The following is a 43160-nucleotide window of genomic DNA, read 5'->3' on the forward strand; positions in this document are numbered from 1 at the left end:
CATCTTACCCCACCCAGACCCAAACCCCCATGAATACTCTTGTTCGTGGTGTTCTGAGGTTTGAAGTACCTACCGGCGGGGCCCGGGGCCCGCACGCCGTTCATCGTTTCCGGACGACTGGGATAACGAGGGTAAACAGCCGTCGGAAGGGGATCTGCCGGTCATAGGAACCATCAATATCGGTGAGCGGAAACGAATCCGGAACGGAATGGAGCGGGGAGCGGGAACCGGAGGGCTGCTCAGGTGAGCAGGAAGTCGGCCTTGCCGGACTTGGCGCCCTGGATGAAGGCGGCGATCTCGCCCGGGGTGTAGATCAGCGCCGGGCCTTCGGGGTCGGCGGACTGTCTGACGGCGACCCGGCCGTCGGCCAGCTTCATCGTCTCGAAGCAGTTGCCGCCGTTACCGCCGCTCCACGGCTTGTGCCAGCCCACGTCGCCCAGCTCGGTGGCGGGCATGCCGTTGTATATGTGTTCCATTCATAGCTCCTTGCGGAGATCGTTGAGGATCTCCTTCGTGCGTTGTGCAGTCGCGGCCTGGGCCGCCATGCGGTCCAGAACCTCAAGGTGCGAGGCGACCTCGGGGCGGGCGTCGAGGTAGACGGCTCCGCTGAGGTACTCGCTGTACACCATGTCCGGGAGCTCGGGGACTGCGAACCGGAACAGCACGAACGGCCCGTAGGTGCCGGGGTGGTGTCCGGACGCGAACTCCGCGATCTGCAGGGTGACATGGGGCAGTTCGGCGCCTTCGAGCAGTCGGTCGATCTGCTCGCGCATGACGCCGGGACCGCCGACGGGCCTGCGGAACACCGTCTCGTCCATGATCACCCACAGTCTGGGTGCGTCGGGCTGGAGCAGCAGGGACTGCCGTTCCATCCGCAGCGCCACATGGCGCTCGATGTCGTCGGGGTCGGTCTGTCCGATGGCTCCGCTGAGCATGATCGCCCGGGAGTAGTCCTCGGTCTGCAGCAGACCGGGGACGAAGTGGGGCTCGTACGCCCGGATCAGGCTGGCCGCGCCCTCCAGGCTGACGTACATGCTGAACCAGCCGGGCAGGACGTCGTGGAACCGCTGCCACCAGCCGGGCTTGTTGGCCTCCTCGGCGAGTTCGATGAAGCCGCGCGCCTCCTCGTCGCTGATGCCGTAGGCGTCCAGCAGCAGTTGGACGTACGGGATCTTCAGCGCGACCTCGGCGGTCTCCATCCGGCGAATGGTGCCCGCGGCGACCCGGAGGACCTTCGCGGCTTCCTCGCGCCTGAGTCCGGCGCGCTCGCGCAGATCCTGCAGGCGCTTGCCGAGGACGACCTGCCCCACCGTGGGGGCGGACCGCGGTTCACTCACTTCGAAGACCTCCCCACGTGCTGATGCGTGCAGTCTGCCACGCGCCCAGTGTCGCTGAATATGCCCACTCTGAAAAATTCACAGTGACCCTTGCCAAAATGTCGATTGCAGCGCGACAGTGTTGGTTGTGAACCACGACACGCGCCACGCCCCACTCCTGGATCCGTGCTCGGAGGCCGACCACCACCGGTACGGCTTCGAGCTCCCGGCGCGCGTCGAGTACGTCTCCAGAGCCCGCCGTCTCACCGGGGACCGGCTGCGCTGCTGGGGGATCGGCGGGGACACGCACGACACCGCCATGCTGGTGATATCCGAACTGGTGACCAATGCCGTGGTGCACAGCGGCAGCCATCTGGTCGCCTGCGAACTGCTCAACGGTGTGGAGCAACTGCGGATCAGCGTGCGGGACCAGGGTTGTGGCCCCTCGGGCCCGCAGGTCTGCCATTCGCGCGAGGCCGAGGAACGGGGCCGGGGACTGCTGCTCGTGGAGGCGGTCTCCAGCTCGTGGGGCGCGCATTCGGCCCTGTACGGGGCCGGGCGGACCGTCTGGGCCGAGCTGGCGCATACGCACATTCCGTACGGCGTCTCCTTCCCGAGGGGCTCGGAGGGGCCGTGCTGAGTCACTACGCGGTCCTTCACCGGGCCGGTCACGGGGGCGCCGCCGGGGCGCATGCCCCCGGCACGGACCGAGGCGCGCAGGCCGTACGCGGTTCTCGCGCGCCGTATGCCGCCGGGTACGGGCCGGATGCCCGCACCTACCCCGGCTCCGGGTCCCGTACGCTCGCCGGTCCCGAGGCCCGTTCCGTCTCCGGCGGTCCGGAGCGCCGGGGCCGCAGGGCCGCTATCCGCACCACGACGGTCACGTACGGTCACCGCGCCGGGCGTGGCGCCGAAGCCATCGGCACCACGGGCGGCCCGGACGACCGGGACCGTACGACCCGGCTCGAACTGCCGCCCGTCCTCCGTCCCGCCCAGGGCAGTGACGCGGTCGGAGTGCCCGCCCGCTTCGGTTTCCGGCTGCTGGGCGGTCTGCCGAGAAGCGGCTGCGTCTACGCCGACCCGGACTGGTGGTGGTGGATCGTCCCCGCCGGGTCCGACGACGGGGTGACCTGGCCGCTGCCCGCCCACTACGCCCCCGGGGCACGGGTCCCGGGGATCCGTCCCAGGCTCGTCCACCGGCCCGACGACCACAGTCCCTACACTCCGCCGATCCCTCTCTATCTGCTGGCCTGCCAGCTCACCGGTACCGCGCCCGGGTGGGCGGGCGCCGGTGGACCGGGTTAGCCGGAACCGGCCGTGATCACTCCGGATCCGGTCACCGAACCGCTCGCCATGGGCCGGACGGATAGGCTTTCCCGCATGTCGGAAGCCAATTCGGCCCCCGAACGAACGGGGCTCACACCACGCCAGGCACGCCGGGTACGCGTCGTCCTCTCCACCGTGATCATGGTCGCGGTGGGGGCGGTGCTGACCCTGCGGCTCGGCAGCACGCACTCGGTACTGACCATGGGCTTCTACGGAGTCGCACTGATCATGTCGGGCAGTGCGCTGGTACTCAGCAAGGCCGGACGGACCAGAGTCGCCACGGCGGTCCTCGGCGCCGGGGTCGCCCTGGTGCTCGCCGCGGAATGGGCCGTGGCTTCGTTCCGGTGACCCGCCCCGGGCGACGACGGCGCCCGGGAGCATCAGGGACACCGGAGCGGAGGGGGGAAACGGGGGAACAGGGGGAAAAGGGGGGAATGGGGAAGGGGGAGAGGTCCGGGCCTCCGCTTGGGGAAGTCGGGGGCCCGGACCTCGAACACCTCGGCCGAAGAGCGCCGTCGGGGCGCCGGAGGCCGTTCGCGGCCCGGCCCGTACCACGGGCCGGGCCGTTTCTCCGTACCCTCCTGACGGCTCCCCGGCCCGCCGGCGGGACGGCCTCGGCCGACTCCGGTCCCGGACCGTACGGGATACCGGAGGGCCGCCGCGCGCGAGGGCGTTCACCACTGGATCACGAGGCGGGCGGGTCGGCCGCCCGGACGCTCCGCCGCCCCGGCGGAACTCTGCTGGGACATGCGGACATGCTGCTGCCGACGGTCGGGCCTGACAAGGCCCTCACCCTTCGGAGCTGCCAATTCCGGATATTTTCGGCCTCGGTGACGTACCGTCACCGCCGAGCGGCGTCCGGTCCGTCAGGCGCCGCCGACCGCGCGCAGATGCGTCTTGGACTTCTTCCGCCGGGCGTCGGGCGCGCCGGGGGTGCCGAACTCCCGCAGGACCAGGGTCATCCGGGTGTAGCCGCACTCCTCCAGCGTCGCCGGGGTCTCGTCGACGATCCGGCACTCCGACCGGCCCCAGCGGGGGTCGGGGTGGTAGACGGTCCGTACGGCCCCGTCGTGGTGGACGGCCGCGGCGCCCGTGGCGCGGACCCAGTGCGGCAGTCCGCTGCGGAAGGCCGCGTCCATGATGGGGTCGTCCTCGATGTCCCGGCGAATGGCCTGAAGCACACCGTCGTCGGCGTACCGCTCCAGCGCCGTCTCCAACTGGGCCAGCAGCGGCAGGCACCAGCCGGTCTCCCGGTCGGCGAGCACCGATCCGGCGTCCGGGTGGAAGAGCACGAACCGCAGGAAGTTCTGGTCGGGCATCGCGGTGGGATGCGCCCCGACCTCCCGGAACAGCTCCTCGAACGCGGGGTTGGCATGGGCCACGTCCCAGCGCCGGTCGAAGAGGACCGAGGGCAGCGGGACGGCGTCCATCATGACCGCGTAGTCCCGGAGATACGCCTGGGTGGCGGGATCGGCGGGCGGGGTCGGCGCCGAGCGCGGCGGCGGGGACGTGACCGGCGGGAACGGCAGCAGCGGGCCGACCGGGGTACGCCGCGGGAAGGCGGCGCCCGAGGGCCGGGCGGGCCCCAGCGGCAGGACGTCCTTGCGGGCGGGCGGCTGGGGGGAGGCCGGCATCTCCCGGTCGACCGCCAGCCGGAACAGCCAGCCGCCCTGCTGATCGGTCATCTCCAGCGCCTTGACCAGAGCGTGCAGCCGCTCCTCGGTCCACTCGTGGGCGGGGGTGCTCTCCCAGCTGCCGTACGCCCCGGTGCTGATGTCCAGCCGGGCCGCCACATCGGCCTCGCTCAGGCCCAGTTCCTCGCGGCGCCCGCGGACCAGGTCGGCGAATCTCCGCGACCGCAGACTGCCCCGGCCGCTCCCGGTCCCCGTGCATCCCCGACGCCCGTGGACACCAGGACGGTCGACCCCCGTCTCATGTGTCATCGAGAACGCCACCCTTCTCGAATTACCCGCCGCGGCGGCGTCATTGATCTTCACCCCGCCCCGCGATCCTGCTCCTGCCCAGCAGAGCATGTCAACTATCGTGGCATTCTGCGCCCCTGACCGCATGGATCCCGCCACAGCTGTGGCAAAAGCTGGTTGCCCGGCCCCGAAACCGTTAATCTCCGGGCAGCCAACTGTGTGCGGAGCCCTCTCGCGTGATCTAGGAGACCTACTGGTGACAGACGGCTTCTCGGTTCCGGGTCCGGCAGCCGCGGACACCCTGGCGGCATCCGTGTCCCGGGTCGCCGAACTCGCGGACCGACTCGGACTGAGCCACGGCGAGGTCTTCGACGTCCATCAGCTCTCGGAGGCGTCCGGTGTGCCCGCCGATGTGGCCGCCGCCCTGCTCGAAGGGCGCCCGGCCGGGGAACCCGATCTCCAGGCGCGCTTCCTCCAGCGCTTCGACCTGCTCCGCACCACCCGGCTGAAGCCCAACGGACGCCGCTACACCCAGCAGGAGATCGCCGACGGCGCGGGGATGTCCCGCCAGCAGGCCGGTGCCCTGATCAACGGCGACCGCCGGCCGACCATGGAGCACTGCGACGCGATCCAGCGGTTCTTCGGCGTCCACGCCGGATTCCTCACCGCCGACGACACCCAGGCGCTCAACGACGCCCTGCTGAGAACCGAGCAGCGGCTGCTGACGGACTTCGCCGTGGACGGTGATCCGCTGGAGCGGCTGCTGCTCGACCACGGGGTACGCGGGATCGCCTGGCGGGCGGCCCAGCTCCCCACGGACAAGCACCGTGACAAGGTCACCGAGTGGCTCGACATGCTGTTGGAGAGCGTCAAGCCGACCGGGCGCGGCGAATCGGCCGATTCAGGCCCCGCGAACGGCGTGAACCAGACGGAAACCTGACTTCAGCACCGGCCCCGGTTCGCGCGAGGATGCGGAGAGGGGCCGGTCCGCGGAGCGCGCGGACACGGCCGGACGGCGAGGGGCGCCGAGGGGGGAGAGGAGAACGGTGAGCATAGGGAAGCAGATGCGTCGGCTCTGCGGTGAACTGGTAGCCGCGATCGATCTGCCCGCGCCCGCGGAGCCCGCCGATCTCTACGCGGCCCTCTGCGCCGGGATGAGCGCGCAGCGGGGCCGGCCGGTGCTGTTCCGTACGGCCGTCTTCCCACCGGGGACCGCCAGCGGCCTCTGGCTCGACATGACCGAACAGGATCTGATCGTGATCGAGGAGCGGACCGCACCCGATCATCAACTGGTCATCCTCGGTCATGAGTTGTGGCATATGAAGGCGGGGCACCGCTCCCACCATGTGGAGGGCGCCCAGGTCGCCGCCCGGCTGCTCTCCGACGACACCGATCTGCGGGACACCGTCCTCTCGGTGGCCGCCAGGACCCGCTTCGACCAGTGCGAGGAGAACGAGGCGGAGAGCTTCGGGCTGCTGCTCGGCAGCCGCTGCCGCGCCTGGCTGGCCGGTCCGGGACCGGTCGGGCACGGTGCCCGGCCGCGCGACGGGCTCGCGGGCCGTATCGAGGCGTCGCTGGGTTATCGCGGACCCCAGGGCTGACGCCGTATGGACAGAGCCGCGCGAACCGCGCGGGCCGACCACCCGGTGACGCACCCGGCCGACGTCCCGCTCCCCTCCCCCAGGCCCGCCCCGGCAACAGTCCCCGGCCCCGGACCCGCGGCAGCGGGGGGGGCACCGGTCCCCGGTCCGGCCGCCCCGGGGGCTCCGGCGGGCGGTCCGACCGGAGGCACCGCGGAATCCGCCGGGATCGCCGCCGCCAGGGGCGGGTCCGCCGCGAGCCGCCCGGGACCGGGTGGAGCCGTACGGTCCGGTCGTGATCCGCTGGAGCCCAAGGCCGGACGGGACACCGTACGGCGGCACAACCTCAGCCTCGTCCTGCGCGCGGTCCGCGACGCCGGGGAGACCACCCGCGCCGGGGTCTCCGCCCGGGTCGGCCTGACCAGGGCCGCGATCTCGTCCCTGGTCGAGCAGTTGCTGGAGGCGGGCTTCCTCTCCGAGTCGGGCAAGACCTTCAGCGGTCAGGCGGGCCGGCCCGGGACGGTACTGAAGGTGGCCAGGACCGGGGTCGCGGGCCTCGGCGTCGAGATCAATGTCGACTACGTCTCCGTCTGCGTGGTCGATCTCGCGGGCACCGACCGGGTCCGCCTGGTGGAGCATCTCGACAACCGGGGCGCGGCCCCCGCCCGGGTACTGGCCCGGGCGGCCAGGATCGCCTCCCGGGCCCTGGCCTCCGCCGCCGAGCAGGAGCTGTATCCGGTCGGCGCGGCGCTCGCCCTCCCCGGGCTCGTCGCCTCGGGCGCGGTCCGGTCCGCACCCAATCTCGGCTGGAACCGGGTGCCCGCGGAGACCCTGTTCGCCGAGTCCCTGGCCGCCCAGCGCCCCCGGCTGCCCGCCCTCCCGGTCCGGGCCGAGAACGAGGCGAACCTGGCGGCGCTGGCCGAGCTGTGGTTCGGCGGCCTCGGCGACGCCCGTACCTTCGTCTATCTCAGCGGGGAGACCGGGGTCGGCGGCGCGCTGGTGCTCGGCGGCGAACTGCTGCGCGGCGCGCATGGTTTCGCCGGGGAGATCGGCCATGCGGTGGTGGCCCCCGACGGGCCCGAGTGCCGCTGCGGCGCCCGGGGCTGTCTGGAGCAGTACGCCGGCCAGTCGGCGCTGCTGCGGGCCGCCGGGCTCGACGAGTCGGACGGCGCCACGGCCGTCGCCGAACTGGCCCATCGCGCCCGCGCGGGCGACGAGCGGGCCCTGCTCGCCCTGGCCCGGGCGGGCATGATGCTGGGCCGGGTGCTCGCGGCGGCGGTCAATCTCTTCGACCCGGACGCGGTGGTGCTGGGCGGGATCTACCGGCCGCTGAGCCCCTGGCTCGGCCCGCCCGCCTCGCGTGAACTGGCGGGGCGGGTGGTCTCGGGCCTCTGGCCGGTGGCCGCCGCGCGGCTGCGGGCGTCGTCCCCGTCGACGGACGCGGTCCGGGGCGCGGCGGGCCTGGTCGTCCAGGACGTCCTGACGGATCCCCTGGCGTACACGGGCCGGGTGTCGGCGGGCTGACACCCCGGCCGGCGGGGGGGTCAGCCGACGCCGAGCAGATGGTCGAGGGCGAGCTGGTCCAGCGCCTCGTAGGCCATCCCGCGTTCCGCCGCCGCCTCGGGGTCGAAGAGTTCGTACGCGGACGGGTCCGCCAGCAGCCCTTCGAGTCCGTCGGCGGCCGTGGGGACGGCGAGTTCGCCGAGCCGGGCGGCGCGCAGCGCGTCCCGGACCCGGGGGTCGGCCCGGAAGGCGGCGGCCCGGTCCTTGAGGATCAGATAGTTCCGCATGCATCCGGCGGCCGATGCCCACACCCCCGCGGTGTCCTCGGTGCGCGGCGGTTTGAAGTCGAAGTGGCGCGGGCCCTCGTATCCCGCCGACTCCAGCAGATCGACCAGCCAGAAGGCGGAGCGGGGATCGGCGGCGCCGAAGCGGAGGTCCTGGTCGTATTTGACGCCGCTCTGGCCGTTGAGATCGATATGGAGGAGCTTGCCCGCCCAGAGGGCCTGGGCCACGCCGTGCGCGATGTTCAGTCCGGCCATCTGCTCATGGCCGACCTCCGGATTGACCCCGAAGAGGGCGGGGCGCTCCAGCCGTTCGATGAAGGCGAGGGCGTGGCCGACGGTCGGCAGCAGCAGGTCGCCCCGGGGTTCGTTGGGCTTGGGTTCGAGGGCGAACCTGAGGGGCAGGCCCTGACCGGTGACATAGTCGGCGAGCAGGTCGAACGCCTCCTTCAGCCGGTCGAGTGCGGTCCTGATGTCCTTGGCGGCACCGGACTCGGCGCCCTCGCGCCCGCCCCAGGCGACATACACCTGGGCCCCGAGTTCGGCGGCGAGGTCGATATTGCGGATGGTCTTGCGCAGCGCGTACCGCCGGATGTCGCGGTCGTTGGCGGTGAAGGCGCCGTCCTTGAAGACGGGGTGGGTGAAGAGGTTGGTGGTGGCCATGGGGACGACGAGGCCGGTGGTGTCGAGGGCGGTACGGAAGCGGGCGATCCGGCGCTCCCGCTGCCGCTCCGAGGCGCCGAAGGGGATGAGGTCGTCGTCGTGGAAGGTGACTCCGTACGCCCCGAGATCGGCGAGGCGGCGCACGGTCTCGACCGGGTCGAGGGGTAGCCGGGTGGCGTCGCCGAACGGGTCGCGGCCCTGCCAGCCGACCGTCCAGAGTCCGAAGCTGAACCGGTCTTCCGGAGTGGGGAGATATCTCCCGGCCGTCGTTGGGCCGACTGTTGCCGACATGGTGGTGACCGCCTTCGATCGCGAGATGACGAGATGTTTGTTCGGTCCGATGACTAATGCGATACCAAGGAAGCACAGCCACCGCGAGAAGCGATAGGGGCACAACCTCTGTCGCCTCGGCGGAGGTTGGCGTAATTTGTTCGCCGGACATCCAAATGGATCGCGCACAAAGAGGTGGAGCGATGCCCGTTCGGGCCGTGGTCATCGGTGTGGACAGCTCGACCCAGTCGGCGAAGGCGGTGGTCACGGACGCGGAGACCGGTCGCGCGCTGGCCGTCGGCCGGGCCGCGCACGAGGTCGGCGGGGTCGGGGGCGCCCGGGAGAGCGATCCGGAGGGGTGGTGGTCGGCCCTGCGGGACGCCGTCGCACGCGGACTCTCGGAGTCGGGTGTTCCGGCGTCGGTGGTGACGGGTATCGCGGTGGCGGGCCAGCAGCACGGTCTGGTCGTCCTCGACCGGGCGGGCCGCCCGGTCCGTCCGGCCCTGCTGTGGAACGACACCCGCTCGGCGCCGCAGGCCGCCGCGTTGACGGAGGCGTTCGGCGAGGCGTCCGGCGGCTCGCCGGACGGCACGGCGTACGGCGACGGCGGAGGCGGCGACCGTGCCGGCGCTCGCGCATGGGCCGTCCGGACCGGGTCGGCCCCCGTCGCGGCGGTCACCGCGGCCAAGTGGCGCTGGCTCACCGAGTGCGAACCGGAGTCCGTCGCCGCGGCGGCGGCCGTACGGCTCCCCCACGACTTCCTCACCGAGCGGCTCTGCGGGGTCGCGGTGACCGACCCGGGCGACGCCTCGGGCACCGGCTGGTACGCGACGGGTCCCGGGGCGTACGACCCCGACGTCCTCGAACTCATCGGGCTCGACCCGGGACTGCTGCCCGAGGTCGCCCCGTCCGGCGGCACCCGGGCCGGAACCCTCACCGCCTCGGCGGCGGACTTCCTCGGACTGCCCCCGGGGATCGCCGTCGCCGCGGGCACGGGTGACAACATGGCGGCGGCCGTCGGACTCGGCCTCGGCGGGGCGGGCCTGCTGGACTCCCCCGTACTGAGCCTCGGTACGTCCGGCACGGTCTACGCGGCGACCCGGGTCCGGCCCGTGACCCCGGCGCTCTCCGGCTTCGCCGCCACCGACGGTACGTATCTGCCGCTGGCCTGCACCCTGAACTGCACGCTCGCGGTGGACCGGATCGCGGAACTCCTCGGGCTGGGCAGGGAGGCGGCCGAGGCGGGCGGCGAACTGGTCCTGCTGCCGTATCTCGACGGCGAGCGGACCCCCGATCTGCCGGGCGCCTCGGGAACGCTGACCGGACTGCGGCACGCCACGTCCCGTCAGCAGATCCTGGGCGCCGCGTACGAGGGGGCGGTGGTCTCGGTACTGCGGGCGCTGGACGAAGTCCTCGCCGCCTGCGGTCTCGACCCCGCCCGACCGGAGACGGCGGCGCTGCCGCTGCGGTTGATCGGCGGCGGGGCGCGGGGGCGGCACTGGGTGGAGACGGTACGCCGCCTCTCCGGCCGCCCCGTGATCCTGCCCGCGGCGACGGATCCGACGGCCCTCGGGGCGGCGGCACTGGCCGCGGCCGCGGTATCGGGGGCGGACCCGGTCGCGATCTCCGGCACCTGGGCCGAGGCGGGCCCGGCGCCGACGGAACTCCCCGGCCTGGAGCGGGACACCGGGACGTGGGACCGGGTCTCGACGGCGATCGACCGGCTCGGTTCCGCTGTCCGCCACTGACCAACGGGCGGCGCCGCGCCCCTTCTCGACCGGACCCCGCCGCGCTCCGGCCTTTCCCGACCGGGCCCCGCCGCGCTCCGGCCCTTTTTGACCGGGCCGCGCCCGGCGACCGGCCGTCCCCGGGTCCGCGGACCGTGCGTGGCTGGTCGCTCGGTTCCCCGCGCCCCTCATGGCTCGCGGTCGCCTGGAAGCGGGGCAGCCCTCGCCCTGACGACCAGCCCTTCGAGGTGCTCGGCGGGACCGGCCCGCCGCAGGCGACGACGGCCCTGTGGCAGGTGCGTTCGCCCGGGCCGGACCCGTCGCGTTCCGCGTCGGGAACCCCGGCTGCCGCACCGGCTCCCGCGGGGCCCCGGCATGTACACCGTAAGATGCGTCCGTTCTACCCACCTTTCGCCGCTCGACGGCCCGGCGCATCCCCTGCGGCGGTCCCGCGGGCGGTTCTGTCACGCCCCGGGAGGCGACCATGGGCACCCGTCGGACCTCATTGCCGGGAGTCGGTACGCAATACGACTTCACGACCGAGGCGGGTCGGCATATCTCCGTCGTCGTACACCACGACGGCCGCCGGTTCCTGGGCTTCTACAAGGCGGACGACCCCGACGCCTGTGTGGTGGAGGTCCCGTTGTCCTCCGCCGAGGCCACGGCGCTGGCTCATCTGATCGACCCGGAGCCGATCGACGCCGTCCGCACCGACGGCATCGACCTGGTGACCGAGCACATCCTGATCGGCACCCGCTCCCCCTATATCGGCGAGGTGCTGGGCGAGACCCGGGCCCGGGCGCGTACCGGCGCGTCGATCGTCGCCGTACTGCGCCGTACGGGGGCCCACCCCTCCCCCGGCCCGGACTTCCGATTCGCCCTCGGGGACACCCTGGTCGCCGTCGGCACCCGTGAGGGTGTCGACGCCCTCGCCGAGATCATCGCGGAAGGCTGAGCCGTGCACCACACCACGAAACTCCTGATCGAACTCGGGGCGATCATCCTCGGGCTCGGTCTGATAGGCCGGTTCGCGGGCCGGATCGGGCTCTCCCCCATTCCGCTGTATCTGCTGGTGGGGCTGGCGTTCGGGACCGGCGGGCTGCTGCCGATGAGTGCCAGTGAGGACTTCGTCGCGGTCGGCGCCGAGATCGGCGTGATCCTGCTGCTGCTTCTACTCGGTCTGGAGTACAGCGCCTCCGAACTCGTCGGCAGTCTCAAGACCCAGTACCCGTCGGGTCTGGTGGACTTCGTCCTGAACGCGCTGCCGGGCGCGGCGGCGGCGCTGCTGCTGGGCTGGGGCCCGGTCGCGGCGGTCGCCCTGGCGGGTGTCACCTGGATCTCCTCCTCCGGGGTGATCGCCAAGGTGCTCACGGACCTGGAGCGGCTGGGCAACCGGGAGACCCCGGTGATCCTGGGCATCCTGGTGATGGAGGACCTGGCGATGGCGGTCTATCTGCCGCTGCTGACGGCCCTGCTCGCCGGGGTCGGGCTGGCGGGCGGCAGTGTGACGCTGCTGATCGCGCTCGGGACGGTCGGCATCGTGCTCTATCTGGCGCTGCGTCACGGCCGGGTCATCAGCCGGGCCGTGAACTCCGACAATCCTGAGATGCTGCTGCTGGTGGTGCTGGGTCTGACGCTGCTGGTCGCGGGCCTGGCGCAGCAGCTCCAGGTGTCGGCGGCGGTCGGCGCGTTCCTGGTCGGTATCGCGCTCTCGGGCGAGGTCGCGGAGGGCGCCCGTAAGCTGCTGACGCCGCTGCGGGATCTGTTCGCCGCGGTGTTCTTCGTCTTCTTCGGTCTGTCGACGGATCCGACCGAGATCCCGCCGGTGCTGCTGCCCGCGCTGCTGCTGGCGGTCGTCACGGCCGCCTCCAAGATCGGTACGGGCTGGTACGCGGCCAAGCGGGCGGGCATCGGACCCAAGGGCCGGCTGCGGACGGGCGGCGCGCTGGTGGCGCGCGGTGAGTTCTCCATCGTGATCGCGGGCCTCGCGGTGGCGTCGGAGCCGAGGATCGGCCCGATCGCGACGGCGTACGTCCTCATTCTGGTGATCCTGGGGCCGCTGGCCGCGCGCTGGACGGAGCCCTGTCTGCTGCGGTTCGTGAACGGCGGGGGGCCGGTCGCCGTGTCCGTCCCGGCTCCGGCGCCGGCTCCGGACGACTGCGAGACCTCGCGGGTCGTCGCCGCCCCGGTGACGGTCGAGGACGCGAAGAGCGCCCCGGCCGACCCGCCCGCGAAGGACGCCGACCCCGTACGCGATCCGGTGGCAGCCGAGGACCCGGTGGTCCGCCGGGCCGCCGAGGACCCCGCGTGATTCCGGAGCCGTACCGGCTGATCCCCGGCGCCCCGGACTCCCCGGTCCTGCTGCACGTCCCGCACTCGTCCCGGACGATCCCGCCGGAGGTCCGGACGGAGCTGCTGCCGGACGACGCGGCGCTGGCCCGGGAGCTGGACCACATCACGGACGCCCATACGGCCGAGATCGCCGAGGCCGCCGCCGGGCGCTCCGGCAGCCGGGCGCCCTGGCGGTTCGTCAACGGGCTCTCCCGGCTGGTGGTCGACCCGGAGCGGTTCCCCGACGAGCGGGAGGAGATGCTCGCGGTCGGTATGGGCGCGGTCTACACCCGGACCACCCACGGCGAGCCGCTGCGCGCGCCGGACACGGATCCGGCCCCGCTGGTGGCCCGGTTCTTCGAGCCGTACGCCCGGTCCGTGACCGAAGCGGTCGCGGACCGGATCGCGGCGACCGGCCGCGCGGTGGTGGTCGACGTCCACTCCTATCCGAGCGCCCGGCTGCCGTACGAACTCCACGGTGAGGGCCCCCGGCCGCCGGTCTGCCTGGGCACGGACGCGGCCCACACCCCGCCGTGGCTGATCGCCGCGGCGGAGCGGGCCTTCGGCGGCTTCGGCGGTACGGCGCCGGACACCCCGTTCGCCGGGACGTACATCCCGCTGGCGTACTACGGGGACCCGAGGGTGACCGGTCTGATGATCGAGATCCGCCGGGATCTGTATATGACGGAACCGGGCGGCGAGCCGCACGACGGCCTCGACGCCCTGGCCACGGCGCTCGCGGCCCTGGTGGACGCGATCGACGCGCACCACCGGGACTGAACGGGGCTGAACGGGGCCGTACGGCACCGGACAGGCGACGGGCGGCCCCGGCCGGAACGCGGAATCGTTCCGGCCGGGGCCGGCTTTGCTCATCCGACCCGCCGACCCGCCGACCCGCCGGCTCACGGCGGGCCGGCGGTGATGGTCACAGCCTGGCGGACGAGGCGTTGTTGTTCTTGACCGAGGAGTTCAGGTCGACCGCGGGCCAGTAGTCCCCGCAGGTCGGACCGAAGGTCTGGTTCGGTCCGCTGTAGCCGGAGTTGTAGTACACCCGGTACGACACCGAGCACTCCCCGTTGGCCGCCGAAGCGGCGTTGTTCTTGACCGGCTGGCCGTCACCGCCGTTGCTGAGGACACAGACGGCGGCGCTCCAGTTCATCTGCCCGGCCGTGAAGACGTACACCACCTGGGCCACCCCGTTCGGCGAGTATCCGGAGTGGTTGGGGATGTCCTTGTTCGAGACGAAACAAGGGCTGTCCGAGTACCAGGTCTGGCCGCCACGGCTGTTGTAGTGCAGGGAGAAGCAGTAACGGTTGCCCGAGGAGGTGCAGGCGTCCGCCTCGTAGGAGATCGGCGCCGCCGCCACGGGAGCCGGTGCCGCCGCCGCGGGGGCGGGTGCCGGGCCGAACACGGCCAGGGCCCCGACCGCCGCCACTCCCGCGGTCCTCTTCCAGATGGTCATCGCTCGGCCCTCGTCTCGTATGCCCGTCGTGCCTCTGCCGTACCGGTGTCCTTGGTCCGCTTCTCGGCGGCGAGCCGGTCCGCGTCCGCCTGGATCGCCGTCCGCTGCCGGGCGGTCTCCTCGCCGTGCCAGATCCCGATCAGCCCGGTCCGTTCCTTGCAGGTGACATCGGCGACCGCGTGGGCGATCTCCTTCGGGTCGGGCCGCGGGGATTCCAGCCGGATGCCGTACCGCTCCAGGTCGTCCAGCGGGTGATCCCGGTCGTACCCCTCCGTCTTCATGCAGGCGGCCCATCGACCGACCGCGGCGACCACGGCCGGGGCCTCGCGGGATGCCTCGAAGGACTTCAGGCCGAGCCGTTCGGCGTGGGGCGACTGGGGTACGGGGAACATCCGGCGCGCTTCGCCCCGGCAGCCGCCTTCGGGTACCGCCCTGCCCTGGTGGGCGCCGTTGACGAGTTGGTCCCCCTCCCCGGTGAAGACCGCGGTCTCCGCCCCGGGCGCGGGCTCCCAGTGGGGTGCCTCGGGGACGTCGGTGGGCAGGTGGTAGCCGTACTTCGTGACCGAGGCGAGGTCGGAGACCCCGTAGCGCCGCCCCAGTCCGGTGTCGACCTGGACGGCGACCGATCGCGGATCGGTCCGCGGGGGCCCGAAGTCGGCGAATCCGTAGCCCGCCATGCACGAGCGCCACTGATCCTGGACGACCGTCTGGCGGACGTAGCCGTCGGCGGGCTGGGCGATGTACGGGTCGACGGGGAGGGTCAGGCCCTTGGTCAGACCGCTCCCGGGAGTGGTCGGGAGGGCCGTGACCGCGACGGCCTCGACCCGGGGCGGATCGGCCGGGGCGGCGCCACCGGACGAGCCTTCCGTAGGTGATGTTCCGCATCCGGTGAGCACGGCCGCGATCGCCGCGGCGGTGCCCACCGTGATGAATGTCCTTCTCACGTCACGGAACCTTTCGGTGTGGTGGACGGGTCGACATGAGGCCGTTGGGCCCGGGGGGACGGGGACGGCCGCTCGTCGCAGCCGTCGCCGGGCCGCGGCGGGGCCACCCGGGTGCCGCTGTTCAGCGGCAGTGGGACGACGAAGCGATAGCAGCGTGCGGACGTGTCCCCGGCGGTCGCCGGATAGACGACGGTGATCCGGAGAGCGGTGGCATCGGTGTCGGTCCGCCACTCTCCGTTCCGCGCCGCGTGGGCGATGTCCTCGGAGCTGAGGTCACCGTCGCGCGCCGCGTACTCCAGACTGTTCCTGGTCACCTCGGCGGCGGCTGCCGCCGAGGGCTTCTTGGGCGGTTCGGCCGAGCGGCCGAAGAACTCGGTGACCGCCAGGGACACCAGGACGAGAAGTCCGGCGGCCAGCACTGCGGCCGCCGTGAGGACGACGGCGCACCCACCCGTCGCGGAGCGGGTGCGCCGACGGAATGCCTCCGTCATCTCAGGGCGATCCTTGATATCCAATGGCCTGCAGACGCGCTTGCATGACCGCCGCGTAGCCGGTGGTCCCGGCGTTCTTGGGGTGGAAGGACTCACGGCTCAGGCACTTGCCGCCCAGGGCGCCCCAGAGGCAGGCGGCCGGGACGGCGGCGGGGTCACCGAGGTGGAAGTCGCCGTCGCCGTTGGGTCCGAGGACGAACTTGTTGATCCATTCGTCGGTGTCGCAGCCGCCGTGGCCTGCGAAGGCGCTCACCGGGTCGGCGTACTCGATCTTCAGCTGACCCGGGCCGGTCCGCAGGAGGTCGGTGAGCGCCCGTTGCCGGGTGTTGGCGTAGCCGACGAGTTCCGCCAGGGCCTGCGCCTCCGTCAGGTCGTAGTAGAGCGACCCGCTGCACTTCTCGGTACGGCTCAGCAGTTCCGGATAGCCCATCAGAACGATCCTCGCCTGTGGCGCTCTGGCCGCTACCGTCTCCAGGACGGAGGCGAGATCGGGGATCATCCGGTCGACGACACCGCGGTACTTGGGCAGGAACCCGGCGTCGTTGGCGCAGTTGCTCAGTCCTCCGCACTCCTGCATCGCGGAGGCGAAGCCGCCCTCGTCATTGCCGCCGAGGGTCAGCATCACCAGGGTCGTATCGGGGCTGAGCACTCCCGAGTCGGTCTGGAGCACCTCACCGAACCGGCCCTCCCGGTGCGGTTGCGGCACATTGCCGCTGGGCACAGCGGCGACGTCCTTCGTCATCGCCCCGGAGCAGGCGGTGAAGCCCAACTCGGCGGCGGCTCCGAATCCGTCGGTGAGGGGGCCGAGGGGCGTCGTGTTGCCGGGGAGCACCAGCTTGCGGGCCCAGGCGTTGTCGCTGCGGCGGCAGGCGTTCCACTGGGCGGTGCCGTGGTCCTTGTCGCTCTCCCGGGAGTACGCCCCGGCGCCCTCGCCGGAGGTGAAGGAGTCGCCGAGTACCGCGACGACGTGTCGGGGTTTGGCGGCGAGCGGCTGGAAGGCGACGGCGTCCCACGCCACGTCCTCGTCTCCGGTGCCGTCCAGGGCGGTACTCGCGAGCCTCACCCGTGGGGTGCCGTTGACCCGGTAGACCCCGAGGGAGACCCACTTGTTGGTCTTGTGTTCCTGGCCCAGGGTTCTGCTGCGGGTGAATGCGCCCGTACCGGTGTCGATCTCGTACCGGGCCTGTTGGGTGTGCGCGCCGTGGTCGGGAACGTGGACCAGGATCCTGACCCACTGGTCGAAGGTGCGGCTCGGGGTCCAGGTTCCGGTGGTCAGCAGTCGCTGGCCGTCGGCGGAGGACGGTTTGCGGGTATGGGTGAACCAGAAGTGGTCGCCGTAGCCCGCCCCGATCTGATGGAGGTCCATCTTCCCGGGGTAATTGCCGTTGGAGGCGGCGAAGGTGAAGCCGAATGTCCCACCGGACGTACTCGATCCACAGGTGTGGCCGGATTGGCCGGTTGGTGTGACCCCGTTGGGAATGTCGTCGACGACGACGGTCCCGGCCGGCAGTCCGTGCTCGCACCGCGGCGGGTACGAGGTGTTCTCATTGGGTTGCTCGGGATATGTGGTGTTGAACCGATGGACCGGATATCCGCATTCGGCGGCGGCCTCACAGTTCTTCCAGGTGACCTCTTGGTGCCACCAGCACTTCAGATACAGCGGATTGTTCTCGTCGGGGTCGCCGGGCAGCAGGCAGGGGCCGCGGCCGGTCTGATTGGACGCGCCGTCACTGATCTTCCCGGGGTCGCAGTTGTTGGCGGCTGTACAGAAGAGCATGTTCGGGGGCTTGGCCCGGGTACGGAAGGCGTTGTTGTTCCACCAGGCGGGCCGGTAGCCGATCACCATCTCACCGGGCTTGGCCATCGCCGAGATCGGGCGGCCCGCCCAGCCGATCACCTTCTCCTGATAGGGCCAGTCCTGCGGGTGCGCGGCGTGCGAGTAGTCGTCGCCGCCGTTGGCAGCCTCCAGGAAGGGCAGCCGGTTCTCCTTCCACAGCGGGTTGGCGGGGTTGTTGGTCCAGCCCACTCCCCACTTGCCGCTGTTGTGCCCGGCCGCCGACTGCGGGTAGAAGCCGGAGTTGTAGGCCCAGAGTGCGAAGAACCAGCTCTCGATGTGCTTGGGATTGCCCCCGTTGACGGTCATTCCCGCGATCCGGGTCTCGTTCCACTTGGAGGCCAGGATCTGTGCTCCGTAGGCGATGTTCGCGGAGTAGTCGAGAGCGGCGGCCTCCTTCTGCGCGGTGGTCAGGGTGTGATCGGCAAGTCGCATCCCGTCGGTGACCTGGGAGATGCCGTATCCGCAGTCGGCCTTCGACCAGTTGACGGCCCAGGGGTCGGCCTGATTGCCGTCGGACGAGTAGGAGACTCCGTAGTAGTTGCCGATCAGCGAATTGCCGGTGAGCCCCGGGACCACGGTTCGGGTGGCCTGCCACATATTGGACTCCTGCGCGGTCACCCCCAGCATGATCTGCGACGGGATGTGGTATTCGTCCGCGCGATCGACCACGCCGTTGGGATCGCCCTCCAGAACCGGGAGCGGGAAGAGCACCTGGGGGGAGTAGGCCGACATCCCGGTGTTGTTCCAGTTGGCCGGCCGGTTCGCGTGCCGGTACAGCTCGTCGATCACGGCCTGGTTGACGGCCCATTCCACCTGGCGCGGCGTCGGCTGGAGCGCCTGTTTGCGAGGATCTCCGCGCGGTACGGAGCAGGTCCGCTCGGCTTCGACCGGGTTGGTGGGCGAGGCGGCGAGGGTGGACGCGCCGCCGCCGCTCCCGGGGCGGGGCAGCGCCGGTGACCTCACGGCACCCGCCTGGACGTGCTCCCGTGCCACCGGTTGCGCACCGGGCACGGCCGCCAAGGTGATCTTCGCCCCCGTACGGATGGCGTGCAGCCTGGTCCGGAGGGGCCCGGTACCGGCGGCGGGGCGTGCCGCGGCGGCTTCGGGTTCCGACGCCGCCGCTCCCCGTGCGCTGGAGGCGGTCGGCCAGGAGGTGGAGACGGCGGTCTCGCCCAGGGTGGAGATCCGGTCGTCCTTGCCGAGGGTTCCGGGATTGCGGACGGTCGCGGGCAGGGGCCCCTGCGTCCGGGCGCTGCCGGTCACGTACACCGTTCCGTCGGCGGCGGCGGACAGGTCCCAGGCCGTGAGCGGGCCGCGGGCCAGCGTGGCGGGTGTGGCGCGACCGCGGCCGATCTGTTCGGCGCTGACCCGTCGGGCCACGCTCTCGGTACGGTCCGCGTCCGACGCGGACGGCAGGCGTTCGGCGAAGACGACGCCGCCGGAGCGGTCGGGGCGCAGCTGGAAGGGAACCGTTCGGGTCCGGGCGATCTCCCGTACCCGTCCGTCGGTGCCGATCCGTACGAGCCCGTGGCCCCGGGCGGCCACGATGCCCTGCTCGGTGGGGACGGCCGAGGTGACCTGACCGCCGACGCGTACCGGAGCCGAGGCCCGGCCGCGTACGGCGTCGACGCCGATGAGCCGGGTCCCGGTCTGCTTGTCCTTGTCGTGGGTGAGCTGGGTGAACACGGCCCGCTCGCCGGCGCCGCAGCCGGGGGAGAAATAGGCGAGCGATACGGTCTTGGGGAGCTTGGTGACCTTGCCGGTGGTCAGATCCACCACTGCCGCGAAGGCCCCGCGGACCATCAGTTCGGGTTTGTTGGTGAAGGTCCGGGGCGCGTACGCCACCGCGGCGCGCTTCCCGGAACGGGTCACACACGCGTTGCCTATCCAGGAGTCGGCCTCGAAGCCCGGTTCCTTCAAGGTGGCCGCGGTACGCCAGGCATAGCCGTTCTCGGCGTCGGCGACCATCACATGGAAGCCGTCGGCGTCACCCGTCGTGGTCCACGCGCGGTCCTTGGACGTCCGGCGGGACGCGCCGGGGAAGTCGGCGCGCCGGTCCGCGGGGATCGCGCGCGGGGTGCCGGGGTCGTCGGTGTGGCGGGTCCGCTCCTGGTGCCCGGCGTCCCGGGCGGGGCGTTCCCCGGCGGCGAGTGCGGTGCCCGGAAGCAGTGTGGCGAGGAGTGCGACGGTGCACGCGCCGATCAGATGGGCGGTCGACCGGGTGCGGCGTTTTCCGGATAACACGGTTCTTCTTCGGTGGCGCTGAGGAGATATCACGAAGGACGTCCTCTCGGGTGCCGGAATGGTTCACGGACACGACAACGGCCTGTGTGGCGGGCGTACTTCCAGGGGTGAGCCCGTTCACGGCACCGCATCCAACCACAGCCGAAAGGGGAGAATCCGGAACCCTTTACATGCTCGGCGCACGCATGCATTCGGGGGCGAAAAGTGGATCTCGGCCGTGACCGGGCATGTTGTTTCCGCGGGCCGGGATCAGGGCTCGGTGGGCGCCGGGCGATATCCCCGTGCGATACCGCCACGAGCGCCGGTGATCAGCCGCTCTCCCCGCCGTGCCAGGAGTGCCAGAGCGCCGCGTACGCTCCCCCGGCCGCGACGAGTTCGTCGTGGGTGCCGAGTTCGGTGAGGCGGCCGTCCTCCATGACCGCGACGCGGTCGGCGTCGTGGGCGGTCTGGAGGCGGTGGGCGACCGCGATGACGGTACGGCCCGCGAGGACGGCGGCGAGGGCGCGTTCGGTGTGGCGGGCGGTACGGGGGTCGAGGAGGGCCGTCGCCTCGTCCAGGACCAGGGTGTGGGGGTCGGCGAGGACGACCCGGGCCAGGGCGAGTTGCTGGGACTGGGCTCCGTCGAGGACATGGCCGTCGACGCCGATCCCGGTATCGAGTCCGGCGGGGAGTTCGGTGAGCCAGTCGGCGCCCACGGCCGCCAGGGCGGCACGCAGTGCCGTGTCGTCGGCGTCCGGGGCGGCGATCCGGAGGTTGTCGCGGACGGTGCCGAGGAAGATGTGGTGTTCCTGGGTGACCAGGGCGATATGGCGGCGGAGCCGGGCCGGGTCGAGAGCGGCGACGGGGACGCCGCCGACGGTGACGGATCCGGTGTGCGGGGTGTCGAGTCCGGCGAGCAGCCGTCCGAGGGTGGTCTTCCCGGCGCCGGACGGTCCGACCAGGGCGAGTTGTTCCCCGGGCCGTACGGTCAGCTCGACGCCCCGGACGACGTCGCCGCCGCCGTCGTAGGCGAAGTGCGCGTCGCGGATCTCGATCCGCTCGCCGTCGGGTTCGGGTGCGGGCGGGCCGGTGTCGGTACGGGGGAGGAGGCCGAGCCCCTCGACCCGGGCGAAGGCGACTTTGGCGCTCTGGAGCTGCTCGACCCGCATCAGGACGGCGTCGAGGGGCTGGGCGAGCTGGCGCAGATAGAGCGCCGCGGCCACCACGGCGCCGAGGGTGACGGTGCCCCGGTCGATGAGGGCGGAGCCGAGCAGGACGACGGCGGCCACCGGCAGCAGATAGGAGATGTCGATACCGGTATAGAGGACGGAGCGCAGATGGAGGGTGCGCAGCCGGGTGCGGAGGCAGTGCCGGACGACCGTCTCGGCGGCGTCGATCCGGCGCTGCTGGAGGCCGAGGGCTTCGACGGTCCTGGAGCCGGTGGCGGTCGCGGCCAGTTCCTCGGCGAGGTCGGAGTTGGCGGTGCCCTCCTCGTGGTAGGCGCTTTCGGCCCGGCGCAGATACCAGCGGGTGACGAGCCAGACGCCGATCAGTCCGATCAGTCCGACGGTGCCCAGCAGGGGGTCGACGGCGAAGACTGCGGCGACGAGGAAGAGCGACTGGACGGTGTTGACGAGGACGTCGGGCAGTGCGTCGCGGAGTCCGGTGCCGACGGTGGCGACGTCGGTGGTGCCGCGGGCGGTGAGGTCGCCGGTACCGGCGCGTTCCACGACGGACGCGGGGGCGGCGAGGGCGCGTTCCGCGTACTCCTCGCGGACCCGGGCGATGCTCCGTTCACCGAAGCGGTGGCCGGTGTACCGGGCCCAGCGGGTGAGCAGGAGCTGGGCGAGGGCGAAGCCGACGATGGCGAGGGCGAGCCGGTCGACGGTGCCGGTTCCGGCGCCGTCGCGGACTTCGTCCACGATCCGGCCGACGATCCAGGGGGCGGCGAGGGCGGCCGCGGCGGCGAGGGCGTTGACGGCGAGGATCGTGAGGAAGGCGCGCCGTTCGAGCCGGATCAGCCGGAGGGCTGCGCGGCGGACGGCGGCACCGGTCGCGACGGGCAGCGCGTTACCGGGGCCGGTGCCTGTACCTGTGCCGGTGGTCATCGGGCTTCCCCTGTCGGTGCGGTGGTACGGGCACCGGGCGCGGCGGTCACCGCCGGGTCGCCTCCCGGGGGCGCCGTTTCATCGGTGCCGTCGGTTTCGTCGGTCTCGTCGCGGGCGACCAGCCGCCGGTAGCCGGGCTGACGGGCCAGCAGCTCCCGGTGGGTGCCGTGGTCGACGGCCGCGCCGTCGACCAGGTAGTAGACGGTGTCGGCCCGGTCCAGGACGAGCGGTGACGTGGAGGTGACGACGGTGGTACGGCCCTGTCTGGCGATGGCGAGCCGTCCGGCGACGGCGGCTTCGGTGGGGGCGTCGAGCGCGGACGTCGGTTCGACGGCGATCAGTACCTCCGGGTCGGCGACCAGGGCGCGGGCGAGCCGGATCCGCTGGCGCTGGCCGCCGGAGAGGTTGCGTCCCCGGGCCCGGACCGGGGAGTCGAGTCCGGCGGGCAGGCCCCGGACCACGTCCTGGGCGAGTGCGGTCCGCAGGGCTTCCTCGATCTCCGCGTCGGTGGGGCGGTGGCGTCCGGCGAGCACGTCCCGGAGGGGTCCGGCGAAGATCGCGGCGTCGTTGTCGGCGACCAGGATCCGGCTCCGTACGGCATCCGTGTCGACCGTGCCGAGGGGGGTGTCGCCCCAGGTGGTGTCGGAGGGGGTGAACCGGCCGAGGCGGTCGGCGACCCGGGCGGTGTCGGCGGTGCGGCCGGAGACCAGGGCCGTGAGGCGGCCGGGGACGGCGGTGACTCCGGACGCGGGGTCGTACAGGAGTGCCGGTCCCGCGGGGGCTTCGGTCCGGGCCGCCCTGGTGTGCAGGGGGTCGGGTTCGAGGTCGAGGAAGCGGATCACCCGGCGGGCGGCGACCAGGGCGCGGCTGATGTCGTTGCCGCTGTCGATGAGGAAGATGACGGGGAGGCCGAGGACGGCGGTATAGCCGTAGACGGCGACCAGTTCGCCGACGGTGATCTCTCCCTGGGCGGCCATCCGGGCGGCGAGCCAGGCCACGACGGCGAGGAAGAGGGTGGGAATTCCGTAGGTCAGGGCCTCGATCCAGCTGTTGACGGCCCCGACGCGATAGCCCTGGGACCGGAGTTCGCGTGAGCCGCGCCGGTAGCGGGCGGCGTACTCCTCCTTGCCGCCGACGGCGTTGAGGACGTGCAGTCCGCCCGCGATGTCGCCGAAGCGGGCGGCCAGTTCGCCCTGCCGGGTGCGGTAGGCGGTTTCGGCGCCCTGGAGCCGGCCGAGCAGGGGGCCGACGCAGAGCGCGCCGAGGGGGACGCCGAGCAGGACGACGGCGGCGAGCGCCGGTGAGACGTCGAGCAGCAGTACGGCGATCGCTCCGCAGCTGATGAGGGAGCCGATGCCGGGGCCGAGGAACGTGAGGGCGTTGCCGACGGCGGCGGCGTCGCCGAGGCCGACGGTGACGATCTCCCCGGCGCTGACCCGGCGTTGCAGTACGGCGCCGAGCCGGGTGGCGTGCCGGACGACGACGCGTACGGTACGGAACGCGGCGTCGGCCCTGGCCCGGGTCATGGTGCGGTGGCGGAGGGTGCCGACGACGGCGGTGACCACGGCGGTGACGAGGAGAGCGGCGACCCATCCGGTGGTGGCCCGGCGGTCGCCGCTCTCCAGGCCGTCGTCGACGGCGCGCGCGAGCAGATAGGGGACGAGGGTCAGTCCGGCCAGCCAGCCGACGGAGTAGAGGGCTCCGGCGGCGACTCTGGTCCATTGGGCGCGGGCGGTCCAGACGAGGTAGCGGACGGGGCCGCGGCGGTCCGGGGTGCCCGGGTCGTCGCCGCCGCCGAGGATGTCCACCAGTTCGGCCTGTCGTTTTCGCCCCATGATCGTCACCCTAGGGCGGCGGGGCGGCGGGCATCGACCGGTTTTTGCGGCATTCCGGTACGGGGCTTTCCGCGCCCCGTACCGGTTCGTCCCCGGCCGTCGCGGGGCCCGCTCGAATCCGCTCAGGGCGCCCCGTCGCCTCCGCCGTTACTCCTTTCCGAGCGATTCCCGCAGGGCCACATTGAGTTCGAGGACATTGACCCTCGGTTCGCCGATGAAGCCGAGGACCCGGCCGTCCGTGTGCCGCTTCACCAGTTTCTCCACCCGTTCGACGGAGATGCCGTGGCGTTCGGCGACCCGGCGGACCTGGAGTTCCGCGTACGCGGGCGAGATATGCGGGTCGAGTCCCGAGCCGGAGGAGGTGACCGCGTCCGGCGGTACGTCCCCGGCTTCCGGCCGCCACCCCTTGGTGGTGTTGTCGGCGATCACCGCCGCCTTTGTCTCCTTCACCCACTGGACGAGTTCGGTGTTGTTCCCGGCCCGGTTGGTGGCGCCGGAGAGGATGAGGGAGTACTGGGTGTTGACCGTGTTGGTGCCGAGCCCGTTGGACGGCCGGGGCTGGAACCAGCGCAGATCGGGCCGGGCCACCTCGTCGGGGTCGTCGGGGTTCTCCTTCGGCAGCAGGTAGGACTGGCCGATCAGGGACGATCCGACGACCTTCCCCTCGGAGCTGATCTCCGAGCCGTCGGCCTTGCCGGGGAAGAGGGCCTGGGCGGCGCCGGTGACGGCGAGCGGATAGACCACCCCGCAGACCAGGGTGAGGACGAGGAGGGCGCGCAGCCCGGCCGAGATCAGTCGGCCCGTGTTCCGTACGGAGGTGTTCATGGTCGTCACCCGATGCCAGGGATCGCTGAGATGAGCAGATCGATGAGTTTGATGCCGATGAAGGGGGCGATCAGTCCGCCGAGTCCGTAGACCGCGAGATTGCGGCGGAGCATCCGGTCGGCGCTCATGGGCCGGTAGCGCACTCCGCGCAGGGCGAGCGGTACCAGCGCCACGATGATCAGCGCGTTGAAGATCACGGCGGCCAGGATCGCGGACTCCGGTGAGGAGAGCCGCATGATGTTGAGGGTGTCGAGGCCGGGATAGGCGGCGGTGAAGATCGCCGGGATGATCGCGAAGTACTTGGCGACGTCGTTGGCGATGGAGAAGGTGGTCAGCGCGCCCCGGGTGATCAGCAGTTGTTTGCCGATCTCCACGATCTCGATGAGTTTGGTGGGGTTGGAGTCGAGGTCGACCATGTTCCCGGCCTCTTTGGCGGCCGAGGTGCCGGTGTTCATCGCCACGCCGACATCGGCCTGGGCGAGCGCCGGGGCGTCGTTGGTGCCGTCGCCGGTCATGGCGACCAGCTTGCCGCCCGCCTGTTCCCGTTTGATGAGGGCCATCTTGTCCTCGGGGGTGGCCTCGGCGAGGAAGTCGTCGACGCCGGCCTCCTCGGCGATGGCGCGGGCCGTCAGCGGATTGTCACCGGTGATCATCACGGTCTTGATGCCCATCCGGCGCAGTTCCTCGAACCGGTCGCGCATCCCTTCCTTGACAACGTCCTTGAGGTGGACGACGCCGAGGATCCGGGCGCCGTCGCGGTCCTCGACGGCGACCAGCAGCGGGGTGCCGCCCGCGGTCGCGATCTCGTCGGTGAGCCGGTCGGTGTCGTCGGTGACGGTGCCGCCCTGTTCGCGTACCCACTTCACCACCGAACCGGTGGCGCCCTTGCGGACCTTACGGCCGTCGACGTCGACCCCCGACATCCGGGTCCGGGCGGTGAAACCGATCCACTCGGCGCCGGTCAGTTCGCCCCGGTGCCGTTCGCGCAGCCCGTACTTCTCCTTGGCGAGGACCACGATCGAGCGGCCCTCGGGGGTCTCGTCGGCGAGCGACGACAGCTGTGCGGCGTCGGCCAGTTCGGCGGCCGTGACACCGCCGACGGGGACGAACTCGGCGGCCTGCCGGTTGCCGAGGGTGATGGTGCCGGTCTTGTCGAGCAGCAGGGTCGAGACGTCGCCCGCGGCCTCGACGGCCCGGCCGGACATGGCGAGTACGTTCCGCTGCACCAGCCGGTCCATGCCCGCGATGCCGATGGCGGAGAGCAGGGCGCCGATGGTGGTGGGGATGAGGCAGACCAGCAGGGCGGCCAGCACGATCATCGACGTCTGCTGGTCGGCCCCGGCGAAGACCGCGAAGGGCTTGAGGGTGACGACGGCCAGCAGGAAGACCACGGTCAGCGAGGCCAGCAGGATGTTGAGGGCGATCTCGTTGGGGGTCTTCTGCCGGGCCGCGCCCTCGACCAGGCCGATCATCCGGTCGATGAAGGTCTCCCCCGGTTTGGTGGTGATCTCCACGACGATCCGGTCGGAGAGCACCTTCGTACCGCCGGTGACGGCGCTGCGGTCGCCGCCGGACTCCCGGATGACGGGCGCGGACTCGCCGGTGATGGCGGACTCGTCGACGGAGGCGACGCCTTCGACCACATCGCCGTCGCCGGGGATGACATCACCGGCCTCGCAGACGACGCGGTCGCCGATCCGGAGGTCGGTGCCGGGCACCCGCTCCTCCGCCGGGCCGCTGAGGCGGCGGGCGACGGTGTCGGTCTTGGCCTTGCGCAGGGTGTCGGCCTGGGCCTTGCCGCGGCCCTCGGCGACGGCCTCGGCGAGATTGGCGAAGATCACGGTCAGCCAGAGCCAGCCGGTGATCGCCCAGCCGAACCAGTCGCCGGGGTCGGTGAGGGCCAGTCCGGTGGTGAGTACGGAGCCGATCAGCACCACGAACATCACGGGCGCCTTGGCCATCACCCGGGGGTCGAGTTTGCGCAGCGCCTCGGGGAGTGACTTCAGCAGTTGCCGGGGGTCGAAGAGTCCCCCGCCGACCCGGCCGTCGGCGGGCTTGTGGCCGGTGGGCAGATCGGAGTGGGGTGCCCTGGGCGGAGTTATCGTGCTCATGACGCAAGCCCTTCGGCGAGCGGGCCCAGCGCGAGCGCCGGGAAGTAGGTGAGTCCGGTGATGATCAGGATCGTGCCGACCAGCAACCCGGTGAACAGCGGCTGCTCGGTCCGGAGGGTTCCGGCGGTGGCCGGGACCGGCTTCTGCTCGGCCAGCGATCCGGCCAGCGCCAGGACGAAGACCATCGGCAGGAAGCGGCCGAGGAGCATCGCGAGACCGATGGTGGTGTTGAACCACGGGGTGTCGGCGTTGAGCCCGGCGAAGGCGGAGCCGTTGTTGTTGGCGCCGGAGGTGTAGGCGTAGAGGATCTCGGAGAAGCCGTGCGCCGCCGAGCCGCCGACCGCGTTCTCCGCCGTGTTGGTGATCGACTCCGGCGGCGTCGACAGGGCCACCGCCAGGGCGGTGAAACCGAGGACCAGGGCCGGGGTGATCAGGATGTAGCAGGCGGCGAGCTTGATCTCCCGGGTGCCGAGCTTCTTGCCCAGGTACTCGGGGGTGCGGCCGACCATCAGTCCGGCGATGAAGACCGCGATGATCGCCATGATCAGCATGCCGTAGAGGCCGGAGCCGACGCCGCCGGGGGCGATCTCGCCGAGCTGCATGCCCAGCATCGTGATCCCGCCGCCGTAGCCGGTGAAGGAGGAGTGGAAGCTGTTGACGGCGCCGGTGGAGGTGAGGGTGGTGGCCACCGCGAAGATCGACGAGCCGCCGACCCCGAACCGGACCTCCTTGCCCTCCAGCGCGCCGCCCGCCTCCTGGAACGCGGGCCCGGGGTGGGCGAACTCGGTCCACATCATCAGCGCCGTGAAGCCGATCCAGATCAGCGCCATGGTGCCGAGGATCGCGTACCCCTGCCGGACATTGCCGACCATCCGGCCGAAGGTGCGGGTGATCGAGAACGGGATCAGCAGGATCAGGAAGATCTCCAGCAGATTGGAGAGGGGCCCGGGGTTCTCGAAGGGGTGGGAGGAGTTGGCGTTGAAGTAGCCGCCGCCGTTGGTGCCCAGCTCCTTGATGGCCTCCTGGGAGGCGACCGCGCCGCCGTTCCACTGCTGGGTGCCGCCGGTGAACTGGCCGACGTCGTGGATGCCCGCGAAGTTCTGTACGGCCCCCAGGGAGACCAGCAGCAGCGCTCCGATCACCGAGATGGGGAGCAGGATCCGGATCACTCCGCGGACCAGGTCGGCCCAGAAGTTGCCCAGTTCACCGGTGCGGCTGCGGGCGAACCCGCGGACCAGGGCGACGGCGACCGAGATACCGACGGCGGCGGAGACGAAGTTCTGTACCGCGAGGCCGCCGGTCTGGACGACATGGCCCATGGCCTGTTCGCCGTAGTAGGACTGCCAGTTGGTGTTGGAGACGAAGGAGGCGGCGGTGTTGAACGCCTGGTCCGGGTCGATGGACGCGAAGCCGAGCGACCCGGGCAGCGATCCCTGGAGCCGCTGGAGCAGATAGAGGAAGAGGACCGAGACGGCGGAGAAGGCGAGCACCCCGCGGAGGTAGGACGGCCAGCGCATCTCGGTATTCGGGTTCGCGCCGATCGCGCGGTAGATCCACTTCTCGACCCGCAGATGCCGGTCGGCGGAGTAGACCCGGGCCATGTAGTCGCCGAGGGGACGGTGCGCCAGGGCGAGCGCCACGATCAGCGCCAGGAGCTGGAGCACTCCGGCAAGTACGGAACTCATGTCGGGGCTAGAACCTCTCCGGGTACAGAAGGGCGAGGACGAGATAGCCCAGCAGGGCGACGGCGATGATCAAGCCGACGACGTTCTCGGCGGTCATAGCTTCGCCACCCCCTTGGCGATGACGGCCACCAGCGCGAAGACCGCGACCGTGGTGACGACGAAGGCCAGGTCGGCCATCGTGAGCTCCTGTTTCTGATCGGAACTGCTTGGTTTCGGACTGTTCGAGGAAACCCCGTTTCGTCCGGTTCGCCGCCGTCGTTGACACGTCCCTTACGGGCCGGTCGCCCCTCTTGACGCTTCCTGTACGGAGCCCGTACGGGCTGCCGGGAACACGGCCGGGGGCGAGGATGGCGGAGAGTTCCGGAGCGATGGGATCCGGCCGAGTCCGAGGAGGGCGGATGAGTGGTGCACGGCCGCCCGCCGCCGCCCCGGAATCCGCTCCCCCGCGCGGCGGTACGGCCGCCGCCCGCTGCCGTGCCTGGCTGCTGGAGGGCCTGAGCGAGCAGACCGCCCGCCACCCCGGGCCGCACGGCAGGCCCCGGGCCGAGGCGAAGGGCCACCGCTGGTACCGGGTGATGTGTCTGACCGGTGTCGACTACTTCTCCAGCCTCGGCTACGCCCCCGGGATCGCGGTGCTCGCCGCCGGTCTGGTCGCCCCGCTGGCGACCCTGGTCCTGATCGCCCTCACCCTCTTCGGCGCGCTGCCGGTCTACCGCCGGGTGGCCCGCCGCTCACCGCACGGCGAGGGCTCCATCGCCATGCTGGAGCGGATGCTGCCGTGGTGGACGGGGAAGCTGCTGGTCCTGGTGCTGCTGGGGTTCGCGGCCACCGACTTCATCATCACCATCACCCTTTCGGCCGCCGACGCCTCCGCGCATATCGTGGAGAACCCCTACGCCCCCGGCTGGCTGCACGGCGAGAACCTGTGGATCACCCTCTTCCTGATCGGGCTGCTCGGCGCGGTCTTCCTCAAGGGCTTCCGGGAGGCCATCGGGGTCGCGGTCCCCCTGGTCGCCGTCTTCCTGCTGGTGAACCTGGTGGTGATCGTCGCCTCTGCCCGGCGGATCCTGTCCGAGCCGTTCGTGGTCGGCGACTGGTGGGACGCCATGCTCGGCGAGCACTCCTCGTCCCTGGCGATGGTCGGCGTGGCGCTGATCGTCTTCCCGAAGCTGGCCCTGGGCATGTCCGGCTTCGAGACCGGGGTGGCGGTGATGCCGCAGATCAAGGGCGATCCGTCCGATGCGTACGAGAATCCGGCGGGCCGGATCCGGGACACCCGCAAGCTGCTCACCACGGCGGCGCTGATCATGAGCTGCTTTCTGCTGCTCTCCAGCCTGACCACGGTGATGCTGATCCCGGAGCGGGAGTTCGCCTCCGGCGGCCCGGCGAACGGCCGGGCCCTCGCCTATCTGGCCCATCAGGAGCTGGGCGAGGTCTTCGGCACGGTCTACGACGTCTCCACGATCTGCATCCTCTGGTTCGCGGGCGCCTCGGCCCTGGCCGGACTGCTGAACCTGGTCCCCCGTTTCCTCCCCCGCTACGGCATGGCACCCGAATGGACCAGGGCGGTCCGTCCGCTCGTCCTGGTCTTCATGGCGATCGCGGTGGGGATCACGGTCTACTTCGACGCGAATGTCGACAAGCAGAGCGGCGCCTACGCCACCGGGGTCCTCGTCCTGATGCTCTCGGCCGCCCTCGCGGTCACCGTCTTCGCCCATCAGGCCGGGGACCGCCGGGCGGCCATCGGCTTCGGCACCATCACGGCGGTCTTCGTCTACACCACGGTCGCCAATGTCATCGAGCGCCCCGACGGCATCAAGATCGCGGCCCTCTTCATCCTGGCGATCCTGATCACCTCCTTCGCCTCCCGGATCCACCGGGCGTTCGAGCTGCGCGCGGCGGACGTCGTCTTCGACGGCACGGCCGAACGGTTCGTCCGGGAGGCGGCGGCCAAGGGCCCGATCCGGATCATCGCCAGCGACCCGACGGAACACACCAAGGCCGAGTACCGGGCCAAGGAGTACCGCAAACGCGAGGAGACCCATATCCCGGGCAAGCGCCCGGTCCTCTTCCTGGAGGTCGTGGTCCGGGACTCGTCCGACTTCACCGAGGACCTCACCGTCCACGGCTCCGAGAAGTACGGCGTACGACGGCTGCGGGTCACCGGCCCCACGGTCCCCAACACGATCGCGGCGGTCCTGATGCGGATCCGCGACGACACGGGCGAGGTCCCGCACGCCTACTTCACCTGGACGGAGGGCCATCCGGTGAGCCATCTCCTCCAGTTCCTGGTCTTCGGCGAGGGCGAGACGGCCCCGGTCACCCGCGAGGTGCTGCGCCGCGCCGAACCGGACCCCGCCCGCCGCCCCCGGATCCACGTGGGCTGACGGACCCGGCGGCCCAGCCCGGTGAGCCGAGCGGCCCGGCGCTCCGGGGCGGAGCGGAACTGCCCGCCCGGCCCGCGCGTCGTTCACGGGGAGCAGGAGACCCGTGACAGGAGAGGCGCATGAGACGCGACGCCGGATCCCCATCCGCGGCAGGGCCCGCGCGGCGGTGGCTGAGGGGTGGCCAGTGGCGGCGGGAGCGGGTGGTGATCGGTCTGGTGGCCGTGGTGACCCTGGTCTCCGCCGGTCCGGGTCTTGTCCCGAACGCCGGTCCCCGGCTGGGCAGTCTGCTGGAGACCTTCCAGCCGTGGCTGCCGCTGGCCGCCGTACCGCTGGCGGCCGTCGCGGTCTGGCGGCGGTCGGCCCTCGCGCTCGGCCTCTGCGCGGCGCCGGGAATGGCCTGGCTGGTGGTGCACGGCGGCACCCTCGCGGCGGACGGCGGACGGCACGATCTGACGGCGCTTCAGCACAATGTGAGCGATGTCAATCCGGATCCGGCGGGCACGGCCCGGCAGCTGCTGGCGGCGAAGGCCGATGTGATCGCCCTGGAGGAGGTCACTCCCGGGGCGCTTCCGGCCTACCGGAAGGAGCTGGATCCCGCGTATCCGCATTTCGCGGCGGACGGCACGGTCGCCCTCTTCTCCCGCCACCGGCTGACCGATGTCCGCCCGGTCGACATCCGCCCCGAGGACGTCCCGGCCGACTGGCGGCGCGGGCTGCGCGCGACGGCACACACCCCGTGGGGCGAGATCGCGGTGTACGTGGCCCATCTCCCGTCCGTACGGCTCTCGCCCCTCTCCGGTTTCGGGACCACCCGCCGGGACGAGAGCGCCCGCTATCTGGGCACCGCGATCGAGGCCGAGGAGACGGAGCGGGTACTGCTGCTCGGTGATCTCAACTCCACGGTCGGCGACCGGGGGCTGACCCCGCTGACGTCCCAGCTGAACGCCCCCGACGGCGCGTTCGCCTTCTCGTGGCCGGCGGCCCGGCCGCTGGCCAGGATCGATCAGGTGCTGGCCAGGAAGGCCCGGGTCACCCATATCCGGGCCCTGGGCAGGACCGGGAGCGACCATCTCCCGGTCCTGGCCGGGATCCGGTTCTGAACCGGGGCGCCGCCCGGGCGCCCCGGAACCGGCTCAGCCGTCGGCCTCGACCTCCACCTCCAGGTCCGGGTCCGGATCCGCGTCGGGCAGGGACCGCGACAGCTCCAGCGCCTCCAGCGCCCGGTGCAGTACGGCTTCCACCCGCAGACGGCCGCCGCCGTCCCGGTCGAAGACCTGAAGGGTCTCAAGACAGAGCAGGACCCAACGCGCCTCGCCGCCCGATCCGACGGCCAGTTCGACCGCCGCCCCGACGTCGTCCCGCCGGTTCCAGCCGGTGCCGAGCTGGGCGACGACCATCCGGTACCCCGCGTACACCGCCTCGTCCCGCCGGATCCCGGTCGCCTCGGCGAGGTCCCGCGCGCCGTCCTCCCGGGCCGTGGTCCGGGCCAGTTCACCGAGGACGGTGTCCTGGTCGTGGCCGTTCCGGCGCAGTTCCAGGGCCCGGTCGAGGAGCAGCGGCCAGCCGCCGGTGAGTTCGGCGAGCCGGGCGAGCCGGGCGTCCGTCTCGCAGAAGCTCTGCCGTCTGCTCCAGTCCTTGAGGGCCCCGGCGTCGTACCGCCGCAGGGTGACGACGGTGCCGTCGTCGTCGGCCGCCGGGTCCCCGGTCAGCAGTTCCCGCCAGAAGGCGAGCTGGCGGATACCCGATACGAGCACCACGGACCGGGTGGCGTCGGGCCGGTCGGGGACCGTCGTCCGGGCCCTGGCGAGCGATTCACGGCACGGTTTGGCCCGTTTCCCGGTCAGATCGCTCACCACGAGCCGCCGTTCCCCCCGGACGCCGTCGGCCAGTGCCTCCCGGTAGGCGTGGGCGCTGCCGATCTCGGGCGCCGTCCAGCCCTCGATCCGGCCGGTCGCGCCGCGCAGGGTGCGGACGACGTCGCCGACGCCGGTGGCCGGGCTGCCGAGGACGACCCGTACCTGGTTGCCGCCGTCGCCGAGGAGGTAGTCGATCTGGTCGACGGTCAGCGGCGCGGACCGGCCGTCGGTCAGGTCGGGGCGGCTCTCCCGGACCAGGGTCTCCTCCAGGCGGCAGTCCCGTTCGGCGCCTTCGAGCCGGGCCTCGATCTCCTGGGCCGTACCGATCATCCGCAGCGCGTTGGGGCCGCGCAGATGCCATCCCCGGCCGTCGTTGTTGGGGGCGAGGACACCGAGGCCGACCATTTCGAGGAGGTAGGCGCGGAAGCCCTCGCTGTCGAGCCGTTCGAATCCCTCCCGCCACCACTGGCCGCATTCGTCGCGGAGTTCGTGGTCGCTGAGCCGGGTCTCCAGGCCGCTTTCCCGGGCGTGCCGGGCGAGGACGTTGGCGACGACGAGATAGCGGTGGTCGAGTTCGAGGGTCTCCTTGAAGGCGGCCGTGATGTCGGAGCGCAGCGACGCGTCCCGTTCGACGGCGTCGACATCGGCGGCGTCGATGGCGTACGGCGGTCCGGCCGCCGCCCGCCGGGCCCGTTTGAGCTGCATGCCCTCGACCAGTCGGCTGCCGAAGATCTGGAGCAGGAAGGGCTGGTAGGAGCAGAAGCCGAGGACCCGGTTGACCAGGTCGGCGTCGGCGAACTCGAAGCCGAGGGCGCGCAGCGGATGGACCAGCAGATCGGCGGCGAACTGCGGTGACAGCGGTCCGACGACGGCGGGTGTCTGGGCGAGGTGCCCGAAGGGCCCGTTGCGGGCGAGCCGGGTGAAGCGCTGGACGGAGTGGAGTCCGGCGAAGACGACCTTGGCCCGGCCCCCGGAGTCCTCGCCGAGGCCGCGCAGTCGCCGGGTCTCGATGCATTCGGGTACGTCGGCCTCGAAGAAGAGGTCGCATTCGTCGAGCAGGATCAGCAGCCGGCGTTCGGGGTCCCGGTCGAGCCAGCCCTGGACGCCTTCGGTGACGCGTTCCCACGCCTCGCGCCGGGGGCCGCGCCGCCGGGGCTCGTCCAGTACCTCCATCCGGGTGAGTTCCCGGTCGAGGGTGGTCCAGATCGCGGCGGCGCCGAGGGCGGTGGCCTTGCCGATGCCGATCTTGTCGAGGTTGAGGTGGAGGGTGCGGTGGCAGCCGGGGAGCTGCCGTTCGAAGTGGTCGCCCGCGTCGGCGAGGAGCGCCGATTTCCCGAGGCCCCGGCCGCCGTAGAGGATCTGGGTGCCCGCCGGGTCGATGATGCTCTTCCGTTCGCGGTCGCGCCCGTAGAACATCTCCCGGCCGATCTGGCCGCGTTTCTCCTTGATGTACGGGTTCACGGCGGAGAACGGCAGCAGGGTCTCGGTGGCGGCGTCGACCCGCCGGTTGCCCCGGGCCGCGAGGTAGGCGAGTGCCGCGTCGTCCACGACGACGACGGGTTTGGCGGTGTCCCGGGAGCGGGCGGCGAGTTCGGCCCTGGTCCGGCTGTCGAGGGTGCCGAAGTGGACGACGAGCAGGCTGGCGTCGCTCGGGTCCTGCCGGATCCGGCTGAGCAGCAGATCGGCGGCGGGCCTGCCCCAGATGAGCAGGGCCCGCAGTTTGTCGCCCCGGGCGGCGAGCCCGGAGCCGAAGGCGGGGGCCCAGGCCCGGCCGGTGACCTGGACGTCGACGATGTCGAAGAACTTGTAGTCCTTGCCGCGCGGCAGCCCGTCCAGGGGGCGGATGCCCTTGGATTCGTAGCCGAGGAGGGCGAGGGCGGGGGCCAGGTCCTCGCGGGGGTTGATCCGGCCCCGGTCCTTGGTGGTGGCGAGCTTCCGCCAGCGGCCGAGGGCGGCGGAGGCGCGGGCCGCCTCCTCGGTGGAGAGGGCGGTGTAGTCGAGTGCGGCGACGGAGCGGTGTCTGCCGCCGGCCCGGACGGTGGTCACGAGCTGTTCGGTGATGCCGCCGGGCAGCCCGTCGGGGACGGCCGGGTAGAACACCTCCAGATGGGATTCCTCGGACCGGATCTCGGGGACGGGTTCGCCGAGTTCGAGGTAGTAGAGGAGTTCGGCGGCGGTGGCGAGGCTGTCGGCGTCGAGGTGGCGGCGGATGTGGTCGCGGTCGGCGGCGCCGACGTCGGCGAGCCCGTCGAGCCGGGCCCGCAGCCGGTCGGCGGCCTCGGCGCGGTAGCGGGGCAGCAGTTCGGCGACCCGGTCCAGATTGCGCCGGATGGCGGCGGGTTCGCGGGCTTCCCCGGCGGGGGTGGCGGGTGCCGCGTCGGCGAGGAGTTCCTGGAGTCCGACGTCCTGTTCGACGGTGAGGGCGCCGTCGGCCTGGGCCCGGCGCAGGGCGGCGGCCTGCCGGGCGGCGATCGCGGCGAGTGCCGTACGGCGTTCGTGCTCGCGGCGTTCGATCCGGGGCCGGTCGGCGACGGCCGGGGTCAGTCCGTGCGCGGCGGGCAGCGCTCCGGCGTCGGCGAGCCGGAGGACGGTGTGGACGGCGGTGAATCCGTCCCGGGAGAGCAGGAGTTCGACGGCCCGGTCCCAGGAGGTGTCGACGGCGGTGAGCAGTTCGGCGACGGTGGGGGCGCCCGCCTCGGTCCCGGCGGCGCCGGTCCTCGGCGGGACCTTCAGCAGTTCGGCGTCGAGTACGGCGGCGGCTTCCGTGCCGGTGGGCGGCTGCGGCGGCCTGCGGCCGGGGTCGGCCAGCTCGTCGAGGACCCGGGTGAAGACGACGGCGGCCCGGTTGGCGGCGGCCCTGGTGAGGGGATCGGCGGTGCGCCGTTCCTGGGCGGCGAGGTCGTCGGCGATCCGGTCGCGCAGACCGAGCATCCGCCGCCGTAGCGCGGCGACCGCCTCGTAGGCCCAGGCGTTCCCGGCGGACCGGCGGGTACGTGCCTCGCGTTCGGCCGCGCGCCAGCGCCGTACGGCGTCCCGGACGCGTTCCATGAACTGCCGTACGTCGGCCCGGGCCGCGCCCTGGATGGTCCGGCCGCCCGGGCTGCGCAGTTCGTCGTCCATCCGGTCGACGGCGGCCTCGATCTGCGCGGGCCGCCCGAGCCGTTCGAGCAGGTCGTCGGCGAGTTCGGCGGCGTCGGGAGCGCCGTTGACGACGGCTCCGAGCACCCGCCCGAACTCCCCGGTGGGGGCGAGCAGCCGGCGGGCCATCTGGGTGGCGCGCTGGAATCGCATCCGGGGTACGGCGAGCGCCGTACGGCATGCCTCGACGCTCTCCCCGAGCCGGTGTTCGAGACCGGAGACATCGGCGCCGACGGCGTCGAGCGGGGCGATCAGCAGGGCCCCGGTGAGCGCCGCTTCGGCCAGTTCGGCGGCGACCTCGGCGAGCGCCCCGGAGAGCCGTTGCGCGAGTGCCTTGAGCTGGGCGCCGACGACGGGTTCACCGGTCACGACGGCGGCGTTCACCAGGGCGGGCAGGACGAGCAGCGGCGCGACGTCCGCATGGGGACCACCGGGGCCGTCGGGGCCTGCGGGGCCGACGGGACCCGCGCCGCCGGACGCCGCCAGGACGTCGTCGTCCCTGAGCAGTCCGGCGATCGCGTCGGCGGCGGAGTCGGAACGGTTCCGCAGGACGCCCCCGAGCCCGGCGAGCCGCAACGCGGCGACCTCCGAGGGCCGCCGCCGCGCGGCGGCGGAGAGCCGGGCCGCGAGCCCGTACCGCTCCTCGACAACAAGCCGCGCGAGCACCAGTCCGACCTCGACGGGCCCGTCATCGGCGGGTGTGGCCTGCGGGGATGCGCGGTCAGGGCCTTCATCGGCGGCGGTCGACGGCGGACCGGTGGCCGCGTCCACGAGCTCCGACCCGGCCCGGGACGGGCGGGTCGCGTCCGTAGCGGGCAGGGCTTCCGGAGCGTCACCGGTACGGACCGGGACCGGGCCGGAACCGGTCGGGCGCGGGCCGCCCCGGTCGGCGGCCGTCGGCGATCCGGCGGGCTCCGGGACACGTCCGGGCTCCGGAGGCGGGGCCGACTCGGGGCCGCCGGGGGTCGCGCTCCCGCCGGTTCCGGTGGTGTTCGGCGGCCGGAGGGACACGGCCGGCCCGTCGGTGCTTTCGGCGAGGTAGTACGAGGCCGGGGCCGACCTTTCTCCGGTACGGCCCGGGCCCCGGCCGGATCCGGCCCGGCCGGTCGTCGCCGGGGCGTCGGCGGGCTCCGGGGCGGGCGGGTGATCCCGCCCGGCGCCGCCGCGGGGCGGGGTCGCCTCGGCTTCGGATCGGGCCGGGTCGGTGGACTCGTCGGCACGGCCGGGCGGGTGGTCCGGCTCCCCGGCGCCGCGAACCGCCGTCCTCCGGCGCCCCCGGCGGGGCTCGCCGGGCGTGGTGCCGGGAGTCACGGCCCCGGTGCCGCCCGTACACCCGTCGCCCGGCGGTTCCGGGGCGGGCGGTGCGGGCGGGCTCTCGGATGGTTCGGCCGACAGCCCCTGTCCGCCTCGGGCCGGACCGGCCGTACCCGTTCCGGGGGCGATCTGGTCGTGGAAGACGGCCACCACCGCGTACGGCGGATGGGCCCGGGTCAGCCGCCGCTGGAGTTCCTGGATCTCGGCGGGTGTGCCGCCGTCGGCTCCGGCCCGTACCAGCGCCTCGATGAGGGTCAGGGCCTCGGCCGCCGCGTGGTCGGCCGCGGACCAGTCGTCCTCGGCGAGCAGGGCGGCGGCCTGTGCCACGGCCTGTTCGAGGACGTCGGCGACCGGCGCTCCCCGGGGGCAGGTGAAGGTCGCGACGGCGGCCAGTGCCGTACGCGTCGCCGTGTCGCGCCGGACGGCCGCGCGGTGTTCGGCGACCGCCCGGACGATGTCGCGGAGCCGGGCGGGCACCCCGGTGACACCGAGGCCGTCGAGGCTTCCCGCGACCCGGTCGAAGGCCGGGCCCACCCGGGCCAGCAGGGCGAGATCGGGCCCGGCGGGCGGTCGGCCGTCGGCGAGGGCGGTACGGATCCGTTCGGCGGCGGCCGACGCCTCCGGCACGACGGCCGTCAGCGCTTCGGTCCGGGCGGCCAGTTCGGCGAGGTCCCGTTCCCGCCGCGAGGGCTCGGAAGTACGCCCGGGGTCCGGCGGGCCCGACCGGTGCGGCGAGTCCGACGGACGGGACGGAGTCCGCGAGTTCGGCGGCGGCTCCTCGGGCGGCTCCCCCGCCACGCCCCCGGGGCTCTCCGGCTCGACGGCCAACGCGTAGTCCGGCAGGCCCGCCATCGACCCCGCCGCCGCGTGCGGACAGGCGAACCCGGGCTCGTCGCCGGACGTCTCGGCGACGCGTTCGGCGGCGGCGCGGAGCACCTCCAGCGCTTCCGGTTCGGCCCGGATGCCCAGCCAGTCGCGGTCCGCCGCCCAGAGCACGGCCCGCGCGGTCTGCTGCGAGCCGTCGGCCCAGGCGAAGAGCGTGAGCCGGGCGAGCCGTACCCCCCACCGTTCGACGGGATCGCCGGGCGGGTGCTGGGCGGCGTCGCCGCCCGCCGCCGCTTCCTCGATCTCCTGTCTGATCCGCTGGGTCAGCCAGCGGGCGGCCTCGGCCTGTTCCCGAGGCGGTTCGAGCCGCTGGACGCGCTTGAGCACCTGCTCGCTCAGGACCCGGCCGAACCGGCGCGGCTCGACCTTCCGGAACTTCAGGTTCTGCAGAATCACCCGCCGTTCGCGTTGGGCGAGCAGATTGAGGACGAGTTCGGTCTCACCGGCCGTGATCTCCCCCAGCGTGACCGGGATCTGCTCCCCGAGGGCGCGCAGTGCGGCGTAGAGGGCGGCATGCGGGGTGGTGTGCGGGGTGGTCAGCACCATCAGGGGTGTGGTCGTGACCGTCGTCGGCTCAGCCGTCATCCGTCGGTTCATCCGTTCTGTCGTCCGTCGTCGTTCCGTCGGGGGTGCGTGATGCCGTGCCGTGCCGAGGGGGGTGGCGCCACCGTCCGGTGACGGGTCAACGGCCCCGGTAGTGGGGGCCGACGAACGTCCGCCCTGGCGGCAGTTCGGTGCCGTCGGCCTTGCCGACCTCCCGGCAGTACGCGCGGTACGCCTCCCGCTGGCGCGTGGAGGGCGCGCTGCCCCGGGGCAGTCGGCGGACGAACGCGTTGACGAGATGCGGAGTCGCCGCTCCGGTACCGGCACCGGTCGTCGCGGCCGTTTCATCGCCTTCGGCGGACCCCGCGGGCTCGGCTCCGGGGCCGGTGACGGGCCGGGGGTCGGGGTCGTAGCCCACGAGCGGTATCGGCGGTTCCGAGGGCCGGGCCGGATAGTGCGGATCGCCGTCCGCGCCCCGGCTGCCGACGGCCGCGTAGAGGAGGCCGTTCCCGATCAGCTCCCCGGCCGCGTGATCCAGTTCGGCGGCGGTGATCGGGCCGCCCCGGCGGTCGCCTCCGGTCCGCCGTCCGCCGGGGCCGGGGCCGGGCGCGGTGTCGAGTTCGAGCAGATGGACGGCGCGTGGCAGGGCCGCCCGGTCGAGGAGGGCGTGCCCGTCCTCGGTCAGCAGCCCGCAGCGCCGTACGGCTCGCAGGACGAGTTCGGGCGGCCCGGGTTCGGCCCGGCCGGGCCGGGGGCGGGGTCCGGGTCGGGGGTCGTACGGCCCGTACCGGGTCAGGACCCGGGGGTCGTACCGGTGCCGCAGGATCCCGCCGTCGACCGTGACCGGTGTGTCCAGGAGGGTCGTACGCATCGTCAGCCGGGTACTCCCCCGGATCCACTCCGCGTCGATCAGCAGACCGGGGCGACTGCCGTCGGGCCACCGCACCCCGGCGAGGCCCGGGACGCCGTCGCGGTCGGGGGCGAGCCGGACCCGCCGGCCGGGGGCGGGGCCCGCGGGCTCTCCCGCGTGGGTGAACTCCAGCACCGCGGAACGTTCCGCGGTGCCGAGCGCGCGCAGCTCCTCGGCGACGGCGGCGGGCAGGGGTGCCCGGGACGCGCGCAGGGCACCCGGCCGGAGGGCGAAGGTCCAGCGGACGGAGCGGGGGTCGTCGCCCGTCACCCGGGGCCCGCCGAGCCGCGCCCCTTCGTACGAGGCGGCGGCACCGGCACCGGCCGCCGCCGTACGGTCCGGTTCCGCGCCCGGGTGGTGGGAGCGCCAGATCCCGCCGCTCTCGAAGGCGTCCACCAGTGCGACCCGTACACCAGTCTCGGGAAAGAGGCCCCGGTCGGTGTCGCGGACGACATCGCCCATCGCCAGATTGGTCCGGCAGACGGCGACCGCGTATCCGACCCCGCCGAGCCGGCCTTCCGCGCCCGCGACGGACCGCAGCCAGGGGCCGACGGCGGTGTGGACGGTCTTCGGCCCGGTGCGGCCGTGGCGCCGGGGTCCGGACGGGACGCAGCCGCGTACGAGGGAGTTGGCGAGGGTTCCCAGATCGGACCGGCCCAGGGGGCCGTCCCTGAGCAGCCCTTCGGCGACCTCGGTCCGGCTGAGGGCGTAGCCGTTCCACAGGCGGACGGAGTCGCTGGTGGCGAGGGCGTGGGCGACGGTGCCGAGCAGTCCGTGGAGGACGGCGCGGAGCCGTCGTGGATCGTCGTCGCCCGCCAGCCGGGCCAGGGGTACGGGGACGGCCGGGCCGATGCGACCGTCCCTTCCGGGTCCGAGGAGGTGGGCGACGAAGTGCTCCGTCTCGCCGTACGTCCCGCTGTTCGCCGCGCCGCGCGCGGCGGCGGGCGCTTCGGGGGCGCACCGGACGCCGTAGCGGATGTGCCCGTCCTCGGTGAGCCATTTGCCGTGGGCCCGGAGCCGGTCGGTCTTGCGGGTCTCCACCTGGAGGCCGGAGCCGAAGGCGGTGAAGTCGGGGACCAGCAGTTCGGGCCGTACGGACGGTGAGCCGTCGCCGCCGACGCGGTCCCCGGTTCCGTCCGTCCCCCACACGGAGGCGCCGTCGTCCGGTACGGCTCCGCCCGGTAACGCGCCCTCGCGGTAGACGATCTCCGCGTAGAGGGGTTCGGAGCCGGTCTCCACCCGGACGAAGGCGCCGACGGGCAGTACGGCGGCGCCTGTTCCGTCGCAGGTGACGGAGGGGAAGGCGTCGATGTCGAGGGCGCAGCCCCCGTAGCCGTCGCCCGTGGTGTCGTAGCCGAGGCAGGCCGCGTTGAAGGCGACGGTGGTGTGGACGGGCCCGGGGCGGGCTTCCACCACGCGTTCCAGATACCGCCGCAGTGCGGCGAGTTCGGCGGGGTCCACCGCGTGGGGGCCGTTCGCCATGGCGGGGGTGAGGACGGGCCGCCCGGCGGGGCCGGTCCGATCGCCCCGGGGCCCGGCTCCGCTTCCGCTTGCTGAGTCTTTCGCGGTTCTCGCGGTTCTGGCGGTTCTGTCGGGGCTCGCGCCGAAGGGGGTGGTTCCGATTCCACCACGGGCATGAGCCATCGTCATATTCCGTCTCCCCTCGCAGGAATCACCAGGCAGCGAGCCCGGGATGTCGATCGCGTTCGGGTGGGGGCGGTCGACGCTACGCCTTTCGGATCGCCCGTGGGCGGCTTCGACGGGATCCGGTCGCGCCATCCCGGCACGGTCGGCAAGATCAGGCTGATAACCCGCCGCAACCGCACATCAGTACGAGCACGGCCCGACTGCCGGCTTTCCGCGGAGTTTCGCGGAACTTATCGGAGGAGATCGATTTATGGTCTACATTCCGCACAGAGGCCGAGCAGCGGATTCGTCGCGCGACGCGGGAGACGGAGCAGGAGGATGGGAATCGGTACGGGCCGAGAAGGATGGGCAGCTCCCTGCGGAGGGGGCCGCCCCCGACCCTGCCGTGCCCACGGCCCCGGAACCGGCCGGTCCGGCCTCACCGAGACCGCGCACTGCCGCAATCCCCGGCCGGGCGGAGAACCGCGATGCGCTCACGATGCCCGGCGGCTCCGCGCCACGCGCCCGGGCCCGCCGCGACGGACACAGCGGTTCTTCGGCGCGCCCCCGTCGCGGGAGGACCGCAAAGCACTTACGGTGCCCGGCGCCTCCGCGCGACGCGCCCGCGCCCTGGTTCCCCGCCCCGCGCCCGAGTCCGGGCCGGACCGGGCCCGATAGGAGCGGCCCGGCCGGGCGGAGTCACACGCCGAGGTCGGCCAGCCACTCCCCCGTGGTCCGGGGCTTCAGACCCAGCAGCTCCTGGGCCGAGTTCTCCGGCCTGATGGCATGGTCGGGCAGGGTGCCGATCGCCCGGTAGAGCCCGGCCACCCCGGCCGCCGTCGGCGCCCCGAGCAGCGGGGTGATCAGTTCGGCGAAGGCGTCCGGGGTGATGCCCTCGTAGCTGACGTCCCGCCCGAAGCGGCCCCCGAACGCCTCCGCGAGAGCGGCACCGGTGATCGCCGGGTACTGGCCCACGGCGACCGTGCCGGTGACATCCGTACGGTCCACCAGCAGCACGGCGGCGGCATCGGCGACGTCCAGATGGGACGACCACGAGACGTCGAATCCGTCCGCGATCGGATACCGCAGCACACCCTCTTCCCGGGCCCCGCCGACGACCGGCGGCAGCAGCAGGTTCTCCAGGAACAGCTTCGGCGCGAGTACGGCGTACGGGACCCCGCTCGCAGCCACCCCCGCGATCAGCTCCGCCACCGCCGGATCAGCCCCGGGCCCCTCGGTGAAGGCGCCGCTGGTGGAGACCACCACCCGGCCGGGCCGGGCCCGCCCCACCGCCGCGACGATGTGCCGCGCGTAGGTCAGCCGGTCGTCGGGCGCGCCCAGCGGCAGATGGACGAAGACCCCGGCAGCGCCCTCGTACGCGGCGGCGAGCTGGTCGGCCGACGCGTAGTCGGCGGTGACGGCGTGTACGCCCTCCGGTACGGCGCCCGTGTCCCGGACGACGGCCGTCACCGGCCGGCCGGTGGCGGCGACGGCGGTGAGGACGGGGGCTCCCTGGGCGCCCGTGGCGCCGTGGATCACATAGTTCATAGCGCCAATGGTGCATACGATGCACCGGTTACATCAACTGCACCAATGGCGTACCGTCGCACTATGAGCACATCATTGCCGAGCTGCGGGGTCGCCCGATTCCTCACACTGCTCGACGGCCCGTGGGCCACCCTGATCGTCCGAGAGCTGCTCAGGGGCCCGCAGCGCTTCACCGAGCTGCGCTCGTCCCTGCCGGGGATCAGCCCTCACACGCTGACGAGCAGGCTCCGCCAGTTCGAGACCCACGGAATCGTGACCCGTACGGTCCACGCGGAGGTTCCGCCACGCGTGGTGTACGAGCTGACGCCGCTCGGCAAGGAGCTGCGGACCGTGCTGGACGCGATGGCCGCCTGGGCGATGGCGATACCCGTGGCGGAGCACGCCGAGGGCGTCGGCGCGGGCTAGGCCGTGTCTTCAGAATCCCGCCTGGCCCGCGACGCCCGGCACGCACATTCGCCGCGTTGTCGGGATTTCCCAAGTACGTCCAGTACGAGGGAACCCCTCCGCCTTGCG

At 72.6% G+C, this 43160-nt stretch carries 30 protein-coding genes; 13 read left to right on the forward strand and 17 right to left on the reverse strand.

Annotation, left to right across the window (positions count from 1 at the left end):
• Positions 1–239: 239 nt before the first annotated feature.
• Positions 240–476: a DUF397 domain-containing protein gene (locus AB0G74_RS29535; RefSeq protein ID WP_361152329.1), complete on the reverse strand. Its 237-nt coding sequence runs from the start codon at positions 474–476 to the stop codon at positions 240–242.
• The gene (locus AB0G74_RS29540) at positions 477–1337 is read right to left on the reverse strand and encodes a helix-turn-helix transcriptional regulator (RefSeq protein WP_361152332.1); all 861 of its coding nucleotides are present in this window, start codon (positions 1335–1337) and stop codon (positions 477–479) included.
• Between the two features lie 127 nt (positions 1338–1464).
• Between AB0G74_RS29540 and AB0G74_RS29545 the strand changes: the two genes are divergently transcribed.
• The 3 genes from AB0G74_RS29545 to AB0G74_RS29555 all read left to right on the forward strand — a co-directional run bounded on the left by AB0G74_RS29545 (position 1465) and on the right by AB0G74_RS29555 (position 2990).
• On the forward strand, positions 1465–1956 hold the full coding sequence (locus tag AB0G74_RS29545; RefSeq protein WP_358824692.1) for an ATP-binding protein: 492 nt from the start codon (positions 1465–1467) through the stop codon (positions 1954–1956).
• A gap of 278 nt (positions 1957–2234) precedes the next feature.
• The gene (locus AB0G74_RS29550) at positions 2235–2621 is read left to right on the forward strand and encodes a hypothetical protein (protein ID WP_361152398.1); all 387 of its coding nucleotides are present in this window, start codon (positions 2235–2237) and stop codon (positions 2619–2621) included.
• A 75-nt stretch (positions 2622–2696) separates the two neighbouring features.
• Entirely contained in the window at positions 2697–2990 is a 294-nt protein-coding gene (locus AB0G74_RS29555; RefSeq protein ID WP_358824693.1) for a hypothetical protein, read from the forward strand.
• 518 nt (positions 2991–3508) lie between these two features.
• Here AB0G74_RS29555 and AB0G74_RS29560 read toward each other — a convergent pair.
• Positions 3509–4585, reverse strand: coding sequence for a transcriptional regulator (locus AB0G74_RS29560; protein WP_361152336.1), 1077 nt, complete (start codon positions 4583–4585; stop codon positions 3509–3511).
• Positions 4586–4820: 235 nt separating this feature from the next.
• On the opposite strand from AB0G74_RS29560, the gene AB0G74_RS29565 reads away from it, so the two are divergent.
• The 3 genes from AB0G74_RS29565 to AB0G74_RS29575 all read left to right on the forward strand — a co-directional run bounded on the left by AB0G74_RS29565 (position 4821) and on the right by AB0G74_RS29575 (position 7668).
• Entirely contained in the window at positions 4821–5504 is a 684-nt protein-coding gene (locus AB0G74_RS29565; protein WP_361152339.1) for a helix-turn-helix transcriptional regulator, read from the forward strand.
• Positions 5505–5628: 124 nt separating this feature from the next.
• Positions 5629–6165, forward strand: a complete 537-nt coding sequence (locus AB0G74_RS29570; RefSeq protein WP_361152401.1) for a toxin-antitoxin system, toxin component — start codon at positions 5629–5631, stop codon at positions 6163–6165.
• Between the two features lie 6 nt (positions 6166–6171).
• Positions 6172–7668 (forward strand): ROK family protein, encoded by a 1497-nt coding sequence (locus tag AB0G74_RS29575; RefSeq protein ID WP_361152342.1) that lies wholly within the window; start codon positions 6172–6174, stop codon positions 7666–7668.
• Positions 7669–7688: 20 nt separating this feature from the next.
• Here the strand turns inward: AB0G74_RS29575 and xylA are convergent, their stop codons facing one another.
• Entirely contained in the window at positions 7689–8882 is a 1194-nt protein-coding gene (gene xylA / locus AB0G74_RS29580; RefSeq protein WP_361152345.1) for a xylose isomerase, read from the reverse strand.
• 182 nt (positions 8883–9064) lie between these two features.
• Between xylA and AB0G74_RS29585 the strand changes: the two genes are divergently transcribed.
• The 4 genes from AB0G74_RS29585 (at position 9065) to AB0G74_RS29600 (ending at position 13699) form a co-directional block, all read left to right on the forward strand.
• The gene (locus AB0G74_RS29585) at positions 9065–10609 is read left to right on the forward strand and encodes an FGGY family carbohydrate kinase (RefSeq protein WP_361152348.1); all 1545 of its coding nucleotides are present in this window, start codon (positions 9065–9067) and stop codon (positions 10607–10609) included.
• A gap of 463 nt (positions 10610–11072) precedes the next feature.
• Positions 11073–11543, forward strand: a complete 471-nt coding sequence (locus AB0G74_RS29590) for a TrkA C-terminal domain-containing protein (protein WP_361152350.1) — start codon at positions 11073–11075, stop codon at positions 11541–11543.
• Between the two features lie 3 nt (positions 11544–11546).
• Positions 11547–12899 (forward strand): cation:proton antiporter, encoded by a 1353-nt coding sequence (locus AB0G74_RS29595; RefSeq protein ID WP_361152353.1) that lies wholly within the window; start codon positions 11547–11549, stop codon positions 12897–12899.
• Entirely contained in the window at positions 12896–13699 is an 804-nt protein-coding gene (locus AB0G74_RS29600; protein ID WP_361152356.1) for an N-formylglutamate amidohydrolase, read from the forward strand. Before AB0G74_RS29595 ends, AB0G74_RS29600 begins: the two co-directional genes overlap by 4 nt.
• Before the next feature lie 145 nt (positions 13700–13844).
• Here the strand turns inward: AB0G74_RS29600 and AB0G74_RS29605 are convergent, their stop codons facing one another.
• The 10 genes from AB0G74_RS29605 to kdpF form a co-directional block, all read right to left on the reverse strand.
• Positions 13845–14381 (reverse strand): hypothetical protein, encoded by a 537-nt coding sequence (locus AB0G74_RS29605; RefSeq protein WP_361152358.1) that lies wholly within the window; start codon positions 14379–14381, stop codon positions 13845–13847.
• Positions 14378–15325 carry a hypothetical protein gene (locus AB0G74_RS29610; RefSeq protein ID WP_361152360.1) on the reverse strand — a complete coding sequence of 316 codons (948 nt, stop codon included), beginning with the start codon at positions 15323–15325 and terminating at the stop codon, positions 14378–14380. The genes AB0G74_RS29605 and AB0G74_RS29610 overlap by 4 nt, the downstream gene beginning before the upstream one ends.
• Positions 15322–15816 carry a hypothetical protein gene (locus AB0G74_RS29615; RefSeq protein WP_361152363.1) on the reverse strand — a complete coding sequence of 165 codons (495 nt, stop codon included), beginning with the start codon at positions 15814–15816 and terminating at the stop codon, positions 15322–15324. The genes AB0G74_RS29610 and AB0G74_RS29615 overlap by 4 nt, the downstream gene beginning before the upstream one ends.
• 1 nt (position 15817) lies before the next feature.
• The gene (locus AB0G74_RS29620; protein WP_361152366.1) at positions 15818–19897 is read right to left on the reverse strand and encodes an SGNH/GDSL hydrolase family protein; all 4080 of its coding nucleotides are present in this window, start codon (positions 19895–19897) and stop codon (positions 15818–15820) included.
• A 308-nt stretch (positions 19898–20205) separates the two neighbouring features.
• Positions 20206–21984 carry an ABC transporter ATP-binding protein gene (locus AB0G74_RS29625; protein ID WP_361152369.1) on the reverse strand — a complete coding sequence of 593 codons (1779 nt, stop codon included), beginning with the start codon at positions 21982–21984 and terminating at the stop codon, positions 20206–20208.
• The gene (locus AB0G74_RS29630) at positions 21981–23819 is read right to left on the reverse strand and encodes an ABC transporter ATP-binding protein (RefSeq protein WP_361152372.1); all 1839 of its coding nucleotides are present in this window, start codon (positions 23817–23819) and stop codon (positions 21981–21983) included. The genes AB0G74_RS29625 and AB0G74_RS29630 overlap by 4 nt, the downstream gene beginning before the upstream one ends.
• A 147-nt stretch (positions 23820–23966) precedes the next feature.
• Positions 23967–24644, reverse strand: coding sequence for a potassium-transporting ATPase subunit C (locus AB0G74_RS29635; protein WP_361152374.1), 678 nt, complete (start codon positions 24642–24644; stop codon positions 23967–23969).
• Between the two features lie 5 nt (positions 24645–24649).
• Positions 24650–26755: a potassium-transporting ATPase subunit KdpB gene (gene kdpB / locus AB0G74_RS29640; RefSeq protein WP_361152377.1), complete on the reverse strand. Its 2106-nt coding sequence runs from the start codon at positions 26753–26755 to the stop codon at positions 24650–24652.
• Positions 26752–28440, reverse strand: coding sequence for a potassium-transporting ATPase subunit KdpA (gene kdpA / locus AB0G74_RS29645; protein WP_361152380.1), 1689 nt, complete (start codon positions 28438–28440; stop codon positions 26752–26754). Before kdpA ends, kdpB begins: the two co-directional genes overlap by 4 nt.
• 7 nt (positions 28441–28447) lie before the next feature.
• A complete protein-coding gene (gene kdpF, locus AB0G74_RS29650; protein ID WP_358824710.1) occupies positions 28448–28537 on the reverse strand; it encodes a K(+)-transporting ATPase subunit F in 90 nt (29 codons plus the stop codon).
• A 301-nt stretch (positions 28538–28838) separates the two neighbouring features.
• Between kdpF and AB0G74_RS29655 the strand changes: the two genes are divergently transcribed.
• Positions 28839–30827, forward strand: coding sequence for an amino acid transporter (locus AB0G74_RS29655; RefSeq protein ID WP_361152384.1), 1989 nt, complete (start codon positions 28839–28841; stop codon positions 30825–30827).
• 119 nt (positions 30828–30946) lie between these two features.
• The gene (locus AB0G74_RS29660; protein ID WP_361152386.1) at positions 30947–31927 is read left to right on the forward strand and encodes an endonuclease/exonuclease/phosphatase family protein; all 981 of its coding nucleotides are present in this window, start codon (positions 30947–30949) and stop codon (positions 31925–31927) included.
• Positions 31928–31960: 33 nt separating this feature from the next.
• Here the strand turns inward: AB0G74_RS29660 and AB0G74_RS29665 are convergent, their stop codons facing one another.
• The 3 genes from AB0G74_RS29665 to AB0G74_RS29675 form a co-directional block, all read right to left on the reverse strand.
• Positions 31961–38605 carry a hypothetical protein gene (locus tag AB0G74_RS29665; protein ID WP_361152388.1) on the reverse strand — a complete coding sequence of 2215 codons (6645 nt, stop codon included), beginning with the start codon at positions 38603–38605 and terminating at the stop codon, positions 31961–31963.
• 97 nt (positions 38606–38702) lie between these two features.
• Positions 38703–40955 (reverse strand): hypothetical protein, encoded by a 2253-nt coding sequence (locus tag AB0G74_RS29670; RefSeq protein ID WP_361152391.1) that lies wholly within the window; start codon positions 40953–40955, stop codon positions 38703–38705.
• Positions 40956–41798: 843 nt separating this feature from the next.
• Entirely contained in the window at positions 41799–42647 is an 849-nt protein-coding gene (locus tag AB0G74_RS29675) for an NmrA family NAD(P)-binding protein (RefSeq protein WP_361152393.1), read from the reverse strand.
• Between the two features lie 63 nt (positions 42648–42710).
• Here AB0G74_RS29675 and AB0G74_RS29680 point away from each other — a divergent pair, with 63 nt between their 5' ends.
• On the forward strand, positions 42711–43052 hold the full coding sequence (locus AB0G74_RS29680; RefSeq protein WP_361152396.1) for a helix-turn-helix domain-containing protein: 342 nt from the start codon (positions 42711–42713) through the stop codon (positions 43050–43052).
• Positions 43053–43160: the final 108 nt, after the last annotated feature.

The organism is Streptomyces sp. NPDC020875 (genome assembly GCF_040641415.1).
Lineage (GTDB): Bacteria > Actinomycetota > Actinomycetes > Streptomycetales > Streptomycetaceae > Streptomyces.

Bases quoted from the DNA above. Each gene is read 5' to 3' on its own strand.
- AB0G74_RS29535 (WP_361152329.1), bottom strand. From the start codon at position 476: ATGGAACACATATACAACGGCATGCCCGCCACCGAGCTGGGCGACGTG.
- AB0G74_RS29555 (WP_358824693.1), top strand. From the start codon at position 2,697: ATGTCGGAAGCCAATTCGGCCCCCGAACGAACGGGGCTCACACCACGC.
- AB0G74_RS29560 (WP_361152336.1), bottom strand. From the start codon at position 4,585: ATGACACATGAGACGGGGGTCGACCGTCCTGGTGTCCACGGGCGTCGG.
- AB0G74_RS29570 (WP_361152401.1), top strand. From the start codon at position 5,629: ATGCGTCGGCTCTGCGGTGAACTGGTAGCCGCGATCGATCTGCCCGCG.
- AB0G74_RS29575 (WP_361152342.1), top strand. From the start codon at position 6,172: ATGGACAGAGCCGCGCGAACCGCGCGGGCCGACCACCCGGTGACGCAC.
- xylA (WP_361152345.1), bottom strand. From the start codon at position 8,882: ATGTCGGCAACAGTCGGCCCAACGACGGCCGGGAGATATCTCCCCACT.
- AB0G74_RS29585 (WP_361152348.1), top strand. From the start codon at position 9,065: ATGCCCGTTCGGGCCGTGGTCATCGGTGTGGACAGCTCGACCCAGTCG.
- AB0G74_RS29590 (WP_361152350.1), top strand. From the start codon at position 11,073: ATGGGCACCCGTCGGACCTCATTGCCGGGAGTCGGTACGCAATACGAC.
- AB0G74_RS29605 (WP_361152358.1), bottom strand. From the start codon at position 14,381: ATGACCATCTGGAAGAGGACCGCGGGAGTGGCGGCGGTCGGGGCCCTG.
- AB0G74_RS29615 (WP_361152363.1), bottom strand. From the start codon at position 15,816: ATGACGGAGGCATTCCGTCGGCGCACCCGCTCCGCGACGGGTGGGTGC.
- AB0G74_RS29625 (WP_361152369.1), bottom strand. From the start codon at position 21,984: ATGACCACCGGCACAGGTACAGGCACCGGCCCCGGTAACGCGCTGCCC.
- AB0G74_RS29630 (WP_361152372.1), bottom strand. From the start codon at position 23,819: ATGGGGCGAAAACGACAGGCCGAACTGGTGGACATCCTCGGCGGCGGC.
- AB0G74_RS29635 (WP_361152374.1), bottom strand. From the start codon at position 24,644: ATGAACACCTCCGTACGGAACACGGGCCGACTGATCTCGGCCGGGCTG.
- kdpB (WP_361152377.1), bottom strand. From the start codon at position 26,755: ATGAGCACGATAACTCCGCCCAGGGCACCCCACTCCGATCTGCCCACC.
- kdpA (WP_361152380.1), bottom strand. From the start codon at position 28,440: ATGAGTTCCGTACTTGCCGGAGTGCTCCAGCTCCTGGCGCTGATCGTG.
- kdpF (WP_358824710.1), bottom strand. From the start codon at position 28,537: ATGACCGCCGAGAACGTCGTCGGCTTGATCATCGCCGTCGCCCTGCTG.
- AB0G74_RS29655 (WP_361152384.1), top strand. From the start codon at position 28,839: ATGAGTGGTGCACGGCCGCCCGCCGCCGCCCCGGAATCCGCTCCCCCG.
- AB0G74_RS29660 (WP_361152386.1), top strand. From the start codon at position 30,947: ATGAGACGCGACGCCGGATCCCCATCCGCGGCAGGGCCCGCGCGGCGG.
- AB0G74_RS29665 (WP_361152388.1), bottom strand. From the start codon at position 38,605: ATGACGGCTGAGCCGACGACGGTCACGACCACACCCCTGATGGTGCTG.
- AB0G74_RS29670 (WP_361152391.1), bottom strand. From the start codon at position 40,955: ATGGCGAACGGCCCCCACGCGGTGGACCCCGCCGAACTCGCCGCACTG.
- AB0G74_RS29675 (WP_361152393.1), bottom strand. From the start codon at position 42,647: ATGAACTATGTGATCCACGGCGCCACGGGCGCCCAGGGAGCCCCCGTC.
- AB0G74_RS29680 (WP_361152396.1), top strand. From the start codon at position 42,711: ATGAGCACATCATTGCCGAGCTGCGGGGTCGCCCGATTCCTCACACTG.